Below are 56,618 nucleotides of genomic sequence, written 5' to 3'. Positions count from 1 at the left end.
AGATAGCCTGATCTGCGGTTCGTTGCAGTGCGAGCCCTGCCAATTGCACGCCGGCGATCCAGCCCTCAGTTCGCTCAAAGAGTTGCTGCACTTCTTTTTCCCACAGTGAGAGGCCCATCACTTGACTGAGAAAGCTGGCCGTCTCAACCTCGCTCAAGCGCAAGTCGGTATCGCGGATCTCAGCTATTCGTCCGCGCACTCGCCACCTGGATAAGGGCAGTGGGGGATCAACCCGGCTGGAAAGGACAACATGCAGCGAGGCGGGAGCGTGATCCAACAAAAACGCGAACGAGGAGTGGATGGCTGGCTCCTGGATGACATGATAGTCGTCCAGAATGAAGATCGTTTCTAACGGGCTCGCCGCCAGATCGTTAATGAGCGAGGTCAGGACGGAAAGAAACGGAGGCTGGCTCTGATGGCTGGCCCTGATCATGTCTCCAGCCGTCACAAGGGAACCTGCCTGGAGTGCGGTAACGACAGAAGCCCAGAAGCGCTCTGGATCATTATCCAGTTCATCCAGCGAGAGCCAGCAAATGGGTCGCGTACTTTGACTGGCCCAGCTAGACAGGAGCGTCGTTTTCCCAAAGCCAGCCGTGGCTGAAAGCAGGACCAGGGGAAGCCCGCAACTCTGATTGAGCTGCTCAATCAGGTGCGTTCGTGCAAGAAGCTGGGTGCGCAAAAATGGAACCGTAAACTTGGTCATAATCAGGTGTGACTCTGGCATGTTCTGGTTCTCTTTCCTGAAATGGAGTGCTCTGTATGTTTCGCGCGAATCTCTCCCTCGACCACTGATGCATGCACCAGCATTACCCCTCCAGGATCAGTAGAGGGAATTCGCCACCGATCAATCCAAGCCCATCATGGTCCCCTTTGAGGAGAAGTATACCAGATAGGCAGCGATTCTCCCAGGGCTATTTTCCTCGCATGAAGAGACAGGAGGAAACTCTCTCATTATCGACCGTTTTTCGGCACACATGGTTCAGCTTATTTCGTCGCAGCTTGCATGAGAGGCGTAAGCGTGAAGCCTTTTCTTGAGGAATCTCAAAACTCATGTCAAATTCAACATGTCAAAACCTCCAATCTTTTATGAGTAAATGACACAAATAGCAGAGCTTTTCCTCCGAAACAAAAAACTCCACAAGAGGCGTTAGATAGCCATAAATAGATATAGAGGAGATGACCATGTGTTCTCTGCACAAAAAGCTGTCTGGTTCTCCAAGCGCGATCTTTCTGATTTGGATGAGACCAAGCGTGCTGAACTCATTGCCATTCGCTAGGCCAGTCCAACTACTGACCGGGTGTATGAGCTGACTCAGAATTTTATGACTATCCTTCGCGATGGCGAAGGTGAACGATCAGACGCTTGGCTAGAGCAGGTTCGGAGCAGCCAGATTCGGGAACTGCACCGCATGGTTCGCAACTTTGAGCGCGACAAAGCTGCCGTCCTGGTCGGTCTTACCTTGCCTCACAGCAATGGAAGCGCGGAAGGTAGTGTGAACAAATTGAAGTACTTCAAAGGAGCGGGATTCGGTAGAGCAAGATTCGCCTTGCTGCTCTTTCTTGTAGGAATACTTGGTTCTTTTTCTCGGTCAACGTCGAACATTCCATCGATGGACCCAGATGCAGAGTTGTATGCAACTCCGCCAACGTCTGCAACGGCACGACATATCCGTGCATCCCCAACTCCTCCAATGGACATGGCACCACTATCGAGTGTCGAGATGGTACGTATCGTCATCCAGGTAGTCGGCGCGGCGCATGCCCGCATCATAGCGGTGAGAGGTATCCGTAAAAAGGATGTAATGACCAGAGGAGTTCCCTTATTATTGGTCCTATGCTATGGTGCTGGAGGATATTTCTTTTTGAAGCCTGCCGTCACTTCAGAACAAACAGCGGGAAGTGCAGCGTGAGCGCAAACGATCATCACGAAGCAAGAGGGATGCTCAGGATGGCTCCCCATCGTTGACCACGTGCTCTCGACCCGTTATCAGCCCTCTTGCGCGGCGCGCCCACCAGCTGCAAGTACGTGGCGAGAAGTGGTCTGTCTTGATGACGAGAACTGTTGAGATGGTGTTTTGGGGAGGAACATGCTTATCATCTGATTCGTCCCGAAATCGCTCATTACGTGATTGAGACGACCAAAGAACTCGCTGATCTACTTGGCATCTCCATTGATGAGGAGGCAGGCAAGAGCGAAGATTGAGCGGAGAGGGAGATGCTCCCTCTCCTCGTCTGCCTGGGTCACTGCTGCCTAGATTGGGAGACGTTACTTCCTGGCTTAGCAGCCTGTTTGGGAGTAACTGCCTTATGAGTGCCTCTGGTCTACGTCACGCCGATGATGTCGTGTTTTCATAGCGAAGGTAGACCAGACCTCGGGTACGGATCGGCACTTACTGAGCAAACGGATGCTGGATCGGAACGGCAGGCAATTGACAGCTTTGCTTCGTCGTCAGTGGGAGGCAACTCCTAGAAGCTCCACTTCGCCACAAAACCATCTAACTTCCTGAGACGAATAGGCCTTGAGCGCCCATGCTTCCATGTCTCGCTTCATCTTCAAAGAAGATAACTCCACGAAATCGGGTGAATACCACCCTCAGCTCGTTGCAAAAAAATGACTGACATCCAACCGTACACCACGGAAGTGGTCAAGAGCCGTTTCTTGACTCCACCTTTCAGTCACATAGATTTGCGTACTTGTTCCCATCTCCCTCCTCCTGTACATTCATTGTAGCAGATGCGCGCTGCTCTTGAACGCCTGCCTGCTTATGCGCCAGAACTCAATCCTCAAGAAGGAGTCTGGAATCTGCTCAAACGGGTCGAACTGAAGAATGTTTGTTGTCTTGATGTACAACGCGTCCAACGGGAAGTGCGTCGTGCCAAAGAACGGTTGAGACATCGGAAATCTGTCCTTCGCCAGTGTTTCGCCCACGCTGGCTGCTCTCTTTAGTTTTCTCGGTTCAGATCAATAATATTAAGCCGTAACGAAAGGAATTAAAATAATATGAAATGGTTTTTTAGCCTAAAGGCACTACTCATCGTATATGCATTTTTGGCAGGAATCAGCGGATTAGCAGAGGCGTTAGCCCCGCATCAGTTCGTAGGTAGCTTTTTAACTTCGCTGAATGCTGACGGCGCATTTATGGCTCAAACCACAGGCGTATTTCAAGCCGGCACAGCGATCATTGCGTTTATGGCCAGAAATGTTGGTGATAAGGTAGCGCTCAGGTCACTACTGGCCGGTTTTACATTTATTAACGCTGGAGTCGTAGCAGTTGCGGTGCAGCAGATGGTTTCTAGAGGAACAGTAAGCTCTGACGGCATCGGAGACTTAATAGTTCATGGGCTGATGGCGGTATGGTTTGGGTACTATCTGGTTGCAAATTTGGCCAAAAGATAGCCTGTACATCACAAAATTCCCTCATCGAATCTCAACATTTACAACAGATAACGTAACGCAGGCGAGAAAAGGAGCTTCATCATGAGGAAGAGAGAAAATGACAGCAGCACGCATTATTAACTGACGCAATGTGCAAGTTAGGCTTGCCAGAGAAAAAGTTCATGGAGTATTCTCAGAAAAACCTAAACAACTTCTGAGGAGAGGCTCCATGAACTTGGACGATTTTATGATCACATGTTTTTGTATGATTGACGAGATGGTACCTATGATTATCAAAGGTCAACGATTACGAGCACGAGGCCCTGCTCCCAAGCTCTCGGAAAGTGAGGCGATCACGATGGAGGTCGTAGGCAGTTACCTGGGCTTGTCGCAGGACAAAGCCCTCTTTGACTACTTTCAGCGTCACTACACCCACTTTTCCCCAGCATTGAAGGACCTGCATCGCACGACCTTTGTGCGGCAAGCCGCCAATCTGTGGGCCATCAAAGAGCGCGTGTGGTGCTGGCTGCGCGACGAAATGATCAGCTATGATCCCCATGTGTCGATTGTGGACAGCGGGCCGGCACCCGTCTGCCATTTTGCGCGCTCCCTGGTGTGTCCGCTTCCGTGGAGAAGCTCGCTATGGCAAAGATCATGCGGATCGACAGACCTTTTACGGTTTTCGTTTGCATGCCCAACTCAGTTGGCCCGGCGTGTTCACGCGTCTGTGTCTGGCTCCGGCCAATGAAGCCGATGGGACCATGGCGCCTCTCTTGCTGGAAGGTATCACAGGAGTCGTCTTGGGTGATTGCAATTACTGGCTCCCTGATTTGCAAGCCTTTTTGCGCAGCAAAGGCATGTTGCTGCAAGCGCCTTTTCGCAAAGCCCACTCGCCCAAGGCCGTAGCCTACCAAAGCTGTGTGCTGGGACGAGGACGCTATCTGATTGACGCCGCGTTTGTATCGTCTTGCAATCACCTACTCGCGATTATCATCGTTGCCACGCGATTTCCGTTCCTCTTTGCGAGTATTGCTATCTCCGCTTGCAATTGCCTACTCGAGGGGTGCAAGTAACTCATGAATAGAAATAGGGAATTTTCTCGATTCTGGATCGAGCAGTGTTTCCCCAAAAACACGAGCAAGTAACTTTCCAATGGAAATCCACTGTTTTTCTCGATCAGGACACGAACACGTCCCTCATTGCTTCATCTGCTGGTTGAGCAAGAATCGAGCAAGTAACTTCTCGCTGAAACGACTCCCGCTCCTGTAGCATAAACGTCCTTTCCCTCTTGCGAGAAGAAAAACCCTTCGTGCAGAGTATTAAAAAACCACATCCACCACACGAAGGAGTCGATAGTTCAGATACCTGCATCTGTTCGCTTTGACCAGTCCACTCTGGCCTCCATGCTCGATGTTGACCCACTTGTTCAAGAATACCGCGCCTTCTTTGCTCTCTTCGACTGGTCTGTCGTTGATCGTTGGCTTGCCTGCCGCTCAGCCTGCTATGGCTCTCACCACCATTCCCTCACGGCCTACCTCAAAGCCTTTCTGCTACGGATCAGAGAAGGCTTGATCGCAGCCTCGCAATTGCGTGACTTTTTGTGCAAGCATCCTCTGCTCATCATCGAACTGAGCTTTGACCTCCAGCTTGATCCAAGCGCCAACTACGGCTTTGATGTCGAGGCAACGCTTCCCACGCGCTATTGGTTTGGCGAGAAGCTCCGTCAATTGGACCGCACCTTGCTCACCGACTTGCTTGCTGCCACCGTTGCTGCGCTCAAAGAAGAGGTCCCTGGGCTGGGAGAAGTGGTTGCCTTCGATGTCCGCGCACATCTACGCCTGGGTCCGCGAGAACAATCCGTGCGGCATCGGCTCCATTCGTTGTCACTCCCACAGATTGAAGTGCTTCTACCAGCCGATCTGTCATCTGTGCATACCGCTGGACCGGTCCAGGGAGCCGTTCTGCAAAAATGCGTTGGGAACACGAAACCTCACAGCAGATCCACTTGCGCACCAACAGTTTGAGTATCAAGCGCCGTGCGCCAAAGGTGACATCGGCAATGGTGCGGACATAGCGGCTATGGACCCGAGAGCCTAGCGTCCCACATCGTGGGCAAAGAGCACGTAATGAGGCGGTCTGAAGATGGACGATGATGGTCTGATCCTGGACCTCGATGGTCTCAAGGCGTACCGTTGAAGGAAAGGCAAAAACAGGGGGTGAGATCGATGGAATGCCTCCAGATAACTCAAATGATTGGAACTGATGCTATTCTACCACAAAGTCAAGTCAGTAAGCACACCGAATATGTCCCAAAACCATTTTTTAACTTTGACTATTTGTGTCTGCGTATTGAATACTTCCCTCTATCCAGCCGTCAATGTATTCTTCAATCTCCCGCATAGTGTCAGTTTGCGTGAACCCATCGAGGTATGCGGTGAGATAGAAAAAGAAAAAATGATAGCAGTAATACGCCAGCCGCTCCAAACGAAGGGTGTGTCTAATGCCGTTCTGACACAGAGCCTTATAAAAAGCGTCCCTTGCCCAATCTCGGCTGCACATGACCCATGCGTCACGTTCCGGCGGCGCGAGGATGGGGGTGTCCCAATCCACGATGAAGTACCTGTCGCCGTTCACAATCAGATTTCCTCCGGCATCGCCGTGGGTGATGAAGAAGTCCGCTGTGTCATCTCGGCACAGCTCGGCAAAGTATTTCAACCTCTTGGCTCTCTGCTCCAACTTGGCGCGATTTTTCTCAAGCAGTGAGTGAATCTGTATGTTATCCAGCACGTTCCACTGCTCGAAGAACGTATCGGCACTTTTGCCCGAAAAATCTTCACGTCGAATGGGAACGCCACAAGACGGAACTGCATAGACCTTCGCCAGCATTTGATATTCCGGGATTTTTGTCGCGTCTGTTTCTCTGTTTTCACCGTCAATCCAGTCGAAAACGCCGAGTATTGCGCCGTCAAATCGTGTGGACAGGTCGTCGTCTTTTGTCTTTACGATTCGGCTGATGAAGTCAATGCCGTGGTCACATAGGTGCTGGATGAGAGAAAAGCTGCGTTCATAGACGGCTTTATGCGCGGCGGGGTAAACCAGTTTTAGAAAATAGCTGCTAGTCGTAGCGTCCAGCCGCCACGTTTCACCGTAATAGCCGCGTTTTGCGGGAGCTAGTACGGCGGCGCTTATTCCATATTCCTGCCTAATGAACTCAAGCAGACGATGTTGGTATTCCTCGGAACGGGGGATGTTGCTGTACAATTATTTCTCGCTCCTTTGATTGAAACTGGTGCTATTATAGCGCAAAATCAGGCCGAGGAGGCACATCGAATGTGTCGAAGAGCCGAATAGAGAGAGAGAATTGCAGATATATTGAGATGGTGTTTTGAGGAGGAACATGCGTATCATCTCACTCAGCTGGAAGTCGCTAGATACCTCCTTCAGACGACGAAGGAACTGGCCGAACTACTCGGGATCTCCCTGGACGAGTGGACGCACAATGGATAATATCAAATCCGTTTAAGTAGTATCTAAAGAAGAAGGCCACCAATGAAAGGAGGTCCGCCCACGAATGATTTCAGGATGAGCTTGGAGCCAGCGGCAGCGCTCTGCTTGAACGTCTTGCAACTCGTCAAGAGAATTGAAGACCCGATTGGCAAGTGGCTCATTGGAGAGCGGCCACAAGCGTTCAGCAGGCTGAAGTTCGGGCGAATGCGATGGCAAGAAGAGCAGATGCAACCCAGATTGTCCCCTTCTGACTGTGCCAAAGAAAACATGAACTTCTCAGATGTCCAAGGATCTCACGAGAAGACGCCGGGAATAAAGGCAGAGGATGTTGTGTGCAAGCACTCCCATGCAGTGGAAAAGGAGGCGCATCACCTTGTCAGGGCTTTCCAGTTCTCCGCTCAAAGGGGTGCAGGGGTCTCCCTGCCGGGGCCTGGGGCGTCCCCAGTTTCCTTCCCTCCTTCGCGCGCCGCCTGCGGCGGCGCGCAAAAGAGAAGAAAAAAGGTTTTTGCGGGGACACCCCGCACCCCGGCAAAGGGCTGCCGCCCTCTGCACTCCTGCTAGATGGGAGAATTGGAAAGCCCTGATCACCTTGTGGGGTTGTGTTGCAAACATAAAACTGATCTGGTACAGTGGGAAGAAACGAAGATCCCCGCATGAACATCCAAGATCAAAAGCTCTTCAAGTGGCGTCATTTCCAGTCCGAGATCATTCTCCTTTGTATTCGTTGGTACTTGCGGTATGCGCCCAGTTATCGGGACCTCGAAGAAATCATGCTTGAGCGAGGGTTCTCCGTCGATCACACGACGATCTACCGCTGGGTCCAACACTCTGCTCCAGAACTGGAAAAGCGAGCTCGGCCATATCTTAAAGCTTATAATGATTCATGGAGGGTGGATGAAACCTACATCAAGATCAAGAAAGCGTGGATGTACCTCTATCGGGCAGTGGATTCAGATGGTCAGACCCTGGAGTTTCTCTTGAGTCCGACGCGCGACGCCGAAGCGGCCAAACGCTTTTTCTGTAAAGTTTTGCACACCTCTGCCTCTTCAGCGCCTCAGACATGTCCGATCGAGGAGCTGGTAGTTCTGCTTATAGCTCCGGCTGAGACTACAACCTCCACCAGACTGACGCCCCGTGTGATCAATGTGGACAAAAACGCTGCGTATCCCAAAGCGATTGCTGAACTCAAAGCCGCTGAAATCCTTCCAAACGCAGTTGAACTGAGGCAAGTGAAGTATCGGGGCAATCTGGTCGAACAAGATCACCGCTTCATCAAACGGTTGACCAAGCCAGGGATGGGCTTTGTCTCGTTGAAGACGGCCTGGCGAACCCTTCAAGGATTCGAGATCATGAATATGATCAGGAAGGGGCAAGTGCAAGGCGTGGCAAAAGGAGATGTGAAGGGGCTGGTCGCATTGGTTGCCACGCTGTTTGGAGTGGCAGTCTCAACTCAACAAGCAGAGTCATTCCCTCCTCATTTTGTCCTCTTTTAACTTCTTGCAACACAACCATCCAGCGGATCAAGTCCAAACCCGGTGTCATATTGCCGGGTTTGGACTTGATCCGCTCGTAGGCGATGATGTAGAGATCTTCCTGATACATCAGTCGATATAGGTCGTGATTAACCCACTGTCGATTGCTATTCAATTGTTGTAGGCGCTCCAATCGCGCGATGGTCTTCTGGCTCATCCGAGCCAACCTCCTTTTGAATGAAGCGGACTCTCTAGTACATTGAGGTCGAAATAGATCCATGATAGAATAGGAGGAAAAAGCCAGGGAGAACAGACATGTCAAAACGGGCAAGCCAGGTCAAGCTCACTGAGAGACAGCAGGCAGAACTGGTACAGATCACTAGGCGTCATCGGAGTGAGCAGCAGCAGGTGTTGAGAGCGCGTATCATCTTAGCTGCGGCACAAGGTCACTCGAATGCACAGATTGCCCGGCAGTTCGCGATCAATGTGGATACGGCGCGCTTGTGGAGAGATCGTTGGGTCAGTCTGCAAGAGATTGATCTGGACACACTCAGTGGGGCCGACCGCTTGTGCGATGCGCCCCGACCGGGAGCCCCACCCAGAATTACGGCAGAGCAACGTTGTCAGATCGCCGCCCTGGCTTGCGAAGCCCCGATGAAGTATGGCCGCACGATAAGTCAGTGGACGGGGCGAGAAATCGCTACGGAAGTCAAAGCACGAGGCATAGTCTCAGAGATCTCTCCCCGACATGCTGCCTACCTGCTCAAAAAAGGGGGCTGCAACCCCACCGGTTCCGATATTGGTTGACAGCCGTCGCTGATGTGCACAGAGAAGAGAAAATTCTTGAAGGCTGTCAGGTGTATGCGAAAGCCGCTGAACGTGCCAAGCAAAGTGAACGCACGATCAGTCTGGATGAATTAACCAGTGTACAGGCATTGGAGCGCAAATACCCGACCTGCCGATGCTGCCCGGCCATGTGTTGCGGCGCGAATTCGAGTACATCCGGCATGGCACCTTGTCCTGGTTCATCAACTTTGATGTGGTGAGTGGTCAAGTCATTGAACCCTCTTGGGGGCCGACTCGTACTGAAGAGGACGCGCTTGCTCATGTGCAACGTCTGATTGGAAGCTCTCCCCATGCGACGAAGTGGCATCTTATGCTCGATAACTTGAATATTCATCAGTCGGAAGCGTTGGTATGCTGGGTTGCCGAGCAGGAAGGCATTGACCAGGAGACGCTGGGCGTCAAAGGCAAGAAAGGCATCTTGCGCTCGATGGCAAGCCGGGCGGCGTTCTTGCATGATTCAACTCATCGGGTCGTCTTTTACTACACGCCAACTCACGCCTCCTGGATGAATCAGGTGGAGATCTGGTTGAGTATTTTGGTGCGCAAGCTGCTCAAACGCGGCCATTTCACCTCACTTGAGGACTTGCGTGACCAGATCCTGGCCTTTATTGCCTATTACAATGCCACGATGGCAAAGCCTATCAAGTGGACCTACACCGGACTCACGTAATCGTGGCGAGATTGGACGAGCATATGACAATCTCCACGTTTGTAACAACTCCGTGTTTCCACCATTGCCTGCTCTCATATGACGCATCGCTGCCACCGAAGCGACCAAAGGTGCTCTGCTTGGTTGTCAGCGATGCATTGCCTTTTCTGTGCCCCCATCTGAGAATAAAGAAGAATGGATAAACTAAGGAGCGGGCATCTTGAAGAAAGGTGCCCGCAGTCGCGGAAAAGGGGGCATTATGCCAATATCATCAAAAGATCAAGAAGTCATCGCCCGGCTGCAACGGTTGTATGGGCAAGCATTCTATTGTGGATACAATGCTGAGGGACGGGTGAACACCTTCATGGCGCTTTCGCCACCTCTGGTTGAAGCGCCTCCCCCGGAGCCACCGAAGATATCAGGAGACGGTCAGACGCGGAGATTCGTCATGATCTCATCAGACTCACCCAGGAGGAGTTGGGTTCCGCTGACGGGATTCCCAGAGGAGATCTGCCAGTTGACGGAGTTGGAGGAACTCGAGCTGAGACATCATTCCTTCACCCACTTGCCAGCAGAGATTGGACATCTGGCGCGTTTGCGGACTCTCTCGCTCAGGAATAATGCGCTAGAGAAATTGCCTGTGGAACTCGGCCAGTTAACGAATTTGGACTTGCTTGATTTGAACGAAAACCAACTGACAGAGTTGCCAGGGGAGATTGGGCAATTGAGCAACCTGAAGTATCTGTTTCTGGCAGTTAATCGCTTGACCTGCCTGCCCAGGGAGATTGGACAATTAACCAACCTTGCCTCTCTCAACCTGTGGGGGAACCAGTTGAGAGAGTTACCTGCGGAAATTGGAGAGTTACGCAATCTCAGGGGTCTGGATCTGCGCCGTAACCATCTGATACGTTTGCCAGCAGAGATCAGGCAGCTACGCAAACTGGAGGATCTGGAATTGGAGAACAACCAGCTCACAGAACTGCCAGTGGAGATCAGCGATCTGAAGCGATTGCATCCGCTCAATCTGGATGGCAACCCCATCGGAGGGCTTCCCGAAGAACAAAAACACTTGCTCGGCATCGCCTTCGAGATTGGAGATTATGGGGGACTGGAGCCTTTACGGGCCCTCTATGACGAGGTACATGTCGATCATGGTCTCTTTAGCCTGGTGGATGTGGATGGTCCCCCACCCAATGAGGAGGGTGCAGGCTGGCCTTTTGACCGGGACTATATGGTTGAGACTGATTGGGTATTGACGAAACCCAACAGTGTTGTCTTTCTGAGTGCAGACTCCTATCACTACGCCTGGGTCCGCCTGGAAGCGTGGGAGCACGAAGCCCCACACGCTGCGGGCGTGTGGGATGAGATATGGGAGGGCTCTTTCAGCTCTTCCTCGGGGAGGGTGCAGCTCCTTCCACTGATGAATGCAGCGTCGCGTCACCTCTTCATGCTGGGAACAGCAGGGCAGGAATATCATTTGCGAGTATCTTGCCGGGGGCGACAAGAGGTTGCCAGAGTCGGCTGGGAGGACGGGAGTCCCCCTCGCGGAGTTGAGCAATATCTCATGCAGTTCTGGTTAGCGTAAGGGGTCTCTGCACAACCTCCGCCAGATGATACTGGACACCAGTGGGTTATGGGAATGGCACCGCTTCCTTGCTTATGCGGGATCGTTTTGAGCTGAGACGAGCAACTCTCGTCTCTCAAGTTCTTCATTTTTGTGCCATCCTCATAACCCGTAGGCGTCTACACACTGTTGGCGAGGTTTGCTCTGCGCGTATTCCAATGCCACGATAACCAAACCTATCAAGTGGACCTCTACAAGGCTCACACTTCATCGTGGAGGTACTTATGCCTTCATGTGCTAGAGTCCTTCCCCGTGTCTCTCCCACTGCGGAGAGCATTTGAGTACTATGACTCTTCCGTCGCCTTGCGCTTTACAGCGTGTAGGCGATCCCCGAGTTACCCCTGATTGTCGGTCTATCCGTAGGTGGCCCGTTCGTCCTTTCCTTCTCCTTGAAGGCTGGTTCTGACGCAGGCTAGATGAATGCGACTGTATCTTTCATTCATCTCGTCAGATGCGGGCAATTACACCCTCCCACAGGATAGGTAGTATCCACCGGGACTGGGCTTCAAACAATCAAGCTTTCACCATAGATAGCCTAGCTGCCCGCCCTCCGGTCCCTGGTGCTAGGACTTCAATGGGCTTTTCACTTCATGCTCCTGTTCCCCTGTACCTTTCGGTCAAAGGTAAGAAGCTGCTTTACTCACCTTGCCTGAGTGAGGCGGCAAACCTTGCCGCAGACAATCATGGGCCTCTTTGGGCGCACTACAATGTACCATATAACTGCGAATTTTGTGCTTACGCTGCACCGTTCATACCGTTTGAGCCAATTGCTGAAGCCTAGCTATCAAGCCATTTAGCAAGTATGAGTTTTCGTGCTGCGAGCGTGAGCGTACCATATGTGATAGCGGTTATGTGGTGCGACCGACCTTTTCGTCAGGATTACACCGACAGACCAGCTTGTCAAAAGCGGTTTGACAGAAGAATGTCAAAGAGAGCATAAAAGAAATGCTGGGCTTCCATTGCCCCTGATGACAGCTTCGCTCATTTCACCCCTATCAGGGTAAAGCATTAACCGCTTAAACTCCAGAAGATGTTACGCCTTCCTCTGCGAGAGCCGAAGGAACGCCGGCTTACATAGCACCGTGGTACGCGCCTCGCGCACCGCAATGTTATTTTTCCACAAACTTCTTGATTCCTGTGAGCATTATTCCCCAATTCTTTTCTGAATGCTCACGCTCCTCTTCGGTCGAGTTATTGTCTTGAGAGAGCTTGAGAAGCGTGTCTGTTCCCTTGGAGGGCAACTCAATCGTTACGGTATGGTAATGTTCTGGCACGTCTGATTGACCCGAAAGCGGGCTAAAATGGCTGTATTGAAGAACACGCTCCGGTTTCAGTGTCAAAATCACGCCCTTGTCCTCATAGGGCTTTCCTTCCCACTCTCCTTTCCAAACGATCAAACTCCCTTCTTTCCAATCCGAGACCACGTTCGTGCCGAACATGTATTGCTTGATCATTTCGGGATTCACGAGCGCTTCCCATACTTTGGCGATGGGGGCACTGATACTAATTTGTGCTTGAGCGACCAATGTGCCTTTCATGTTTGCTCCTATGATTTCTGCAAATGCAACTATTCTGTAGGGGGGTTAGAGGCTTGCGAAAGGAACCTTATCCACGTCGAGGAGGAACATGAGTCCAGATGAAGAGCTGCCGAACCCGAGCTAGGAACTGGTAAATGCCAACCTTCAAGGCATTTCTTACCAGGAACAATTATAGCACGTGAACAGTGCAAAGTCTTGTAAAAACGCGACATGCGAGAACTTTTGTACTACAACTACGGGCAGATTTCTGCCTTAGTGTACTAGTACATGAAGACACAAGTCCTTCTGTGGTAGAATAGGGCCAACAAAGTCAAGGAGGACAGCAGGATGCGAGGCCCCAAACCAGCCGTCTTAGCATTAAGCGAGAGAGAACGGGAAGCGTTAGAAGCGCTTGTGCGCAAGCACAGTATGCCCCAGCAGATCGCGCAGCGAGGACGCATGATCTTGTTGGCGGCAGAAGGGAAAAGCAATGCGCAGATCGCCAGAGAACTGGGAGCCTGCGTGGACACAGTGCGCAGTTGGCGCATGCGTTGGCTCGGCTGGCAGAAGCTTTCATTGGATGACTTCTCGGTGAGTGAGCGGCTCAGTGATACTCCCAGGCCGGGGCGACCGCCTCAGATTACGACTGAGCAATTCTGTCAACTGATAGCTTTTGCTTGTGAACAGCCCAAAGAGCGTCCCATTACCCACTGGACCGGACGCGAGATCGCCGAAGAAGTGATGCAGCGTGGGATCATCAAGTATATTTCGCCACGACACGCCTCACGCCTTTTAAAAAAGGGGATGTCCAGCCCCATCTGATCCGCTATTGGCTCACTCCACCTGCTGATCCTCATCGCGAAGAAACGATCAGGGCTATTTGTCGCGTGTATCATGAGGCTCCTGCATGGGCGAAGCAGGGCGAATGTACCGTGAGTACCGATGAGTTGACCGGCGTTCAAGCCATCGAACGCAAACATCCCGGTCTGTCTCTGGAGTCTGGTTATGTGCAGCGACGCGAATTCGAGTACAAGCGACATGGAACGCGGTGCTTCATTTTGAGCCGCGATGTCGTCACAGGAAAGCTTCTGGCCCCCTTTTGCGGCCCCACGCGCACTGAGGAGGATTTTCTGGCGCATGTGCAAGCTGTGGTCGCGACTGATCCAGAGGTCATGCGCTGGCATGTTGTCTGCGATAACCTCAACATCCATCAGTCTGAAGCACTGGTACGTTGGGTGGCCCAGATCTCCGGCATTGAACAAGATCTGGGCAAGAAGGGCGAGTATGGTATTCTGGCCTTGATGCCCCGTCGAGCCGCCTTTTTGAGTGATCCCTCCCATCGTGTGGTGTTCCATTATACCCCTAACCATAGTTCATGGCTCAATCAGATTGAGATCTGGCTGTCGATCCTGATGCGCAAGGTCCTCAAGCGTGGTTCTTTCACTTCTGTTGAAGACTTGGAGGCCAAGGTGCTGGCTTTCATCGACTATTACAACCAAACGGCCAAGCCCTTCAAGTGGACCTCGCAAGGTAAAGCGTTGACGATCTAAACCACAGAAGGACTTGTGTCTTCGTGTACTAGACACTTCGGTAATCGTTGCCGTCTCTGGGATGGCGTCCGATCGTAGGCAAATGGCGCGGATACCCTGCTGTCCCTATTCTGCTCAGTTCACAACCCTAAGCGAAAATGTGCAGGAAGCACATTTTCGCAGATCTTCATCGCACCTCAATAAGCATACCCGCCTTTTCAGGCTGCGCCAGGTTGGTAGATGAGAACGACGACGCCTTGCTCTAGTGTCTTCGTCGCGACCAGTTTCAGGGTCGTCTTTTCGCTCTGCCGAAACAAAAGCGTGCCGGAACCAACGAGGAGGGGGTGAATCCACAGACGCAGCTCATCCAGCAAGTGGTGCTCCAACAAGGTCTGCCCAAGAGGGCCATGGCCATAGAAGACAAGATCTTGACCCTCCTCCTGCTTGAGCCTGGTCACGGTATCGGCAACATTGTCCCTGATGATCACCGAGTTGTTCCAATCGGCCCTTTCCAGGGTGGATGAGAAGACATACTTGCGAATGCTCTTCATCCTTTCGCTGTAGGCGCTCGTTCCAGCGTCCGACGTCGCGGCAAACATTTCGTAGGTGTGCCTGCCCATCAACAACGCGTCGCTCGCCAGCAGTTGTGCTAAAGCGACTTCTTGGGCCTGCTTGCCGAAGTACCCATTGATCCAGGTCAATGGATCGCCGATGACGCCGTCCAGAGATACAAGGGTAGATTCAATGACTTTTCTCATGGCTGCTTGCTCTCCTCTCTCATTGGTTACTGCATAAACTCGCGAGCAAAACGACGCATGGTATCCAATTGAGGTGTGTCAAAGAAGCTGATCACGAGTTCCTGAACACCAGCCGCCTCATAGGCAGCCAGACGCTGGTGAATCGTCTCAAGAGTTCCAACGAGACCATACGACTGGATATCTGGGTCTGGGGAAACGAGCGGTGCCCACCCTGGGACCAGAGAGCGGGCCTGCTCATCGGTCTCACCAAGAACACAGAGCGTGAGGGCGGTCCGATGAATGCTCTCATAGGAGCGTCCAATCGCCTCACAGTGTGCTCTCATCACATCAAACTTGTGTTCAATGGTTGCAATATTGCCTTGCACATTACAGGCATCGGCATATTGGGCTACCAGTTTGAGCGTCACCCGCTCACCGCTTCCGGCGATCATCATGGGAATATGGGGTTGCTGCACCCCTTTGGGCTGGTTGATCGCGCCGCGAACCTGGTAATAGTTTCCCGCGTAAGTGGCCTCCTCTTGCGTCCACAGGGTCCGAATGACCTGGATGGCTTCACCGAGCTGCCGCAGGCGCGTCTTGGCATCAGGAAACTGGTAGCCATAAGCGTGATACTCATGTTCGTGCCAGCCTGCTCCGATGCCAAAGGTGTATCGCCCATGCGAGAGCACATCGAGGGTCGAAGCCATTTTCGCCTGTAAGGCAGGGTTGCGGTAATTATTTCCGGTCACCAGGTGTCCGATACGCACCCGCCTGGTATCGCGCGCGAAAGCCGCCGCTGTGGTCCAGCTCTCAAAAAACATGGCCTGAGAGGGAAGAAGGGGATGAAAATGATCCAGCAACCAGACCGTCTCAAATCCAAGTTCATCAGCCGTTTGGGCCACATGGGTCAGTGTTTCATAGGCTTTTATGGGGTCCTTGAAGCTCGCCAGTTCTCCCACAAAGCCCGTGGAAAGGTAGACACTATATTTGAGAGACATGTTTCTTTTCCTCTTTCTCCTCCGGCAGAGAATCTCTGCCTGTGATAGAGCCTGGAACGAGCTTGCTTTGAAAGGCAGCCTGCTCGTTGTGCTGTCAAATTACATTCTAATGCCTGTATTACATATCTATTGAATATAAAAAGGAAGAGAAGGCATCCAGATGAGCGGACGAAATGACTACTTCTCTACCTAGGAAGGATGGCTGTTAGTAAGCGACACTGAAGCGCTGACGAACAAAGCGAGGTTGCTCAATCTCGTCGAGCAGGGCCACGGCATAATCTTCGGCTGAGATGCGACTCTCCCCCTGTGCGTTCATAATAAGCTGATTGATGCCAAGACGATAGGTGCCGGTGCGCTCGCCTGGCGAAATTTCGACGGGAGGACTGAAATAGGTCCAGTCCACATCGCTGTTCTTGCGATAGACCTCCCACTCCTCAAGTTTGGCTATCACCTCAGGTTTCCATTCTTCGGGAATAGGGAAGACATCCAACGCCCGCACGCCGGGCGCAACCTCCATGGTCCCTGCACCACCGACAACAAGCAGGCGCTCCACAGCAGCACGTTTCACCCCTTCTAACAGAGACTGTGCGGCTTCTGTCACAGCAGACCAAGGCTGCTTCTCAGAAGGTTTGATGGCGCTGACCACCACGTCATGTCCTGCAACCACCTGTGTCACGCTTTCTCGATTGAGAGCGTTTCCCTCTGTGAGCATCAACTGCGGATGATGGAACTGGATACGAGCTGGATCACGCACGATGGCCGTCACCTCGTGTCCTCTGCTGAGCGCTTCCTGGGCGACACGCTGTCCAATCATACCGCTGGCACCGAACAAGGCAATTTTCATGTCTTTTGTATTCCTTTCAACGAACTGCCACATGTATCCTATATGAGCGAAGTTTCAGACAAAGAAAGCAAGGCTTGAGCCACCGCAGGTGCTCCATCCAATTGGGGCCAATGCCCCCGCTCAGGCAAGAGCAGGAGGTCTGAAGTTGGCAAAGCCTCGTGCAAGGATTGAGCGACGCCCGTATTCAGATACGGGTCCTCTGCCCCGAAAATGATGCGCACGGGGCGATGAAATCGCTTGAGATCAGGTATGCGTTGTGTATTGGCCTGCAAGGTGACATGCAGATCACCCGTCAGACTGAGCACCGCCGGGAACGTGCCTGGCGTTGCGGCAAATTGCGGCCAGATCATCTGCAAGAATCCCTCTGGCACCCTAGTGGAACCTTGAGTGAACTGGCGTCCCTGCCACCTGAAAAGCCACTGAGCCACCGTAAGATCTTCAGTAATAGCTCGGGCCAAAGCAGCATAGGCTGGATCAGCGAAAAGGCTGATCCATTCTGGAAAGCGCAATGTGGGAGTGTATCCATAATACGTATTGAGTAAAACAAGCGCGGACACGCGTTCTGGGTGTTCCATGGCCCAGTTGATCGCCACGGGGCCAGACGCGTCATGGGCGACCGGGATCACCTGATCAACCTGCAAGGCAGCGAGCACCGCCTGCAGTTCCTCCTCTTGCTGCTTCGAGGTATAAGCGTGGTCTGTCGGCTTGTCAGATGCTCCCCAACCGAGAAAGTCGAAGGTAATGATCTCTCGCCCATGTAGGGCTGGAATCAAACGGTCGTAGATGTGCAGGTTATCAGGGAAGCCGTGCATTAAGACGAATGCGGGACCTGTTCCCGCATAATGGCGAGCGTAGATGGTGGATCCCTGATAAGAGACCAGATATTCACGATAGAGCGGCAATGAATTCATGAGAGAAAACTCCTTGTTCTAGGCTCTCGTGTAACAACAATATGCAACGAAAAATGCAGGTATATACCTGCATTGGGCAAAAAAATTAGATGCTTATCCCTTCCAATTGAGAAAGCAGCGTCCTCAGCATGTTCAGTTGATCCTGTCCGAGTGTATCCGCAACTGCGGCCTGGGCCTTTTGCCACAAGGGATGGGCGAGAGCAACAGCTTCATGTCCCTTCTGGGTGACGTGTACGGTATGCTCTCGTCGGTCGCTTCCTCTGCCCAGAGAGACCAACCCGTCACGTACGAGAATATGCACATTTCTTCCAATGGTCGAACGATCACTTCCCAGCTTTTGAGCAAGGTCGGTAATGCTTTGTTCGGCTTCATCCTCAAGAATGCTTTCCAGAAGCATATATTGCGTCACCTTGAGATCACTGGGCGCAAGGACTCGATCATAGACCTCGGTGAGCGTTTGCGCAGCGTAGCGCAGCGTGGTGCAATGACAGGGAAATGTTCTTTTCATGATGTAAGTATATACCCGCATTGGACAGTTGTCAAGGGTCTGTTAGAACCGAGGACACAAAAAGGATGTGTCAGAACTGAGAACACAGGAAGCAACAAAACAGTCAGGAGCTTCTCGCCTTCCATTCTTCTGGGTTAAGATACCAGCACCATAGCCTTCAGTGCATCCAATCGCTGGAGGAATACCTCGCGTCGGTAAGCAAGGGAAATCTGTTGTCTCGTGGTGGTCCGGACGCGGAAAAACTGGCGTACTTCATCGAACGCTCTGCAGAAGCGTGAGGCTGAGTTCATATCTCCGAAGCCACGCATGGGGTAGTAACGCTGCTTGATGCCACGATGGTCTTGCTCCAGCCGATTGTTAAGGCAGGGGTTACAGCGGTGGATGACGTCATGGCTAAGGGTTTCACGGATCGCACGAGGATAGGAGTCATGCCCATCGGTCGTGATCCTCTCAGGAGCGTGGCCAACCGCCTTGAGTGCTTGCTTAAAAAATTGTTTGGCGGCCTCCATATTTCGCTTCTCACTCAGCCGCGAATCTACTAGGTTGCCATCCGTATCGATGGCACGATAGAGGTAACACCACTTTCCCCTGACCTTGATATAGGTTTCATCGACATACCAGGATCGCCCTGCTTGTCCGCGTCGTTTGGCCCGCAGATGTTCTGTGAGCCTTGGAGCGAACCGTGCCTCCCACTGCCTAACTGCTTCGTGGGTGAACTCCCAGCCGCGTTCCAGAAACATTTCTGCGAGATCCCGCAAGCTCAGCTTATACCGTAGTCGCCACAGAACAACAAGGAGAACAATATCAGTAGGGTATTCGAGAAAGTTAAACGGAGTTCCTGTCCGTTCGTTAAAGGCTTGCCTACAATCTAAACAGCGGAACGTTTGATACCCAAGAGCGGTTTTCTTGGTCTGTTCCTTCGTGGTGGCTGAAGCACAATGCGGACAATTCATGAATTATTCCTCATCAGGTGAGTCTTTGCCCTCAGCATACCTCATCAACTATTCCCATGCCAAATCTTCGTCTAAATTCTGACGCTTCCCAAATTTTTTCACCGTACAAATATGTGGAATCTTCGACTTCCTGTCAAATATATATGCTGAAAAAGACAGCCATATAATGTAGTTGAGATTAAATAAATACTTGACAATGAAAGAAGCGGCAACATATACTTGGGCGGGGAGGAAAACAGGAAGGGGAAGGGAGAAAAGAAACAACAGATGAGATAGTCTCAGAGGAGAGAAGGAGGCACAGATCGATAATCACTACGATCCTTTCCGTGAAGGGCTCCGTCTTCATCGCGTCATGGATCAAGTGTTTGAATAAAGTTTTGTGCGTCCGGGCTTGATGCCTGGTTCGCCGTCTTTGACTGTACCAATGGGCATCTGTGAAACACAGAATGGTTATGAAGTAGATGTGGCGCTGCCAGGAGGGCACGCGCCACCTGATTGACGCTGCGAAGGCTATCGATGTGCATCACCTCATTGCGCAAAGCATCGCATGAGCGTATGCTCCTGGCGAAGGACCAGCCGATGAGAGCGTTCCCCTGGACATCGAAGCATCCGCACTACGTTCTGTTACGATTGAAGGCCTCCAGACTCTTGAGCAGGCAGTTGGTGAAATGGAGCGGGGCGTCATACTGCGTTATGGAATGCTCTCTGGGCCAGGAACGTGGTACGCCCCTAACGGCCCTATCGCCGAGCAGGTACGCATGGTCAGTTGGTTGCTGATGAGGGCGTCACCTCATTCCTGCACATTGATGCTGCTGCATATGCTACTCTATTGGGGTTGAACTGACCCCGAGGCGTTGTCAATGTGGTAGATGACGAGCCTACCCGGCAACCGTATGGCTTGCCGTGTATGTGGCAATTCTCTCAGCTCCAGCCGTGCCCGTGAGGACGGACCGACCCCGTGCTGCACGTGGAGCGATGAATACCAGAGCCCGTCGTCTCCTAAACTGGCAACCTTTGTACCCCAGCTGGCGTGCAGGGTTTTCCCAGGCCATATAGTCAGGCATACTCAGAAGAGAAGGAAAGGACTACGATACACTATGGCAAATGTTCTTGTTACGGGAGGAACCGGCGAACTGGGTCGTCTGGTCGTCGCTCAATTATTGGCCCATCAACATACGCCTCGGGTTTTGAGCCGTCAGACTCATCTTGATCTTCCGCAGGGGGCCGAGTCCGTCTATGGCGAACTCACATCGGGAACCGGGCTACGCGAGGCAGTTGAAGGAATAAATGCCATCATTCACTGTGCCAGTTCGCCTCAAGAAGCGCTGGCGACTGATATTGGTGGAACGCGTATGCTCGTTCATGCAGCCCGCGAGGCTGGATCGCCTCATTTCATCTATGTCTCCATCGTCGGCGTTGATCGTGCACAATCTAGTTACCATCAGGCGAAGTATGAAGCTGAACGCATTGTGATGCAATCGCAGCTTCCCTGGTCTATCGTGCGTGCAACCCAGTTTCATAGCCTCGCTCTGCGCCTCATCCAGTCGCTTGGCATTGAGATGCTGAACGTGATCCCTGTTCCGCCCAATGTACGTTTGCAGACCATCGCAACTGGCGAAGTTGCAGAGCGCCTGCTTGCTCTGACCGAAGGAAGCGAGACGGGGCAGGTCGAGGATATGGGAGGCCCACAGGTTCTTACCCTCGAAGAGATGATCCAGACCTATCTTCACGTGCGAGGCAGGAAGGTAAGCATGCGCGCTGTAGACCTGCCCAACTCCCTGTTTGCAACTTTTAGCTCCAGCGAACCTCAGCATTCTGCCCCCGCTATGGGTAAACAGACCTGGGAGGAGTTCATGCGTGGCTGGTATCATGAGAGGGATAGCTACCCTGTCCCACAGACACAAAATCCAGTGCGGCTCGAGAAGACGGTGCAGGTCCACGATCCAGTACAGGTAAGTGTCATCGAGGTGTCGATGGAGCCCGGCTCATACGTTACCCCACCTCATCGTCATCCAGGGCCTATCTTTGGCTACGTCGCAGAAGGCAGTGTCCTCTTTGAGATGCGTGGGCACCCGCCCACGATCTATCGGCAGGGGGATACCTTCTATGAACCGCATGAATGCATTCATCTGCTCGCCAACAATCCCAGTCCGTCTGGCAAGACTGTACTTGTCGCGGTTCTCCTCGGTGAGCCCGGTCAGCCTATCCTGACACCCATACAGTTGCAGGCAGGTATCAATGACCCTGTAGACGGTTCTCACAGCTCCTGCTCCTGAATGTACACTGGCATCGTGCGTTGCCACCTCCCCGAGGCAGGCGACGCACGAACGCATCAAGATCTTTACGTGCTTTGATTGTGCTCGAGGATTCTCATTCGGCTGTGCGAGCACTACCTGTACGGCACGATCAGTTGCAGCTATACATGGGTATGGCACCGACTCTTATGAGTGGTTACTCATATTTAAAGTATTCATTGCGACAAAACTGGCCTTTTCCCACTGGAAAATCCACTTGAGGAGCTGAGAAAGCGTCAGGGTTGCGACTTTTTATCGCAATCAAAAGTTGCAATATGTGTTACCACTCATAAAAGTCGGTGCCATGGGTATGCATGCTGCTCCAGCGCTACAACCAAGACAGGCCCCGAGGCCCTGGGTGATGAATGTCATGAGAACTAGGGTGGTCATTCATCTTCTCGCCACGACAACAGTGTTCATAGCAAGAAGCCCTGGAGTGCGATCCCCTCGATAGAGGGCTCTGGTTAGGGCCTCAAAGTCGTCAGGTGGATTCCCAAGCAGGCTGGCCACAGGGTCTCTACCCAACGTGGATGGGCCAGGGCTTTCCAATTCTCCCATCTAGCAGGAGTGCAGAGGGCGGCAGCCCTTTGCCGGGGTGCGGGGTGTCCCCACAAAAAACTTTTTTCTTCTCTTTTGCGCGCCGCCTGCGGCGGCGCGCGAAGGAGGGAAGGAAACTGGGGACGCCCCAGGCCCCGGCAGGGAGACCCCTGCACCCCTTTGAGCGGAGAACTGGAAAGCCCTGGTGGATGGGCGGGTTGTGTTGCAAGAAGGAAGCTGATCTGGTACAGTTGGGAAAAGCAGACAAAAGAGGATTCATCATGAGCGAACGAAACGCGTTCAAATGGCGTCATTTTCAAGCCGACATCATTCTGCTCTGCGTGCGGTGGTATCTGCGCTACGCTTTGAGCTATCGCGATCTTGAGGAGATGATGCTGGAGCGTGGTTTGCGGGTGGACCATACCACCATTTATCGCTGGGTCCAACACTATGCACCCGAACTGGAGAAGCGCTGTCGACCCTACCTCAAAGTCACTAATGACTCGTGGCGCGTCGATGAAACCTACATCAAAGTGAAAAAGCAATGGGTGTATCTCTTTCGTGCGGTTGATACACAGGGCAACACGCTCGATTTCTGTTTCAGTCCAACCAGAGATGCGCAAGCCGCCAAGCGCTTCCTTCTGAAAACGCTTGCTGTATCTCATACAAGCTCGCCTCGGGTGATCAACGTAGACAAAAACGCGGCCTATCCCAGAGCGTTCAACGAGCTCAAAGAGGAAGGACTCATCCTCGAAGTATGTGAACTGCGACAAGTGAAATACCTCAACAATCTCATCGAACAGGACCACCGTTTCATCAAGCGCTTGACCAAGCCTGGCATGGGCTTTTTCTCTGATCTGACAACTTGGAGAACATTACAGGGATATGAAATTATGAACATGATCAGGAAAGGACAAGTGCAGGGAGTGAACAAAGGAGACAGCCCAAGCCAAGCTGCATTCATCACTCGCCTGTTTGGAATGGTCGCCTAAGCTGAGCAGGATAGGCAGGCTCATCCTCCGCGTTCCTCCCCAATTTTTTTGCAACACTACCAAAATATGTGCTCGCCTCCCCGGGATTCGGAATTGAATCACGAACAGACTCTAGAGAGCCGGTCGAGAAATACAGTGCCAGAAGAAGAGGGAAACTCGTGCGTAAGAACCAGAGAGGTTGACAAAGTCGAACGCTTGCATACTCCTCTGTCAAACCACATCGCTCGGTTTTTGGAATGTGTCCAATCGGCTTGAGAAGGGTGTTGAAGCCCTAACTCCACCCCCTCATTCTGCTTCTGGGAGACTGACCGTTTCGCCTCGCAAAAGCTTTCTTTGCAACAAGAAGGGGCAACCCGGCTCTACTGCCAAGTCGCCCCTTCTTAGTCGGTGCCTGAGAGAGAAAGGAGGGGAGGTACGCCCTACGGCGCTTGCCCCTCCTTTCTCTTGAGTTCCCGACCGGCTGCTAGCCGCGAAGGTCAGGTCATAATCCTACTGCGGCGCGTTTGGCACCCCGTAGTACCTGCCGCCGCCCGCGCCCTTCGGAGCGTCTTTCACCCCGGGGAACCCACGGGTGTCGTCGTCCGATGGGTCGGGCGCAGGCGCCGTTGGGATCGCTGGTTCGTCGTCCGGAGGCAGGCCATTGCCGCTGGTCAGCGACTGGAAGTTTTTCAGCACCTTATTCTGGGTGCGCTTGACTTCCTCACTACTTGTCATTGTCGTTCTCCTTAACGACTTGGCTGCGATGTCCCCAGCGGTTGCTGGAGACGGGTAGTGCTAATGCTGTGCGGCTGTCAGCCACTTCCTCTCTATCGGAGAACCGCAATCACCCCAATGGTAACCACGACACCCCGATCACAGAGAATGCAGGTGAAGCACTCACTACATCTGTGATAATGTTGTCCAGACCAGGAGGAGTATCTGGCAACATAGCTATGAGAATGCCCCTGTAGAGCTTCTCTTGTCGCGCATCTCCTTCTTCTCGTGTCGCCGATCTTGCCGCGCCATATTGAAGAAGCAGGAATTGATAGAGTCGCGTCCGGGGTGCCACTCCGAAGAGCGGCACCCCCTTGAGGTGCTGGCACAGCTACACATGTTCGCCTATGCTGCACATGAAGCACTGGCCCGGTTCCGGGAGCCTGGCTTGACAGCCGCAACCACAGTTGCACTTGTACGGCCTTGGCGACGCCTGTTCGCTGTTACCCACCTGCCAAAGGACGAGATACCAGATGCGCTTCCACCTCATGTACTACCACCTCTCTCTGTGCTCCCCAATCCCTTACTCTCCCATCGGGAGAGGGAGGGGTCAAGATTCACAGCGAGCAAGGAGGGGTATCTGGCAACATAGCCATGAGAATGTCCCTGTGTGAGAAACATCCTCTTCATTGTCCTTGCTCATCTCTCCGGGCGCGAGGCCCATAATGAGGAAGAAGGCTTTGGCCAGATAAAACGGATATGATTCCTCCTTGTTGTGTGTCCGTTGTGGATAGGGACGCAGCAACATGCGCTGCGGGAGCGCGGTCGGCCTACGATCCTTCTGTACACATGTCATTCACACGCAGCCCAGAAAGACGGTGGTTCCTCTGATGAGACGAAGGGCCAACAACTCGTCTCGGGGTTCCTCTGAGTGTCCTCCGCGATGTCGAGGGCGATCAAGACAGACAGCGAACCTACGGTGACAAACCACGAGAACCGGTCACCTGGTGAGCACGAAGGCTCACCCTCAACGATGGTGACGACCGGAGCACAAGAGTCGCGCCAATAAGGCAGCACAACAAAGGCGCACAAGGCACGAGCACTATGCGAAAACACTTCACTGCTATAGTATCAGCATTTTCGAGAAATTGCAAGCATTAAGTAAACGCTTTCATTACAGTTCCATACTGATTCATAGAGAGGGGTATGACACCGATGTGTCTACTTTGTCAAGAGGGCAAAAACAGCCATTTTTTGACCGTCAATCAGGCGTATCACCCAAAAACCGCGCAAGCTGACGCATGTCAAGGCTGCGGAGCGTAGCAGAGCACCCGAAGGGCATGGCCGAGACCGCGAGGAAGCGGCGTGGTATCCTCAGAAGAGCCTGATGGCTAGGTCTCCTTTCTTTTCTGCGCAGCTCGTATGAGCTTCTGCCTTGTGGACAAGCGATAGGTGGAACCATAGTAATCGACCTGCTCCACCTCTTCACTCAATCCAAGTCGGTCAAGCTGCTCGTACAGGAGTAAAAGCCGATCTCGCTTCTTGCCTGGGGTAGCTCCGGTATGAGCAATCCAGTTCATCAACTTGCGACTCACCGCTTCTATCTGGAGATTGATATCAGCCTCCTGCCCAGTCAGTACATGCCAGATCGCCACCAGGAGCTTGCGAGCCACGGCTACAATCGCCTTCTGCTTGCCAATCCGGCTCGCCAGGCGCTTGAACTGGGCTTTCCAGTGAGGATGATGCTCGACGGCGACCCAGGCGGCTTCTACCATCACGCCTCGCAGATCACTTCGGCCTTCTTTGGTGGCAGCAAAACAGTTCTTCACGCAAGCAGTCGCGGTTGTTGGCCATGCACCAGAACAAGTCACGACTGACGGACATCGTTCCTACCCACGTGCCGTACATGAAGCCATAGGCAAGGAGGTAATGCATCGAACGAATGTGTATCTGAACAATCGGATAGAACAGGATCATTGAGGCATCAAGCAACGGTATTATCCCATGCATGGTTTCGGCAACGTCACTTCAGCAGCACGCTTTTGTCGCGCATTTGATGAATTACGTCAATATTTTCGCTTCTGCTTTAGAGAAAGGGAAACACGGTCACTGGCGCAACGACGGCTGTTATTCTGTGAACGGCTGGTGGCCCTGCAAGAATTGATGACTGCCATTTCATAATTCAGCAAATGGTATCTGCGAGATTTTGAAGAGCTTTCTGTACTTTTGTATTCTCAGTTCTGACAGAGCCCCTAGCTTTCTATCTTAAGTTCGCTTATTTTTTCCCTCTTTACTTTCAACAAACCGAAGGTTTTTGAGACTGTTACCCTCCTGTCTGTGGAAAGTAACCACAGTGCTGGAACCAGCCCTGCGCATCTTAGGTGGTCACTGTCTGCAATGCTTGAGCAATGGCTTCTTGCAGCGCTTCGCGTGTGCGGGCTCCAGCCCGACGCAGGAAGGTTTTCAGCTTCGAGAAGGTTTCTTCAATGGGTGAGAAGTCTGGCGAGTAACTCGGAAAAAAAGAGGAGTTGACATCCCCTGGACTGGATCACTTCCGCCACCCGTACGGACTTGTGGGCAGCCAGATTATCCATGAGCACAATCTGTCCTTCCGAAAAAGCAGGGGTGAGAATCTTTTCGATGTACTGTTCAAAGGCCACGGCATTGGCTGATCCCTCGATCAGCATCGATTCGCCCATGCCTGCTCAGGTGAGTGCGGCAATCGCAGTGAGATTCTTCCCGCGATTGCGTGGCACCTTGCCATATGCACGTTTCCCTCAGAGAAAGCCCAAGCACCTTCCTGTCTCAACGCAACCGACGCTCTTTGATCTTCAGAACGAATCGTTTCCAGCATGAGAGGATGCATCTCCAACATAAGAGGAACCCCATTCCAGAGCATATCGCCCAAGTGAGCGATATGCTCTTATTCACCCTCTGGCCCACCATCCATGCCTGGCCCCTGGCTCATAATCACGCACTGTTCTCACTCCACATTCCTCCGGTCTAGCTCGGCCATGACCAGGAGCCGCGACAGACAGCAAAAAAGGGGGCTAGTATCCTTCCTTTTTTGCACACTCATTGGATAAACGGAGAAATAAGCAGTGGTTACTTTTTTCTGGCAATTACCAAACCGGTAAAAGAGCTTATCTTCGCTGCTGTCACATGGATCTGGGTTGACCATACCTGATCGTGAACGATTTTCTCTCCAGAGTGACTAGCAAGCAAGACACGATCAGGGGGTATTCCAAGCCCATGATTATAGGTGCCATCGCCCATTCCTCCGAACAAGCTGGCTTGCAATTCCGTGTGTTTTGTCAGCAGAACAGACAGATTCTGGAGATACTGCTCAGTCAGCATAGAAGAAAGGCTTGGTGACGAAAGGGAGATCCCCAAAATCTCAAGGACGTGAGAGAGAATGGACTCCCAGATTTTCTCTCGCTCCACAGGAGTCATCTCCCCAACACTTTTGCAGTTGTTGACTGGAACGAGATGTGCAAAGGCAGAAAAGCCGTAAGGAAATGGTCTCAAAAGAACGGGAAGCAGATGCAGTTCCCCTAAATGAGCACGTTCTAGCAATAAGGGTTCCAGCGTTTGCATGAGTGGGTCGAGCAACCAATCCATACTCATAAGCAAGATGGCGATGCGAGAGAAAAGTACCGCATGCACCATCTCCTCCAGCACATGCTGCCCAGGGGCAACGAACCCACTTCCCCCGATCACTATTCCTTGCTGTGTGAGCCATTGGAGACGAGGGGCCAGCCCTTCACTCAACCTGTTATCTTGTGCAGAGCGGTCACTTCTACAAATGAGAACATGCACGACTTTCGTTCCATGAAAGCTTTCAGACCTTGCAGCTCCTGCTCCTCGGCCATCTTCCTTGCTCTCTTGCTTTTCTCTCTAGATTTTCGAGCGATGCAGGGCGAGTATAGCCCATCTCTTCTCAAAGCGCAAGCGCACGCCGCTCTTGCACACGCCTCGTTTTCCAACCAACAAGATCGTCACGCCAAGAACAAGACTCTGCTCGCGAAGCCTCCTGCAAACCGCCCGTCATACGTCGTTTTGATCTTTTGCTCCTCATTGCGCCTGCAGCGCAACTGCCGCCAAGGTCATCGTGGCAAGGATTGTGTCAGAACTGAGGGCACACAAATATATGAGAAATTGAAGGCATCGTCCCTCAAATTTTTATCAAGAGGAGATTTGTATGGCTGTAAATTTGGGAATTAATCTGGATCTGGTCCACTCTCGGTGATTCCGCTCGCTTGCTTGCTTGCTTCAACCCATCGATTGACATACGCTTCTCTGGAGAGAACCGTCTTCAGAGAAGGATTAGACGCGCGATGAAGGATGTAAAGCCAGTCCTGGCACTGCCGATCAGACAATAGAGCGTTTGAGTTTTCTCCCATTTCAACGCCATCCCCTGGTTCGGTTGAGTAACGGCTCAACCATTCCAATCGACCAATCTTTTCTACTCGATAAGCTGTCCATGGGGGCTTATTGGCTCTTACATGAACATTTTCGTACGACTGATGCAAAGAAGGGTGTGCAAACGTTCACTCACTACATTGGCGATCTGTTTCAGGATTACATGACTGATCTCCTCGCTCGCATCTATGCCGATACACCATCTGAGCGCTTCTTTGACGAAGAAGCCATTCTTCAATCGTCTCCCCAAATGCTGCAAGCCAGCAAGAAAGGAAAGACGCCACGATGCTGCGATGGAATACTGGTGAGCAGAAATAATCTGATCCTTTTTGAGATGACTGTCACCTCTCTTCCCATCCAGACATTAATAGAAGCAGACCCAACAACGTTTCGCAACGACGTAAGACGGAAGTTTCAGCATAAAATCGAGCAACTAGCTCACACATTCGATGGATTGGCACAACAGATGATCAAACTTCCAGGGCTGAAGAGAGAAACAATTACACACATTTATCCAGTTCTCGTCTTATTACAACCTTTCCCGCAGCACAGCATTTCTTGGGAACATCTAGGCACATTTGGAAAAAAACCTGGGAAATATGTCTTTGGCGATGCTGGGTCAGAGGTCTATGTCCATGTGCCTCAAATACTTACGGCAGAAGAACTCGAGATTCTGGAGCCGCTTATTCACAGTGGTTCTTTCTCTCTCCCTACCTTGCTTGCGCAGAAGACCAGATCTGATATCACGGCTTCAATGAGCATGATGCATTACCTGTTTCTCTGGAATCATATAACAGAGCAATCGAACCAGCATATGTTGGAACTTTACGAAGTTGCCGTTCATCGTCTGCGCGAAATCCTCACACACGCGATTACCTTTGCCGAGAATTCAGAGCCGTCAATTGGCTTCGATCTCTAGAGTGCGAGGTTCGACTTCGGCAAAGCTGCTAAAAAGGCTCTTCCTACCGTATCGCCTCTCGTCATGCTCACCCAGGAGCAGCGTTCCCTTCGTGCGTGTTCGTCGTGCAGTTCCTTGAAACATCACCTTCTTCCGTCAAGTGGTAAATGCCCGACGAAGTGGGTCTGGCTCACTTTTGGTGATCCAGGTCTTACCGATATGTGTGATATGAGTTCCTGTGTCTGCGCTCCATATGAGCACTCTCTCGGCGCTCTGACCGAGATTTAAGCGTGCCAATCTTGCGACCGAAAAGGTAGCGACGATTGTGTGTCACGCGACCAAAAAGATAGACCAACGCTGCGAAGAGCAGAATAATGAGACCGCAGAATACCAATGCTGCAAGTAACCCGCTTGTCATACCTTGCTCTTTCCGATGTAGAGATCTTCATCTCTGCTTGCAAGACCAGAAAAAGACTCTCTTCCTCTCAATCCTGCACCTCTCAAGAAGTATACCCGGACAACGCAGATATTGAAAGGGCCACTCCTTGGACACTTCTACATACCAATAGATCCAAAGGGGGAAAAGTCCTCAAAGATGTTCTGGCACACCTGTGTGGGGAACATCTCATCAGCACGAGCTTTTGAAAACTTCATCCGCTCCCAAACGCTTTGCTCATCTGCCTTGCGAACTCTGCAACACCCTGATCACCAAAAGTGAGCCAGACCCACTTCGTCGGGCATTTACCATCAAGTCATGCTCATCACAGGCAACACGTAGCGTGTCGGGAAGCTTCCCCTCATTGGGGTCCCGACATAATTTCCCCGATAGATTCCGCCAAGGACAAGAGAACGGTAAAAAAGTCCTGAAGGATTCCGCTAAGCTTGTCAGGGGCATGAGGGTATAGTAAGAAAGATGCATTCTTACTGATAGATTTGGAGTGCGTCCCCATGACCCATAAAAAAGTCCTGACCTATCTGACTGATGAGCAGCGTCAGATCATGATGAAGATCCCGACAGACCTTGATGATCGGGATCTCGCTCGTTATTACACTCTCACCCCAGAAGAGTTAGAGCTGGTCAATCTCCGTAGGCGGCCAGCCAATCGCTTTGGTTTCGCCATTCAATTGGCCCTTCTGCATTTTCGCGGCAGAGGCATTCTTGCAAAGCTGTGAAGAGGGTAATGACATCAAAGAGGCTTGTGCTAGCGCGGGTGCCAGCTATCGTCCTTCAACAGACCGTCACCTCTGCCAAAGCGCTGCTACGACCAGAAGACTTTGACTCGCCTTTATCTGATCGAGACTCGCTATGTGCCGATACGTAAGAGCCTGTTCACGTTGTATCAAGCGCTTGATTTTCAGCCAGGACCCTCCGGGACACCTGCGATCCAGGCTCTGGATCACGCCGCTCGGCAGGCAGAAATCTCGGAAACGGGTAACGGGAGTAGAGCAGCGGATAGGAAAGCAGACAGTGACGACCCCGCTCTCACATCTCACAGACAAGTGGAAGAAGCATGTCGTTCTTGGAGACAAGATCGCGCCCAATCAGTATGAAGCTGCGGCCTTTGAATCGCTCAATGCTCGGCTCCACTCTGGAGATGTGGCGGTTGGCGGATCGCGGCGGCACCAGCCTTTTGAAGATTACCTCTTGCCGAAACAGGAATTTGCGCAGCTCATCGAGAAAAAGCAGACGAGATTGGCGGTAAAAGGGACCGCTGAACACTATCTGGAGCAAAAACAACAGGAAATTGTTGAGAAGCTCTCACTCCTGCGCAAGTCGATTGGTGTGGTGGATGGCGCGTCTTCGCCTGGATGAGCATGGCAAGCTTCAACTCCCATCTTTAGAAAAAGCAGTCCCAGAGCAGGCAGAGTATCACAGTCGCCGTTTGTCAACGTTCCTGCCACGTATTCCCAGGGCTTTCCAATTCTCCCATCTAGCGGGAGTGCAGAGGGCGGCAGCCCTCTGCCGGGGTGCGGGGTGTCCCCGCAAAAACCTTTTTTCTTCTCTTTTGCGCGCCGTCGCAGGCGGCGCGCGAAGGAGGGAAGGAAACTGGGGACACCCCAGACCCCGGCAGGGAGACCCTGCACCCCTTTGAGCGGAGAACTGGAAAGCCCTGCACGTATTCCCCTTGCGGATCTCTTGCTTGAAGTAGATAACTGGACCGGCTTTTTGCGCCACCTGACCCAGTCTCCGCACTGGCATGGCAACCACAGGTTCTCAGCGATTAATTCTAGTCGCCGGGCTGATGGGGATGGGAATGAATTATGGCCTCTCCAAAATGGCGGATTCCTGTCCCTACAGTTATCGTCAACTCTCCTGGTCGGTTGACTGGCATATCCGCGAGGAGACCCTGCTAACAGCCCTGGCAACCCTGGATAATTTTGTGCTGAATCTCCCATTTGCCCGGATGTGGGGCGACGGAACTAGCTCATCTTCTGATGGGATGCGCATTGAAACGGTGGTCAAGACCCCTAATGCTGTCCGAAATGCTCGTCATTTCGGCTTTGGAAAAGGCGTAACCTTCTACTCTCATACCGCCGATAGTCTTCATGCCCTTTGGAAAGCAGCAGGTCATTAGTACGAACGAGAGCGAAGCCTTACATGTGATCGATGCCCTCTGCCATCATGAAAGTGATCTGCATATCCGCGAACATTATACTGATACTGGAGGTAGTACCGATCACGTCTTTGCTTTAACGACCTTGATGGGTTTCAAGTTTGCGCCCCGTATCAGCTCCTCACTCGACAGAAATCTCTACACCTATCAACCTGTTTCTGATCAAGGTCCCCTCAACGAACTGATTGCCTCTCCAGTACGGGCCAAATATATCATCGAGCACTGGGAAGAGATGCAACGTGTCGCCTCATCTATTCGTCATGGGTCCGTTTCGGCGTCGCTACTCATGCGCCGATTACGTGCCTACAGCCGACAAAATCGACTGGCAAGTGCGCTGACCGAGTTAGGAAATTTGGAGCGAACTTCTTTCCTCCTCGACTATTTTCAGGACGAAGCCTTTCGTCGCCGTATCCTCATCGGTCTGAACAAAGGGGAAGCACTTCATGCATTGGCCCGACAGCTCTTCTCAGGCAAACATGGGGAACTGTGGGATCGAGTATTTGAAGACCAGATGCACCGTGCAAGCTGTCTCCATCTGATTATGGCAGCTATCGCCACCTGGAATGCAGTCTACTTATCCCAAGCAGTTGAAGAACTGAAAAAGCGGGGTGAAGTCGTCCCTGAAGAGTATCTTCCTCATATCACACCGCTGGGATGGGAACATATCAATCTCATCGGCCAATACAGTTTTAGCCATCAATCGGCTCGTTCCCTCAACAACCTTCGACCATTGCGACTTCCAGAACAGGAACATCAAGAGACACAGGAGAAAGCTGAAGAAGATCGTAGCGCCCTCTCTCATTCCTAAAAGAGTTGCTTCTCGATTTGTTACGACGCTCAGCTGCTGTATTGGGGTAATTGAACTGCTGAGTGTCAAAATCGTTTTTGCAGCTTCGCTTCTCTTTCTTTTCCCTTACCTTTCTCTCATCTCTCCATTCTAGTACTCTTGTAGAGGAATTTATCTACTCACACGTGATATACTGAGATATGATTTCTCTTTACCAAAAGAGCAGAGAGTACCGATGATGATGGACGGAGAATGCGATGAAAAGGTAAGCGGAGAAGTCGCAAAATCGTTGGAAAAGTGAGACCCAGGAGGGGCAACGAGCAGGTGCATCGCCGAGGTGATGCACCTGCTCGTTGCTTTCCCGCGAGGACGTTCTGCCCCTCCACTCTCTGAGAAGCCCTGCCAGTCGTGTCGGCCCAGTGTCACGCAAGCGGAACCAGAGGAAAGGTCACGGTTGGTTTTGGCTGCTATGTGGGGTGGTAGCCCCGGTGCCGAGGTCGTCAGAGCGTCCGGCCGCAAGCCGGGACCATTGGGCTGTGGGACGTCCGTTCTTGCGGAAGGGGTGTTGACCAGTATTTCCCCCCCACCGTTGCGGCCAGCCAGCGGGTGCATCTTCCCAGGTCTCCTGCCGTCCATACACAGTCATGTCCAATAGGCCGTAGCTGGGGCTCATTACCTCCACTCCTCGACCGTCGTTAAAATAGGTCTCGAACACACGATCGCCATGCCGCAGGTAGCACACCAGCATGCCGAACCCACGGCCAGCAAGCAGAGTTTCGGCGGAGTCTTGCGCTGAGTACCACGGGACGTCCCACCCCATAAAGTCGCGGTAACGTATACTCTCTTTGTACGGGCCCTCGCAGAACGTAGCATAGGTGACGTCGCGGGAATGCAGGTAGGAGAGCTCGCGAACCTGGCCATTGAAGAAGGTGCAGCCCTCGCACTGGTCGCTGGTGGGCTGACCGGTATGCCACATGTGAAAGTAGGCAATCAGAAGCGATCGCGCCTCAAAGACCTCCAGGAGCGTAATCGGTCCATGCGGGCCGACAAGCTGGATGGTAGGGTCCACCTCCACCATTGGCAGCCGCCGGCGAGCCGCCGCGATTGCATCCCCCTGGCGAGTGTGCGCCTTTTCCCGAACCAGCAGCTTCTCCAGTTCCGCCTGCCAGGTGGCCCGGTTGACCACCGTAGGCAGCGCGGAGGTGTCGAGGCTTTTGGTGGAATTGGGCTGATCAGATGTGTTCATAGGTGTTTCCTTCTTTCCTTCTCACTCTGGGATTCGGGATGATTCATCGGAAGCAGAGATCTTCTTGCAATTTGCAAGTACATCTATTCTACTGGCCTGGCAGTGTGATCCTGACGAAAAGATACGACGTCGTATAACTGCAAAAATGGCTACAGATCATGTTCCTCTGTACGTGTGGCAGACAAAAGCACATACAGAATGGTCAGCAAAGTGTTACCAGGAGGCAGACACAGCGATGAAGCGCTCCTCTATGTCGGCAACCTGATCAATCAAAGCGGCAACCTCCGACCAGGAGTGCAGCACGCCAGGATATTGCGCCTGACCCAGCAGGCGTGCCTGTCGTTCGAGCAGTGCTGCCACCTCCGGCTGGTTCCCTTCTATCAGAAAGGCCCGTGCATCCAGGTTGCGCCGAACAGCAAGTGGGCAGGCAAAGTAGAGCAGATGTCCCGCGAGATGCTCAGGAACCTCCGCACGCAAGGTTTCTGCCAGCATGCGCAACGCTCGCACGCTGCCGTAGACCACTGGTCCGCCGGGATCTCGTTGTACGTTTTCCCGGATATATGGTAGCGTCCGCGCGATCATAGCCTTCCGACTGACCGCCTCCACCGGGCGAAAATCTGAGCGCATGGTATATGTTTCGTCAATATAGGGAATGCGCTCGGCACGCCAGGCTTGCAGGAGCGCATCGCATGGGAGGGTGGCATAAGGAATGCCTTTGGGATCGTGGATCAGGACATGGTCCTGCAAAACTTCCAGCACGACCACAAAGTGATCGACTCCCCCAAGAAAGGAAGCATTGGGGTGGTATGTCAGGTAGCCCAGATCCAGAGGGCCGAGCAGCACCGGACCCTGCTGACTGGCCGTACGCAGGCGCGAGAGCGCTTCCTGTTCATCCCCTCCCCGTTCCAATTGACAGGTCCAGCCTAGCGTTTCTATCGCGCGTGTCAACCCCTGATCTGGGTCGAATCCATCGAACAACGCGATCCTGGCGCTCGTGAGATAGGTGTTGCCAAAGGGCATCGTGGTAAGGCATTCTAAAAAGCCTGGCGAGGGCACCTGATCGGGGGGTGCCCCACTCCCAAGCAAACTCATGTACAGACTGTTGGCATAGCAATACTCGCCGCTTCCAACGTAGGGGATCATAGGGATTCGCTCCTCTCTCTGCGCTTTTCGGTCTCAGGCGTCTTGCAACACGTTCATCTTGACCTCTCGTGTCAAGATTGATCTGCCAACCGAATCGCGACCTCTGTTTTCCATTTTTCTGGATCTGGCTCGTTCGCCGGGCCTGTGATGTAGGACTCCAAACGCGCGCCGAAGGCCTCGCCCTGTTCGGTTTGCTTACTATCCCACACGATGCCATGCTCTATTCCCCAGTCTATCAGCGCCCCGTTGGCTTTCATGAGCGCTTTCCCTTTGTAGGGTCCGATGGAGGCGAGCGAAGCATAGCGACCGGCTGGCAGCAGGCCAGCACGAATGCGCTCGGTGCCTGACAGAGGACTCGCAACAGGCCAGCCCAGTTCAATATCGAGCAGTGATGCCATATCAATGACGAGATAGCGGATGAAAGGCGCGTCAGTCGGGGCGACGCCCTGCTTTTCCAACCAGACACGCACTTCGTTGAAGTGCCGGGTGACGAGACCTTTGCCCAATTGTCGCAGCGTCACCTGAGTACGAATCGCGACGTAGAGCTGCTCGCTACGATGCTCTATCTTCGGTTCGGTAATCATATGGTCTTCCTCGCCTTCTTCTGTAACGTGAAAAGAGGTACTGTCCCGTGTCTGCTCGCCCGTCTCAAGTGAGAGCAGCACAAGACCCAGACGGATCATCTGTAAGAGCACGCCATGCAACGCTGCCTGATCTGGGAGAAATCCCGCGAGCAAGGTCGTTCCATCCTTCTGATGCTCGATGCGTAATCCATCAAAGCGGCCTTGCCAGGAAGGTGCAAGGTGCCCTTGCACGCGAATGCGGTAATGCATCTGTCCGCTCCTCTGTTTGCAGTGCTCCGATCTAAGGAAAGTATAGAAGAGATCTGCCCTCGAACACAGCCCCTAAAAGTGTACCAAAGGGAGCAGATATGTTCGCAGAAAGGCTCTCTGTTGGGAGGAAACAGGTCTAGAGCAGCGAGCGGGCACGCGCCTGGGCAATCGCCTGCGTGCGGCTGCTCGCTCCCAGTTTGCCGAGCAGGCGGCTGACATGTTTTTTTGCGGTGTCCAGGGAAATCACCAGGGTTTGGGCAATCTCCTGATTGGAGGCGCCTTTGGCCAGCAGGTACAGGACTTCCTGCTCCCGGCGGGTAAGAGAGACCACAAGCGCGGGCTCACGAGAAGCCATCTTCGAGGCAAAGGCCGGCGAAGGAGTGGTTGCCAGGACCTCGTATGGACTTGCGCCCTGTTCCTTCTGCCCGAAGGCAGCCAGCAGCTTTGAGGCATAGGCGGCTGTGGACCGGGTCAGGTCATGCTGCCTGCCATGAGAAGCGAGGAACGCCAGGAGCATCTGCCTCATCGGTTCACCCTGATCGAGATACACGCGAAGGTAGCCATCTCTCTCGGTCAGCGCCAGCAAGCGAGTGGTGATGATCAGAGCCTGCTCTCTTTTTCCTGCCTGATGCAGGGCCACGACCTGCACTGCAAGCATCTGGATCGTCATATAGATATCCCCTGGCCGATCAAGAAGCTCTCGGAAGTGATCCAGCAGGTCGAGTGCCCGGGGAAACTGATGCAGCGCAAGATGCACGCGCACCAGCATCAACACGGCCCATTTCTCGTTGGGGTTCCATGCTTGTGGAGAGAACACCACCTGCTGGGCCCAGGCACGTGCCGCCTCCAGATCTCCGGCAGCCAGCCAATATTGCACGCGGGCCACCTCCACCGAGAGGGGGCTGAGGGCAAAGCGCTCTTGTAGTGCCAATGCTTCCGCCTGGTACATCTCCTGAGCCGCAGCAGCCAGATTACCTCGTGCCAGGCTGATCCACGTCATATAGAGATGGCCCGATATCAGCAAATCGACCTGCTGCCAGTCGGCTGCGATGCGCAGTACCTGCTGGAGGGAGCCAGCCGCCTCTTCCAGGCGATTCCAGGCGTAGTAGGCATGAAACAGGAAGAGATGCAGATAGCCTGCCCATGCAGTATGCCCACCGATATGTTTCATCAGGGCAAGACCGGCCAGGCATTCTCGCTCGACCTGCCGCATCTGCCCGGCTCTCAGATACGCATTCGCCAGCCACTCCATCACTCTGATGCTCACCAGCCGATCTCCCGTATGTTCTGCCTGCTGCTTGAACTGCAAGAGCCTCGGGATCAGCAGGGCCCCCTCACGCTCAAACGACTCGGTCAGCCAGAAGGAGAGAGAGAGCACAATCATGTTCCAACTCATGTCCTCATCCTGAGCGAGTCCCTCTAGTTCCCTGGCAAGCTGTGCGAGACGCACCTTGTCGCTCTGCCTGAGAATGGCCCTCGTCTCGATCAAGGCGCGCAACAAGCGCAGACGCCGCCCGATCACGATGCATTCATCTGCATGCTGAACGGACTCGCTCTCAGATGTGCACGCCTTGCTCTCTTGATGCATAAACTGCTCTTGCAGACGCGCAAGCGTGTGTTCCACCTGCGCCTGTGCGCTGGCATAGGCCATCTCGGTCGTCTCATGCAAGGATTCCAGCACGCGGAGCACAGCTTGGAGGGCGAGATGGGCGTGCTGCCACAAGACGGCATCGGGCAGAGCTTCCATCCAGGTCAGTATGGTCTGCGCCTCACCGCTCACCCAGAGGTGCCGTGCGCCGTCCTCCATCAGACGTGCGGCATAGGAAAAATCTGGCGCTTGCAGGGCATGGGCAATGGCCTCTCGTATCTCCCCTTTTTCAGCATAGTAGCGAGCCGCGCGCAGATGCAACTGAGAAAGCAGCTCTGGGTCTTTGGCTGAAAGGAGAGCCAGGAGCGCCTCGCGGAAGAGATCGTGCAAGCGATACCACTGCCGCTGCTCGTCCAGAGGCTGGAGAAAGAGGTTTGCCCGCTCCAATTCTTGCAGAATCTGCTGGCACGTCTGCGGATCTGGCACCTGGGTCACTGCCTGGCAGAGGGGCGCTGAGAGCCGGGTGAGCACCGCCGTCTGGAGCAAGAAGTCCTGGAGCGCGTCAGGCTGCTGAGAGAGGATGTCCTGCTGCACATAGTCCAGCAAATAACGATGGCTGCCGGTAAAGGTCGTAATCCAGGCCAAACGATCTTCCCTGTGGCGCAGAAGTAGGGCCGCCAGGTGCAATCCCGCTACCCAGCCCTCTGTGCGCCTTTCCAGAGCCGTTACCTCGTTTTCCGAGAGCGAGAGTCCCACCGCCTGCTGCAAAAGGAGGCCGACCTCATCTAGACGAAAGCGTAAATCGGTGGCGCGGATCTCGGCCAACTGTCCCCGTAGACGCCAGCGTGCCAGGGGAAGATCCGGGTCAACGCGACTGGAGAGCAGAAGATGGACGTGGGGAGGCAAATGCTCGACCCAGAAGGTCAACGTTTCATCAATGTCCTGATGGTCGATCACATGATAATCATCCAGGAGCATCACGAGAGGAGTGGCGTGCTCCGTCACAAGAGCCAGCTCATTAAGGAGCACGGTCAGGATCGCGGAAAAGGGAGGAGGCACAGGCTCGTGCAACAGGGCAAGAGCCACCGCCCCAATGCCTGGTCGACATCTGCGTAGCGCTGCAATCACGGCAGCCCAGAAGCGAAAAGGATCATTGTCCAGCGAATCCAGAGAGAGCCAGGCGACTTGCTCTTGATGCAAGCGGACCCACATGGAAAGCAGCGTCGTCTTGCCCCACCCGGCAGAAGCGGCCAGCAGTGTGAAAGGGGTTGAGAGTGTGTGCTCCAGGTCAGCAAGCAAGCGATCTCGCACGACCAGCAATTTTGGGAGGCGTGGCGGAGCCAGCTTGGTTAAAAGCAGCCTCATAGAGAGTTCGGCTGGTGGCTGCGTGCGAGAAGTGGGTAACGAGGGGAGGGTTGACTCGCGTGCGAGAGCGTGTGCAACCTCCTCTAGCCGGGCGAACGAAACTCTTGTGGTCGGTCCAAGATAGCGCTTGCGCGTGCGGCCCTTTATGGTACGGTAGGCATACCAATAGGACCCTCCACGTGGCCGAACCTCGTGGTAGACGTTGAGGCGACCGCACGCGCCCTGGAAAGCGAAGGAGACGACCTCACTGAGCCATGCTTGCCAGGTCGCTTCCTCTGCTCGTTGAAAACACTGCTTAAGATGGCCCTGCGTATACAGCTCATAGAGATGATGCTCACGAGACCAAATAAGCGTGTGAAGAGAAGTTTTCGGCATACGACCTCTCGTGTTACGACCTTGTTCCCAACGGGGCTTCTATTCCTCCCAACAGAGAGGATGATACCAAAGAGAAGACTAACAGGCAAGGAGTGCTCGTCAAGGAGTCAGGGCTTTCCAATTCTCCCATCTAGCAGGAGTGCAGAGGGCGGCAGCCCTTTGCCAGGGTGCGGGGTGTCCCCGCAAAAACCTTTTTTCTTCTCTTTTGCGCGCCGCCTGCGGCGGCGCGCGAAGGAGGGAAGGAAACTGGGGACACCCCAGACCCCGGCAGGGAGACCCCTGCCCCCCTTTGAGCGGAGAACTGAAAAGCCCTGGTCAAGGAGTACTTCCATTCTTCTGGTTGTCGATTGTTCTGATCTGGACTGTTGGGAGGCGCGTTTTCCTCTCTCTCCCCTGTGGCTCATGGATGTACTTGGTATGCGGCACCTCCGACCAACTACCAGATCTCACAGCATAATCATCATAGCAGAGAGGACGGACACAAAACTTCTCCTCGCTTGCGCATATCTTGCGGAAAAACCAGGTGACTTCGCGCCAATGCTAGTTATATAGTTCGTCGATCTTTTCGTCAGGATCGCGCTGACAGGCCAGCATGCTCTATGGACAGTGGGGGTGAAGAAGATTCTCAAAACCGTCCGTTTTCTGCGGCATCTGGTTCTGTTTTTAGCAGTGCGGCGCGTCATTTGTGTGAGCACGAGGTCCCCTCGCAACGAATCTCAAAACTCATCTCAAAATCAGAATCTCAAAAGGGTAGGTTGTTGACGGAAAACCTGAGACAAACGGAGGAAATTATGAAGATCGAGTATGTGCGTGTTTCCAAGCAAGAGGAAAATGAGGCTCTCTAGAGATGCACAGAGATCTTCCCTTTTCTTCTTCTTCTCATTACAGAGCATGCTGGGCTAGGCATAGAGGTGTATGATGCCTTTCTCTAAGTTGATACCTTCCCACGAGGGAAATGTGTTGATCTGGGTTCTGAAGAATAAGCATCTGAACCATCATTTCTCAAGGAGAGGAGAACCGTTCGTGTCTTTGAGATGAGACAGCAGTTCATGGATCTCCTCATGTGGCTCCTGCCCTAGCTCTGGGATTCCCGGACTTTTTCGGAGAGGAGTAAGTTGGAAATTAGCTCATCATTTGTTCGTAGGCCATCGGACTCATAGAATTGAGGGTGGAATGCCTGCGAACGCGATTGTAAAAACACTCGATATACTCAAAAATGGTTTGCCTTGCCTCAGCACGGGTAGCGAAGGCAGAACGTTCAACACATTCCCCTTTGAGGGTGCTAAAAAAGCTCTCCATCACGGCATTGTCGTAGCAGTCACCGGTTCGACTCATACTCACCACCATCCCAAGATGTGCGAGCCGGTTGAGATAGCCTGTCGCTGTGTAGGGGCTACCTTGATCGGAATGCAGTAACATCTCAGCAGCAGGAGAGCGCCGCAGCAAGGCCATCTCCAGAGCCAACCGAACGAGCTGTTCATCGTTATTCTGGCTCATCGCCCAACCGACCACCAGGCGAGAAAAGAGATCGAGAATCACCGCTACATAGAGCCAGCCTTCAGCCGTCCAGACGGAGGTGGTGGAACTTCCCCATTTCTGATTCGGCTGCTCAGCTCCAAACTCCCTGCCAAGCAGGTTGGGAGCGAGCTGGCTTCCCTTGCGCCTTGTGGTGCCTACCGGCTTGTTGCGCTGGCGTTTGGCTCCCAACTCCATCTCGCGCATGAGGCGGGCTACGCGCTCTTTTGAGCAGCGAACGCCCTGATCACGCAGCTCCATGTGGACGCGAGGACTTCCATAGACGCCCCGGTTGGCATAAAAGATGCGATGGATCAGCTTGGCAAGCTCGCCATCTTCCCGCTCGTGTGCGCTCGGTTCCCGCTTGTGCCAGTCGTAATAGCCACTGACTGAAACCCCAAGTATCCGGCACATCGTGCTTATTGGATAGAACTGCGCCTGCTCTGCAATGAAGGGATAACTCAACTCTGGATGCGCGAAAAGATTACGAATTAACTGCTGAGAATACCCAACGCAAGAACAAGTTGACAGCTATCTGTAATGAGTTGTTTCCTGAATTTACTCGCCTCTTGCGCAATCCCAATCTGCCTACAGCACTGGCTCTGCGCTCCCACTTTCCAACTCCCGCTGATCTGGCTGCTGCTCCCTGGGGCGAATTGCGAGAAGCAAGAGGTCGCACCTGTAGTGTCTCCGATGCCAAACTCAGGGAGTTGCAGCAATTAGCAGCACAGACCATTGGCTCGAAAGATCCAACACGCGTGCGGGCACTAGTGATCGAACAGCAGCAACTCATCAGCGAACTGAATCTCATTGGCCAGCATCTGGCTCAGCTTGAGGGAGAAATGCTTCAGGTGGTAGAACACTCTCGGGAGGGCAAAATCCTCACATCCATTCCAGGTGTTGGTCCACTGGCGGCTGCAACTCTCATCGCGCTTATCGGCAATATTGCCAATTTTGAGCGTGCCTCTCAGCTCAAATCCTATACAGGCTGGGTTCCCAAAGTGGCACAATCGGGGTCCACCCTGGATTGGACTCGTCTCTCGCCACGTGGGGTGAGGCAGATAAAGCAAACGATGTATCTCATTGTCTGGAGAGCCATTCAATGGGATGAAGGATGGAAAGAACTGTATGAACGACTGATCGCACGCAAATGCCGTACAGATGAACGCACGCGACGACTGATCGGACGGGAGAAAGTGATTGGACGATTGGCTGGGCAAATGGTCTGTGTGATGTATACATTGCTGAAAAAGGATCAGGAACTGCTCTCGCAGTTAGCTCCAGGAGAGAAGCCGCCAGAGCCTGGACTCTATGATCCAGTCATTCATCGGCAGCATCGTTCGGGGCAGTATCAGCCTTCTCGCTCGAAAGAGAAGCTCCCTACACTCATTCAGCTTCCATCGCCTTAGCTCATCAATGGAGAAATTCTATACGAGGATTTTTTTACTATGTCACGCTCCTGTCGTGTCACCTCCAATTCTCGACACGCGCCGACGGATTTCCTCTTCTTGCTGAGTCTGATGTCCACTGCCTGGAAAGGCTTGGGAGCCTTGTTCGGAAAACACCTTGCACCAGTGGTGCAGCGTGCTGTCAGCTATCCCAAGATCACGTGCAATCTGGATCATGGGTTTATTGGAGGATTGTGCTAATCGCACGGCTTCGAGTTTGAATTCTCGTGTAAAGGTTCTTTGCTCTTTGGGCATGGTCCCCTCCCGTTTCCTGCTCTCTTCCAACTCTACCCTCTCCGGGAAACTCCGTCAAGCCCATGTCTGAGAGTCTTTCATCCTCAGAGCAGGTTTGTAGTCGAACCCACGACGCTCAATCTGGTCGGTACGGGAAGCTTCACTTCAGGAGGACTTTCGACCAGCGCCGCTCTCCATGCTTGGAGCGATCCGTGCTGGAAAAACGTCTGTTCCGCTTCTTCATGCTCGCAGAAAAGGAAGTGGAGAAATGTCTTTCCGTCCTCTTTGACAAAGATGCTCGATCTGATCTCTGTCTGATCTAAGGCTCGCAGGGCCCCCAGAATTTGACGCACGTACTGTTGATTCTCTGCCGCGTACTCGGCTCGTACCATGTACTGAATGTATGTGATGATCATTACTCTTCATCCCCTTTTGCTCTTTCCCTCAGACGTTGAGAAACGCTGAGGCGTCAGCAGACTCGATCCAGGATCACGACCGGGATGACGCGTGTCGTGTGGCGCTGGTACTCAGCGATGTTGGGCCAGAAGGTCGTGTGCGCATCGAACAACCGATCTCGTTCACTTCCTTGCGCGACTGACGCTCTGGCCTGGAAGCGCTCTGGTCCGACCTCAACAGTCACGACCGGGTTAGCAACCAGGTTGTGATACCAGGCTGGATACTCAGGTGCCCCAAGCTTGGAGGCTGCGACGATGTATCGGTCGCCCTCGCGCGTATACCCCAGCGGATTGACGCGCGTCTTGCCACTGCGCGCCCCGATAGTGGTCAATAAGAGGATCGGTGTTCCCTGGAACAAGCCCTCAACGATCATCCCATGGTTGGCACGAAACAGGTCAATCTGCTCCTGGTTGAGGGCCTCCCATTCCTCACGGGAAAAACGCTTCCCTGCGGTACTGCTGAACAGGTCGATCTGCTCCTGGTTGAGCCTGGTTGCTTCTTTGGTTGAGTCATACTCTGCCATAATGTTCCTCCTGATGAAGTGTAATGGGTCCTCTGTCTCTACTGTGGGTGTGGTCATGTCCGCACCAGCCGGGGCGGTTCCTCGAAGTCGGCATCACCATTCGACGAATCCGCGAGCCTGCTCCCAGACGGACACCGTGATGGACCCGGCCAGCACCTCGTCGAGCTTGTTCGTGGAGAGCAAGGCGCTGTAGTGTTCTGTGAGCCCTTCAAGTGTTGGCCAGAAATCGAGAGCAAGGACTTCGACTGACTCGACCGGAAAGGCGGTATCTTCACCACCACTGCGGCGTGCATTCGATGCGGGCCTGGCTTCCACGACGAAAGCCTCCCGCAGGAAGAGCTGATGCGAGAGGTGCCCGAGTCTGCGCGATGCACGTAGGTTTGCCCAGATGCGTTCCGAGATGACCTTGACCGCATCCGAGGTCGCACGCACTGGTGCCCGCATCATCCCGACGAAACGCGCGGACGTGTCAACTATCGCCGGAACATGAAACGTGAATGCATCGCGTGCGGGTATCCACTCCGCTTCCTCTCGCGACGCATACAGTTGGTCCCCCGCCCCCTGTGCGAACGGATTGGAGAAAAAGGTCTCCATACCGCCTGCATCAGCCCACTGATCGATAAAGAGCAGTTCACCTGGGGAAGCTGCCAACAGCTTCCCCAAACCCTCCACGGGTGCATACAGGTTGTGACTGAGGTCTCCGAGCGAACGAGCGATTTCGATCCCGGGCTGCGAGCCCTCCGTCACGAAAGCGTTGTGCATGGCCTGCGCTTGCGAAAGTCGCTCCGGGTTGAGCATACCGCGAGTGGTGTGTAGAATGAGGGTTTCCATAGTGCTGTCTCCTTCAATGTTTCAAGTTGACTGATTGGAGCGCGTAGAGAGCAGGCGTGATCACGCCCGCCCTCCTAGCCCAGTCCTCCGTCGATGTGAATCTCTGCGCCCGTGATGTAGGAAGCGTCGGACGAGGCCAGGAAGGCCACCACGCCGGCCACTTCTTCCTGCTTGCCAAGTCGCGCGAGCGGCACGGTAGCGCTCATGCGATCCAGGCGTTCCTGCATCTTCTCTGGGTTTAATCCAGCTTGCTGGTAAATCGGGGTCAGGATTGGGCCTGGGCTGACCAGCGCTCTCCCGAATGTGACGTGGCGCCAATTCAACCGCCGCCGTCTGTGCTACTGTCCGTAGCGCCGCTTTGGCTGCGCTGTAGGCGCTCGTTCCGGTCTCTTCATTGCACAAGCCTTCTTTCGCTTCCTCGTTGCTGTCTTCTGGAAAGACAACAACGCTCCAGGCTCTCCAGGGGCATGGCCTGTCTTGAACCATGCCCCCAGATCACCCTTTCATTTCTGATGACCGGAAAAACGAGCAAGCGACGCTATCTCAACACGCCCAGTGAATGCTCTCGTAGTCGCGCCGGGTGGCCTGGCAATTGGCTCATGACTTGTCCCCCGAAGCTGCTACCAGGGTCGCACTCTGGCGCTCAAGCTCCTTGACAGCACCGCTGCGCCAGCTCTCTGCCAGGGACTCAGATGCGGGGTCGGGAAAGATTTCTTCCTCTCCCCTCTCCACTCCGTCGAAGAGCGCTTGCGCGACAGACTCTGGAGAAGCCTTCGGGGCGTTCAGGGATCGGGACATCTCGGTATCGATGGGTCCGGGGAGGACGGCATGAACGCTGATGCCCTGTCCAGCCAGCAAAGCGCGGAGTGATTGGGTCAGGTTGAACGCGGCTGCCTTTGCGATGGAGTAGGGCGGAACGATCGGCAAGGCGGCCAGGGCGGCCAGGGAGAGGACATTGACGATGGCTCCCCGAGAACGTGTGAGGAGCGGCAGGAAGGCCCGGGTCATGTCGTATGTGCCGAAGAAGATGACGGCGAGATGCTCTTCGATCGCGGTCCGATCGTTCACGTCGAAAGATCGCGCTATACTGGCATTGTTGATGAGGATATCAACAGATGTGACCTTCTCGACCGCTTCCTGAATGCGAGCCGCGTTGGTGATATCCAGAGGCAAAGGCGTAACGCGCTCATCTGCATGTTCCATTGGGACACGCGCACCGGCATATACCTGCTTCGCACCCCTCCTCAAGGCTTCCTCAACCAGTGCCTTCCCAAGGCCACGATTGGTGCCTGTTATCAAAATGGTTTTACCTGTGATATTCATACGATGTTTACTCCATCTTTCCTATCCGAGAGGGCATCAGATGTGCCCATCTTTTTCGACCCGTCCCATTCGGAGGGCTCTTGCTCATCACGCGTCCCCGATCAACCATGGGTGAGCGTTCTGGAGCGATTGACACTTATTAAACTGTTGTGATGAGCAAAAAGGTGCGGTCTGAGAGGGGATATTTTGGAATCCCAACAATTTCCCTGCGTTTCGCTACGGATCCATGAAGACCTGCTGGGATCGCTTGAATAGAGCACTCATGTTGAGGCAGGTTTTCCTTTCAGGGTGCGAAGTGTAGGATACTACCGCTCCTCCGCTTGTTGCATGGCATCGCTATCTGAGTTCAGTACAACGACTACGCACAATGGCACCTCTTGTTGGACCTGCGATGCCTGTGATGGGGGCATCGAATGCGCAGAAGAGGCAGAGGGAGGGAGGGAGAGGAGAAACCGCTCTCCTCCCGGTTTTTTTGCGGGGACGGCTCCTGATCCAGGCGACGGTGGTAAAAGCTGAGCCATTACCGGCGGGCAGCGTGTGTCTCTGCTGCGCATGTCCTCCATCAGCTATGTCGGGTCATCCTCAATTGGAATGGCTCTTATGCAACTGTTCCTTGCGCAAAACGGTGTGATACAATGAGCATGAAAAAGTCCAACAGTCGTGCTCGGAGAGGGATTATGCCGATGATGAGAACGGCTTCAAGGAGTGATTGAGGAAGCGCATTGTGACATCGAAACAAAGGAAGAAAGACGATCTATCTTGTAAGGCCGGTCATGCCAATGAGGACTCAATCACTGGTCTTCCTGTCCAGTATGACATGATCTCTTTGAGCGAATCCTATCGCAGAGAGTTGCTCCTGCACGCTTATCGCCTCCTGGGCTCATTGCACGATGCCGAGGATGTCGTGCAGGAAACCATGTTGCGTGCCTGGAGGCACGGTGACACGTTCATGGATCGGGGGCCAGGGTCGCTGCGCACCTGGCTGTATACGATTGCGACCAACGTGAGCCTCGACGCACTCAAGAAACGCTCACGGCGCACGCTGCCAACCGCAATCTCTCCCGCAGCGGACCCATTACGTCCCATTGCAAACCCTTCTGCCGAGGTACTCTGGCTTGAGCCTTTTCCTAACAGTTGGCTGGCTGAGGCGGCAGAAAACCCAGAAGCACGCTATACCAGGCAGGAAAGTGTTTCGCTGGCCTTCCTCACAGCCCTTCAGTTACTCCCACCCCGCCAACGGGCCATATTGCTCCTTTCGGATGTGCTGGACTGGAGTGCAAGCGAGATCGCGCACCTCCTGGAGATCTCGGTTTCAGCGGTGAAAAGCGCCTTGCACCGGTCTCGGATAACGCTTGAGAAGAACTATCACACTGAACAGCGAGAGAAGGCGCTGGTTCGCCCTGCTGATGCAGAGATGAAAGCGCTACTCTTGCGCTATCTCCAGGCATGGGAAAACGACGATGTTGATGAACTCGTGGCGCTGCTGAAAGAAGACGCGAGACTCTCTATGCCACCTCTCCCTTCGTGGTATTGGGGACGAGAAGCGATTCGCGCCTATCTGCTTACCGTTATATTTCTATCCGGGGTACAGAAGCAGTGGCGTGTGTATCCGACGCGAGCCAATGGACAGCATGCATTTGTCTTGTATCGAGCAGACGAAGCGAAGGGTTCCTATCGAGCGTTTGGCATTGCAGTTGTCACTTTTGATGATTTGCAATTTCCCAGGCAGATTGCCGAGGTGACGGCCTTCCTTGACCCATCGCTCGTCACCTGCTTCGACTTCCCACTTCACCTGCCCGAATAAATCTGGTCTTGACCCTGAAACATGGAGGGAGTAAAGTGGGAAGAGAAAGCTTTCCCAGAGAAGGACAAGACCATGCAGAAAGCGAGACCAGCGTACACAAAGGAATTTAAACTGGAAGCAGTGCATCTGTGGCAAACGAGCGAAAAATCGCAGTCCCAAATCGCACGGGACCTGGGTATACCAGATAGTACGCTCAGCCATTGGTGCCTACGCTTTGCAGAACACGGGAAAGATGCATTTGCCTTCGAGTGGACATCTTCCTCCACTTGAAGAGGAAAATCGTCAACTGAAACGAGTCAATTCACACCTTTCATCGGCGTGCTCACCGCTCTCGCGGTGGCGACAATCATTGGTTCTGGGCGTCCCTCAGCCAGCTTTTTTATCGGGCTCGCAGCTCCACTGCGTTGGTTGGCTTCTCAGCGCTTCCCTCCTCCTGATCGGATTAGAGCAGATTTCTCTTCTCCGACCCTCCAAATCGGGGCAATTCCAGGTGTTGGTTTCCCTCTCGAACGCAGTTCTGCCAATCCTTTTCTCTATTTCTTGACCGATGTTCTAGTCAATCTGCTGGATGGAAATTTTCCTCCTACTTATGTCCTGGGACAACTCCTTGTTACCTTTGGATCTGGGATGTTGCTGGCGGCGCTCTGGCTGCGTACCGGTTCGATCTGGCCGCTCATGCTCCTGCATGCGGTCCGTGATTTTGGAAGGATAGTCTCTCTCAATGTCGATCCCAAGTCCCTCTCCTCAATCGACTCTCTGAGTTCGATTGTTGGAGGTGCTCTTCTCTGCGCTCTTCTGCTGGCTTATGCTCTGTTCCTGTTACGCCCCAGCCAGTTGAGGTGGTTACGAGCGTATTATGAAAAAAACATACCACTGCCAGAACAGGGTAGAGGTGCAAAAAATGAACCGCACTCCGCAGACCGCCATTTTTAGGCTCTTTTGCACTTCTCCAATTGATGAGTTTTCCCCACTGCTGCCTCTTTCATTGAAACAAAGGGCTCTTTCTGAGGAAGAAAATAGGAATGATGTTCCATTTCACGAATTTCTTTTGCTATTCCCTCTACCATTTTGATTCAGTTGACAATACCCTTCCTGGACACGCTCTATGGGGATTCACCCAATACCACAAATATGCTAGACAGCACGTTCCCAACGCTGATGCCCCAGCACTGTGTTGCCACAACGATCCATACCAGGCGGTGTTCAAATCCACTCCGGTCGTCAATTTTTCTGTAGTAGGATGCTTGAGAAAATATTGTTGGGAATACGAGCATTGCGCAAGAGCCACAAAAACAGGGCAAGCTCAAGCAAAGATGTCAACTACTTAAAAGACATGATGAAAGACTGTAGCAAATTTGAGATCAAATGGAGAGAGCGTCCTATTGAGCGGTGTGATAACGAGTACATCTAATCCCGGTTCAGAATAAAATCGAGCCAGGCGATACTGTACATGCAGGTCATCTAGCGCCTTTAAAATGGCAGGGTGGGTTTCTTTATGCATAGCCACTACAATGAGGCTGGCTTGCTTGGCGTGGAGGACGGCTTGGTTGTTGGCCTCGATTCTGCCATGTGGCTCCGAAACGATAATCCGTTCATTCGTCTTAAATGTAATGGGGTCTGCAATCCAACCAGTTGCCCAAGCATAGTGAATATGTTCTCGTTCCATATAAGCAATAATTGGGTCATTGCTCGCTGGATAGACGAGAGCGCCAGGCCCCTGAAAGGTAAAATCTGGATGAGCATCTTGGTAAACGGCGCTTTGTGCAGCAAAATACACTATCAGTAAAAACAACACTCCTTTTTTCAAAAGAGAGGGCTTGAGATTCAAAATGCCCTTCATCTTTTTTATGCTACCTTGCTCTTTTTCTTGAAGCGTCATTTCTTGCGCACTCATCATCAATGGAAGCGTCAAAACAGACGCAATCAAGAAGGGCAGAACGACCACTAACGGCACTGTATAACGTCCAATAACGTCCCAGGGGCCACATGGAACAAGAAGAGTTCGCACTGAAACAGATGATACAACAAACAGCGTAGAAGTGCAAAGAAAGAAGAGTAATGAGAGCGAGGTGAGTTGTCGAAGCCGAGTAGGAATGATGTGGGGTCGCAGCCAGGAGAGAACGAATCCACCACCGCAAACGAGAAGGCAGCAAAAGGTTATGACCAGCCCCACAGTCAAAATGTGATGGTGTTGTATCGTTACTCCCGGTTGACTGGGTAATGACCCTCCTAGCGTGCGTGGGAGCATGCACGTGAGATAGACTTTTCCTACCCGTAGGATCGAATACACTCTTTCTTGCAGAGTCAACCCTTGAGTAAATCCATTTCCTGACGTAGAAAAGATGAATTGGATATTTTCCCATTGATGAGCTTTTCCCCAGTAGATGGCCGGGCCAAAGCCGACGAGCAGAGCAGGTAGGGCAATGAGTGCGAAAAGCGCCTCTTTCAGCCGCCGTCGCCGCAACTGCACAGTGTTTTGGAGTTTGGTGGTAATAAGCTCTCTCATGAAGAAGAGTGCAAGCCAGATGGCAATAGTAGCAAGTGCATAAGCGACGAGAGGATCTATCCACAGGCCAATACCAAGCAGAAAACCCAGTCCGACCCAGCGTAGTAGCAACTCACGAGGCTTCGCGTTGTTCTGCCAACGATAAACCAGACTCCAGGTACAAAAGAGGAGCCAGAGCATCACGGTGAAAATTTCGAGGTAACCACCTTTTGCCCGCATTTCTTCGACCATATCATAGAGTGGGGGAAACGCCGCTATCAGAGTAGCAATTGATACAAAGCAGACTTTTGCTCGCTGGGGGAGATGTGCAGCATTGGCTAGTACAATGGCAAAGCGCCAGGTAAGAAAAATAAGTACGAGCGATATAAGGACAGGTTCAGCTCGAAGCGCCCACACGGAAGGTCCCCAAAAAAAGAAGATCCCTGCCATGACATATGCTTCAAAACTACCCATATAGGGCTGACCATAGTAGTAAACGGGGTGTTCGCCTCGCAAGATATGTTCGGCTTGTATTCCCACCATCGCCTCATCGCCTGCAATCACTCCATGTGTATGGAGTGTTAGCCATACACGTATCGCTACGGTAAGCAAGAGACTTACCAGTAGTAGCGATAACAATAAAATACTTTGATGTGAATCCAGGTGCTTATTTCTAACAGAAGATAGCGCCTGTGATGAGCTTATTTTCTCTTTTAGCAACATATACGATTTCCTCTATCTATTGAATATGGATTAAATCAAGTAGTAGAAGCAGTTAAAGTTCTCTTTGTCTAGATTCGTCTTCAGCAGGACAGTACTTACACTCATCCTCCTCTGCTTTTTCGTATCCTCGATTTTTGATAAGTAACGTGCGTTCGAAACGTCATGCGAAGTCCTCGCACCACTCCCTATGACCAGGGTTCATCGCGGTGAGAAGATCAGATGACAATTCAAAGGGGTCAGAAGATACTGTTGGCGAATCTCAAATGTGTGCTTACGCTGAACATGAAAGCCATTCTATTTTGAGCGTGAAAAACCAATTCGCCAACAGTATCGCGTTCTGGATAAACAGATCCCGCTCTGATGAGCTGGTATAGGAGCCAGACGAACAGCTTCTATCGATCATCGGAGAGATCTAACCATGAGTTGACTTGAATTGTTTTGTTCTGTCGATGATTATATAGTCAGCCTTGCACCGCAACTGAAAGCGGCGAGAAGGGAAGTGGTATGCTCTCTTTCGTCGGTTCGTTTCTTCCTTGTCCTCGACTGTGAAGACGACGCTTCATCGACCTATTGCTTGCGTAGAGGCTGAGCAGTGACGATACTCCTTATAATCGATCACCCGTGTCACCCTGATCAACGAAAGCCAATTCGACCGACTCGCCAGTGATGTCCTGCACAGCCTGCGCCAGTTCACCAACTTGGGCTCGGTCTTGTTCATTGGCTGGCGTAACCAGCAGGGCCAGCAGTTTCCCCAGCTTTTCGCTATCGTGCCCATTTCACTATCTTCATCTTTAAAGTTGAGCATAGGTGCTGTTGCATGTCAGCAATTCTTCATGGGTCCCGTATTCGCTAATCTTCCCTTGCTCTATGACGGCGGAGCAACGAGAGAAGCAGGGCACTCACGCCCGCCAGGAGCCACTCTCCTACTCCTAAAGGTTGCTCGTGCGTGAGTGCCCAGAGTGTTGCCCAATATCTAACAGCCGTACAGCTTGTCAACCCGACGTTTCGCCAGATATCAGCAGCAGAAACGGTTTGATCGCTAGCTCCAAAGCAATTACAGGAAATATGCAACTTTCTGAGAAGAACAGAGGCGAGTGCAATGGTGAAGAGAACAAGCGAGAAAGCGGCGAGTGCAAAGCCTGGCAACAGAAGTCTCCCACCTACCAGGAGACAAAGGACCACAGCCAACTCACAGCCAAGAAAAAAGATCGCGGCGATATTACTCAAATGCCTGGAGAGGAGACGAAAATTGGCAATGCCGCGCTGAAACTGAGCAATATCGCGACACTTCCTGACGAAGGAAAGGAGAAAGACAAAGCCAATCGCACAGCGGCAAAATGCAGAGAAAAAAGTGACAATATACGTCAAACTCATAACACACACCTTACATTCAGTCTACTATTTTTGACGCTATTCTTAGGAGAAATGGTGCTACTGACTACAGGCTTCTAGCTCATTTAGCGGCTGACCCTGCATAGCCATCCACATTCTTTCCTGTCAATGTTATGGGCGAGTTGTTTCATATGACTAAGCATAGAATAGATCATTCATAAAAGCAACCCTCTGATACAGAAGTATCACAAAATGTATACTAAATAATATAGAGAAGATAATTTTATTAATGTAAATTTTACAGAGACGGTAAATTATATGTAAATCTCAGCTAATAGTGGTAAATAGCGCGAATGTTGGCTCTCCGTCATCTCCTGGGATGTGTCAGAACTAAGAAGGAAAAAGCCAGTAACGTATATCCGAGACGACTTCCCTCCTCTTCTCTGGGTTGAGCAATTCTCAGGAGACGATATCGAGGGTTAGAAGAATGAGCTACCATCAAAGCAGGAATAGCAAGAGGTTCTGTCAGAATTCAGAGAAAGGCTTGTGTGGTTTGACAATCTCTTTGTCCTCATCGGATAAGATATGATTCAAAAAGTGTGTGGACAAGTTAAACGTTTGGTGTGAATTATGAAAACCAATCTACCAGTTGATCAAATCAGCGAAGGCCAACGGAACCCGTCGGAGCTGGCCGTTGAGCCAGATACAAAAGTTGTGCAAGGCCACTTTCGCCGCCAAGCGGGCTTGGAAGCCGGTGATATCGTGGGGCCGTTCACGAGCCAAGCGAAACGTATTGAGCAGCTTGTCATTGACCGTTTCAATAATCTCTCGCAGACTGGCAAGCCAGCGCCGCAAAGCTTTGGGCCAACGGTCTTGCTTACTGGTCTGGTGAGGGACCGTGATGACTTCTGCCCTCAAAGAGGTTCGCCAGAGTGCATGGGGCTTGGTTCCTGCAAACCCTTTATCAGCCACATAGGCAAAAGAGGCAGGCTGACCAGCACTCATCAGATCCGGCGATGGCGTCTTTCGCAGAGCGAACAAGGTCGCTGCCAACTGCTGATCATGAGTGGAAGCCGAGCCGAACCCAAAGCCCGTGATGACTCCCTGCGGCGTTACTGCAAGCAAGAGGTGGAAACCTTCATACCAGCCCAGAGGGGCTGTGCGCTTCATGGACCACCACGTTACAGGGCAGGAGTGCCCCGACAGTATGATCGAGTTCCAATGCCTGATGCGCAAGCTGGGGGTTGCAGGTTCCCAGGATCGTGTAGCGCTCGAAGTCCTGATTGAGCTTCGCTTTCATGGTAGCTTTCACGTCAATAGTCGTCAGCACACCAAAGCCCTCATGTTTGAGCGCCTCAGTGATGCGCCTCACAGCCTCATCAAAGGGAACCTCAATCGTGGTTCCCAAGGTATACGATGACGTTTTTGTTGTCATAGATGGGTTCCTTTTTGCGAGAGCGCATCTAGCTGGATCGAGGGAACCTCTCCTCAGAGGCCATCAGACGCTCACGCATGCGCTCAAAGGTGGCCTCATCGATCTCCCCACGTGCATACCGTTCCTGGAGAGTGTCCAGCGCAGAGCGAGGCGTTGAGCCGAGATCATGACCCGCCCAGCGGAACATGTGCCCACCCAACCAGCGAATAATTCCCCAGATGAGTATCCCTAAAAGCACCAGCCAGAGAAGGTTCCAGAACACCATCCAGAGCATCGACCAGCCATAGCCGTATCCCCACATCATCATGGTTTTCTCCTCACTTTCTTCACCTTACTCGTTCCTACCCTTGACAGGGAGGACACGAAATGGTGGCCTCCAACGTTTCATAGAAGAAGTATTGCCAATGAAGGTCACAGGCTCGTCACAACAATGGCAGATCTGCTCTCATCCTTCTCACAACCTCCTGTCTGCTCTGAAGGGCCGTTCTCATTTTCCGTCAACACATGAGCCATGTTTGATCACAATGGATAGGTTCAATACACGTGACCTGGCTCTCCCCATCATGTGATGAGTATTCGCTGTGCGCTTCGACAGGAAGATCGGGCAATGATACGCGATGCCACCTCTGTAAGCTACTCGACCATCTCTTGTTTTTTTGCTCCTATTCTGATGAAAACATCTGTAGCCCATCCCGTGCGAGTTGTCGAAAGAGAGCATCCATCTGCTGGGGTGAATACGGCATCTCGGCTTTGAGCCACCATCTCAGCAGGCCCAACAAGGCACCTGTTAAATAGTGAGCCACCACTTCCACAGGAAGCTCAGGAGACCGTTTGCCTGTATATTGGGCGGTCAACATCTGCTCAATGGACCTACTCAAGAGCGTGTGTGCCTCTTCCCACCATTGTTCTTGCCTCTGGCTGCGTGTCAGTGCCTCAAAGATCTGCTGGCGTTGCTGGACATGCAGAAAGAACGCCAGGGTTGAGAGCGAGGGTGGTTGTTCATGGGGTGAGAGCAGTGAGGTGACGGCCTCCTCAAGATGCTGCCGCATGAGAGAGGTATGGACATCTTCCTTATCATAGTAATGGGTATAAAACGTTGTGCGACCAATTCCCGCTCGCTCTAGCAAGTCACCGACCGTGATCGCATCGTACTGCTTCTCTTCTAAGAGTTCCTGGAGAGCCACACTCACTAAGTGGCGGGTGCGCAGGGAACGACGATCCTGTTTCTCTTGTTTCATACGCTCCTCTACTGCCGAACAATTCGAGCCAGGTGTTCGCTAGCAAACAGATCTAGACAATTGATGATTGACGTGGCTCGTGATGACCTGTATGTTGTTCTCAACGAACAAAGGGTTCGTGGGTTAACCACTCAGCAGACCTTCTCGTCGTGAACAATCTCAGAATAACAAAAGGTAGTCCTGTTGACAAGAAGAACATTCTCATGTGTGCTTCAAGGAAGGAGAAAACGTGTATGAAACATGATCCCAAACCGACCCCAGGCATTCCACAGTGGGTGAAAATCTTTGTGATGATCGTTCTTGTTCTCGTCCTGCTCTTGCTCATCCTACACCTCACCGGCAACGGTTTTGGCAACCATATGGGCATGTCGATCAGAGCATCTGGAGGAGTGTAGTGATGACCTCCTCTTCTAGTTTCCGTAAGCTCTCCCTCACCATCCATATCACATCCTCGCTGGGCTGGTTCGGTGCGGTTGCCGTTTTCCTCGCTCTGGCTGTGACCGAGGTAAGCAGCCAAGATCAGGTGGTGGTGCGGGCGGCCTCTCTCGTTATGAGTGTCACCACCTGGTCTGTCATCGTCCCGTTCGCCCTCCTTTCTGGGCTGACCGGAGTGATCTCGTCTCTTTCCAGCAAATGGGGATTGATGCGCTATTACTGGGTACTGTTCAAACTTGCGATCACCCTGGTAATCACGCTTATCTTGTTCGTCCACACCCGACCTATTGATCTCCTTGCCCAGACCGCTGCCACAACCCCACCGCTCTTGACTCGTCTTCACGGGACGCAGATACAACTAGTGATCGCCTCAAGTGCTGCCCTGGTAGTCTTGTTGGTTCTTACAGTCCTCTCGATATACAAACCACGAGGCATGACCCGCTATGGGTGGCGTACACAAAACGTGCAGCGTCACAAGATGGACCCAGAAAAGCAGCGCAGTCCAGACAGCCTGCTCCCAATGAAAGAGAGAAAACATCTATGAGTATCCTTCACGTTCCTGGTGCGCAACTCTTTTATGAGGTCAGCGGCTCCGGGCCGCTCCTCCTCCTGATTCCTGGAGCGGCTGGGACGGGAGCCGTTTTCCACAAGCTGGCCTTCTCTCTGATCTCACGGTATCAGGTGGTGATCTATGATCGCCGAGGTTTTTCCCACAGTCCCCTTGACGGTCCCCAGGATGATGCCCACCGGCTCCAGACGGATGCTGATGATGTCCGGCGCTTGCTTGAGCATCTCACCGATCAACCTGCCATCGTCTTTGGGAACAGTTCAGGAGCCATTGTTGCCCTCACCGCCCTCATCCAGTCTCCCAGACACATGCACAAAGTGGTCGCTCACGAGCCTCCACTCGTTGCTCTGATGCCTGATGCTGCGTACTGGTGGGGGGTTTTCGAGCGCATCTACGATTCCTCGCGCAAGAATGGGATACCGAAGGCGATGCACCAGTTCACGAGCCGCATCATGGGAAAAGAAGAACGCCAGATAATCGAGCGATTGATGAAAGAGCAGGCCAACGAGTTTGCGCTGGCGAACGCAGCGTATTGGATGGAATATGAACTGCGCCAGTATCCGAGGGCGCAACTGGATCTTGATGCTCTGGCGACCTATGCCAACCAACTTGTCCTTGTTTCTGGGAGCAACTCTCGTCAGCAGATGACAGCCCAGCCCAATCAGTTGCTTGCTGAGCGGTTCGGGTTTGATCTCAGCGAAGTGCCCGGTGGGCACCTCGGCTTCCTCTCCCATCTGGCTCCGTTTGCGAACGCGCTTATGAGCCTGCTTCGTCGAGAACCTCTTTGAGTATCCCTGGGCCCACTCCTCTGAGCTAGCACACCCATGCATCTCAAATGCACCAGAGGGGAAGCTATGAAGGTATGGCTCAATGCTTCCTAAAAGAGTATCAAATCCCGCCTGGTTGTGATGTGCCAGATCTTTGCTCACAGGCTTGTAGAGTCAAAGAAGCTGTATGCCCATGAGCTTATCCATCGCGTTCTGTCGATGGATAAGCTCATGGGCATACG

At 52.8% G+C, this 56,618-nt stretch carries 57 protein-coding genes and 6 pseudogenes (1 of these 63 only partly in view); 28 read left to right on the top strand and 35 right to left on the bottom strand.

The genetic code is table 11. The annotated features are described in order from the left end of the window. Nucleotides 1–724, bottom strand: the 5' portion of a protein-coding gene (locus K3T83_RS55920) for a winged helix-turn-helix domain-containing protein (RefSeq protein ID WP_220207966.1). 1,973 nt of this gene lie to the left of the window's left edge; only the first 724 of its 2,697 coding nucleotides appear in the window; it begins with the start codon at nt 722–724; its stop codon lies off the left edge, out of view. A gap of 568 nt (nt 725–1,292) precedes the next feature. Here K3T83_RS55920 and K3T83_RS55915 point away from each other — a divergent pair. Continuing rightward, nucleotides 1,293–1,910, top strand: a pseudogene (locus K3T83_RS55915) (transposase); the annotation flags it as partial. A gap of 152 nt (nt 1,911–2,062) precedes the next feature. Beyond that, complete coding sequence (locus K3T83_RS55910; protein ID WP_220207964.1) at nt 2,063–2,203, top strand: hypothetical protein; 141 nt, start codon at nt 2,063–2,065, stop codon at nt 2,201–2,203. Between the two features lie 519 nt (nt 2,204–2,722). Here K3T83_RS55910 and K3T83_RS55905 read toward each other — a convergent pair. Continuing rightward, nucleotides 2,723–2,896 carry a hypothetical protein gene (locus K3T83_RS55905; protein WP_220207963.1) on the bottom strand — a complete coding sequence of 58 codons (174 nt, stop codon included), beginning with the start codon at nt 2,894–2,896 and terminating at the stop codon, nt 2,723–2,725. Nucleotides 2,897–3,001: 105 nt separating this feature from the next. Between K3T83_RS55905 and K3T83_RS55900 the strand changes: the two genes are divergently transcribed. From K3T83_RS55900 to K3T83_RS57035, 3 genes and pseudogenes are all read left to right on the top strand, one after another. Next, nucleotides 3,002–3,397 carry a hypothetical protein gene (locus K3T83_RS55900; protein WP_220207962.1) on the top strand — a complete coding sequence of 132 codons (396 nt, stop codon included), beginning with the start codon at nt 3,002–3,004 and terminating at the stop codon, nt 3,395–3,397. A 208-nt stretch (nt 3,398–3,605) separates the two neighbouring features. Beyond that, nucleotides 3,606–4,335 (top strand): annotated as a pseudogene (locus K3T83_RS58760) (transposase); the annotation flags it as partial. 444 nt (nt 4,336–4,779) lie between these two features. Next, the gene (locus tag K3T83_RS57035) at nt 4,780–5,400 is read left to right on the top strand and encodes a hypothetical protein (protein ID WP_236065073.1); all 621 of its coding nucleotides are present in this window, start codon (nt 4,780–4,782) and stop codon (nt 5,398–5,400) included. A 298-nt stretch (nt 5,401–5,698) separates the two neighbouring features. Here the strand turns inward: K3T83_RS57035 and K3T83_RS55880 are convergent, their stop codons facing one another. After that, complete coding sequence (locus K3T83_RS55880; RefSeq protein WP_220207959.1) at nt 5,699–6,637, bottom strand: aminoglycoside phosphotransferase family protein; 939 nt, start codon at nt 6,635–6,637, stop codon at nt 5,699–5,701. A gap of 258 nt (nt 6,638–6,895) precedes the next feature. Then, nucleotides 6,896–7,117 (bottom strand): annotated as a pseudogene (locus K3T83_RS58545) (IS630 family transposase); the annotation flags it as partial. A 425-nt stretch (nt 7,118–7,542) separates the two neighbouring features. Between K3T83_RS58545 and K3T83_RS55870 the strand changes: the two are divergent. The 4 genes from K3T83_RS55870 to K3T83_RS55860 all read left to right on the top strand — a co-directional run bounded on the left by K3T83_RS55870 (nt 7,543) and on the right by K3T83_RS55860 (nt 11,435). Beyond that, entirely contained in the window at nt 7,543–8,376 is an 834-nt protein-coding gene (locus K3T83_RS55870; RefSeq protein ID WP_220208371.1) for an IS6 family transposase, read from the top strand. Between the two features lie 294 nt (nt 8,377–8,670). Further along, the gene (locus K3T83_RS57025) at nt 8,671–9,162 is read left to right on the top strand and encodes a helix-turn-helix domain-containing protein (RefSeq protein ID WP_236065072.1); all 492 of its coding nucleotides are present in this window, start codon (nt 8,671–8,673) and stop codon (nt 9,160–9,162) included. A 154-nt stretch (nt 9,163–9,316) separates the two neighbouring features. Continuing rightward, complete coding sequence (locus K3T83_RS57020) at nt 9,317–9,871, top strand: transposase (protein WP_236065071.1); 555 nt, start codon at nt 9,317–9,319, stop codon at nt 9,869–9,871. Nucleotides 9,872–10,109: 238 nt separating this feature from the next. Beyond that, nucleotides 10,110–11,435, top strand: a complete 1,326-nt coding sequence (locus tag K3T83_RS55860; RefSeq protein WP_220207958.1) for a leucine-rich repeat domain-containing protein — start codon at nt 10,110–10,112, stop codon at nt 11,433–11,435. Nucleotides 11,436–12,583: 1,148 nt separating this feature from the next. On the opposite strand, the gene K3T83_RS55855 is transcribed toward K3T83_RS55860, so the two are convergent. Next, the gene (locus tag K3T83_RS55855) at nt 12,584–13,012 is read right to left on the bottom strand and encodes an SRPBCC family protein (protein WP_220207957.1); all 429 of its coding nucleotides are present in this window, start codon (nt 13,010–13,012) and stop codon (nt 12,584–12,586) included. A 327-nt stretch (nt 13,013–13,339) separates the two neighbouring features. Here K3T83_RS55855 and K3T83_RS57015 point away from each other — a divergent pair, with 327 nt between their 5' ends. Both K3T83_RS57015 and K3T83_RS57010 read left to right on the top strand, forming a co-directional pair. Then, nucleotides 13,340–13,813 (top strand): helix-turn-helix domain-containing protein, encoded by a 474-nt coding sequence (locus tag K3T83_RS57015; protein ID WP_236065070.1) that lies wholly within the window; start codon nt 13,340–13,342, stop codon nt 13,811–13,813. A 110-nt stretch (nt 13,814–13,923) separates the two neighbouring features. Further along, complete coding sequence (locus tag K3T83_RS57010) at nt 13,924–14,541, top strand: transposase (RefSeq protein WP_236065069.1); 618 nt, start codon at nt 13,924–13,926, stop codon at nt 14,539–14,541. A 197-nt stretch (nt 14,542–14,738) separates the two neighbouring features. Here K3T83_RS57010 and K3T83_RS55845 read toward each other — a convergent pair whose 3' ends face one another. The 6 genes from K3T83_RS55845 to K3T83_RS55820 form a co-directional block, all read right to left on the bottom strand. Next, nucleotides 14,739–15,278: a dihydrofolate reductase family protein gene (locus K3T83_RS55845; RefSeq protein ID WP_220211772.1), complete on the bottom strand. Its 540-nt coding sequence runs from the start codon at nt 15,276–15,278 to the stop codon at nt 14,739–14,741. A 26-nt stretch (nt 15,279–15,304) separates the two neighbouring features. Beyond that, nucleotides 15,305–16,255: an LLM class F420-dependent oxidoreductase gene (locus K3T83_RS55840; protein WP_220211771.1), complete on the bottom strand. Its 951-nt coding sequence runs from the start codon at nt 16,253–16,255 to the stop codon at nt 15,305–15,307. Between the two features lie 205 nt (nt 16,256–16,460). Beyond that, complete coding sequence (locus K3T83_RS55835) at nt 16,461–17,099, bottom strand: NAD(P)-dependent oxidoreductase (RefSeq protein ID WP_220211770.1); 639 nt, start codon at nt 17,097–17,099, stop codon at nt 16,461–16,463. 38 nt (nt 17,100–17,137) lie between these two features. Next, nucleotides 17,138–18,010, bottom strand: coding sequence for an alpha/beta fold hydrolase (locus tag K3T83_RS55830; RefSeq protein ID WP_220211769.1), 873 nt, complete (start codon nt 18,008–18,010; stop codon nt 17,138–17,140). 85 nt (nt 18,011–18,095) lie between these two features. Continuing rightward, nucleotides 18,096–18,518: a MarR family winged helix-turn-helix transcriptional regulator gene (locus tag K3T83_RS55825; RefSeq protein WP_220211768.1), complete on the bottom strand. Its 423-nt coding sequence runs from the start codon at nt 18,516–18,518 to the stop codon at nt 18,096–18,098. Nucleotides 18,519–18,652: 134 nt separating this feature from the next. After that, complete coding sequence (locus K3T83_RS55820; protein WP_220211767.1) at nt 18,653–19,471, bottom strand: IS6 family transposase; 819 nt, start codon at nt 19,469–19,471, stop codon at nt 18,653–18,655. Nucleotides 19,472–20,568: 1,097 nt separating this feature from the next. Between K3T83_RS55820 and K3T83_RS55815 the strand changes: the two genes are divergently transcribed. Both K3T83_RS55815 and K3T83_RS55810 read left to right on the top strand, forming a co-directional pair. Continuing rightward, nucleotides 20,569–21,747 (top strand): NAD(P)H-binding protein, encoded by a 1,179-nt coding sequence (locus K3T83_RS55815; RefSeq protein WP_220211766.1) that lies wholly within the window; start codon nt 20,569–20,571, stop codon nt 21,745–21,747. A gap of 836 nt (nt 21,748–22,583) precedes the next feature. Beyond that, nucleotides 22,584–23,294, top strand: coding sequence for an IS6 family transposase (locus K3T83_RS55810; RefSeq protein ID WP_220211765.1), 711 nt, complete (start codon nt 22,584–22,586; stop codon nt 23,292–23,294). A gap of 489 nt (nt 23,295–23,783) precedes the next feature. Here the strand turns inward: K3T83_RS55810 and K3T83_RS55805 are convergent, their stop codons facing one another. Next, a complete protein-coding gene (locus K3T83_RS55805; protein WP_220211764.1) occupies nt 23,784–24,008 on the bottom strand; it encodes a hypothetical protein in 225 nt (74 codons plus the stop codon). 307 nt (nt 24,009–24,315) lie between these two features. On the opposite strand from K3T83_RS55805, the gene K3T83_RS55800 reads away from it, so the two are divergent. After that, nucleotides 24,316–24,639 carry a hypothetical protein gene (locus K3T83_RS55800; protein WP_220211763.1) on the top strand — a complete coding sequence of 108 codons (324 nt, stop codon included), beginning with the start codon at nt 24,316–24,318 and terminating at the stop codon, nt 24,637–24,639. Between the two features lie 739 nt (nt 24,640–25,378). On the opposite strand, the gene K3T83_RS55795 is transcribed toward K3T83_RS55800, so the two are convergent. Beyond that, the gene (locus tag K3T83_RS55795; protein WP_236065366.1) at nt 25,379–25,858 is read right to left on the bottom strand and encodes an IS110 family transposase; all 480 of its coding nucleotides are present in this window, start codon (nt 25,856–25,858) and stop codon (nt 25,379–25,381) included. Here K3T83_RS55795 and K3T83_RS55790 point away from each other — a divergent pair. Next, a pseudogene (locus K3T83_RS55790) lies at nt 25,776–26,168 on the top strand (DDE-type integrase/transposase/recombinase); the annotation flags it as partial. The gene K3T83_RS55795 and the pseudogene K3T83_RS55790 overlap by 83 nt on opposite strands. Before the next feature lie 196 nt (nt 26,169–26,364). Here the strand turns inward: K3T83_RS55790 and K3T83_RS58540 are convergent. The 3 genes from K3T83_RS58540 to K3T83_RS55780 all read right to left on the bottom strand — a co-directional run bounded on the left by K3T83_RS58540 (nt 26,365) and on the right by K3T83_RS55780 (nt 27,806). Then, nucleotides 26,365–26,475, bottom strand: coding sequence for a hypothetical protein (locus tag K3T83_RS58540; protein ID WP_373324783.1), 111 nt, complete (start codon nt 26,473–26,475; stop codon nt 26,365–26,367). Next, nucleotides 26,471–26,686 (bottom strand): transposase, encoded by a 216-nt coding sequence (locus K3T83_RS55785; RefSeq protein ID WP_220211762.1) that lies wholly within the window; start codon nt 26,684–26,686, stop codon nt 26,471–26,473. The genes K3T83_RS58540 and K3T83_RS55785 overlap by 5 nt, the downstream gene beginning before the upstream one ends. 406 nt (nt 26,687–27,092) lie before the next feature. After that, nucleotides 27,093–27,806, bottom strand: coding sequence for a hypothetical protein (locus K3T83_RS55780; RefSeq protein WP_220211761.1), 714 nt, complete (start codon nt 27,804–27,806; stop codon nt 27,093–27,095). Between the two features lie 721 nt (nt 27,807–28,527). Here K3T83_RS55780 and K3T83_RS55775 point away from each other — a divergent pair. The 6 genes from K3T83_RS55775 (at nt 28,528) to K3T83_RS55750 (ending at nt 32,730) form a co-directional block, all read left to right on the top strand. Then, nucleotides 28,528–29,328, top strand: a complete 801-nt coding sequence (locus tag K3T83_RS55775; RefSeq protein ID WP_220211760.1) for a hypothetical protein — start codon at nt 28,528–28,530, stop codon at nt 29,326–29,328. 927 nt (nt 29,329–30,255) lie between these two features. Then, nucleotides 30,256–30,480, top strand: a complete 225-nt coding sequence (locus tag K3T83_RS55770; RefSeq protein ID WP_220211759.1) for a DUF4158 domain-containing protein — start codon at nt 30,256–30,258, stop codon at nt 30,478–30,480. Between the two features lie 8 nt (nt 30,481–30,488). Beyond that, a complete protein-coding gene (locus tag K3T83_RS55765) occupies nt 30,489–30,629 on the top strand; it encodes a hypothetical protein (RefSeq protein ID WP_220211758.1) in 141 nt (46 codons plus the stop codon). Then, nucleotides 30,614–31,120, top strand: a complete 507-nt coding sequence (locus tag K3T83_RS55760) for a hypothetical protein (protein ID WP_220211757.1) — start codon at nt 30,614–30,616, stop codon at nt 31,118–31,120. The genes K3T83_RS55765 and K3T83_RS55760 overlap by 16 nt, the downstream gene beginning before the upstream one ends. 385 nt (nt 31,121–31,505) lie before the next feature. Then, nucleotides 31,506–31,883 carry a Tn3 family transposase gene (locus tag K3T83_RS55755; protein WP_220211756.1) on the top strand — a complete coding sequence of 126 codons (378 nt, stop codon included), beginning with the start codon at nt 31,506–31,508 and terminating at the stop codon, nt 31,881–31,883. After that, a complete protein-coding gene (locus K3T83_RS55750) occupies nt 31,855–32,730 on the top strand; it encodes a Tn3 family transposase (RefSeq protein WP_220211755.1) in 876 nt (291 codons plus the stop codon). The genes K3T83_RS55755 and K3T83_RS55750 overlap by 29 nt, the downstream gene beginning before the upstream one ends. Nucleotides 32,731–33,157: 427 nt before the next feature. On the opposite strand, the gene K3T83_RS55745 is transcribed toward K3T83_RS55750, so the two are convergent. The 5 genes from K3T83_RS55745 to K3T83_RS55725 all read right to left on the bottom strand — a co-directional run bounded on the left by K3T83_RS55745 (nt 33,158) and on the right by K3T83_RS55725 (nt 41,239). Further along, nucleotides 33,158–33,955: a DUF899 family protein gene (locus tag K3T83_RS55745; protein WP_220211754.1), complete on the bottom strand. Its 798-nt coding sequence runs from the start codon at nt 33,953–33,955 to the stop codon at nt 33,158–33,160. Nucleotides 33,956–34,168: 213 nt separating this feature from the next. Then, nucleotides 34,169–35,098 carry a YobF C-terminal domain-containing protein gene (locus K3T83_RS55740; RefSeq protein WP_220211753.1) on the bottom strand — a complete coding sequence of 310 codons (930 nt, stop codon included), beginning with the start codon at nt 35,096–35,098 and terminating at the stop codon, nt 34,169–34,171. Nucleotides 35,099–35,169: 71 nt separating this feature from the next. Next, nucleotides 35,170–35,931: a GyrI-like domain-containing protein gene (locus tag K3T83_RS55735; RefSeq protein WP_220211752.1), complete on the bottom strand. Its 762-nt coding sequence runs from the start codon at nt 35,929–35,931 to the stop codon at nt 35,170–35,172. 136 nt (nt 35,932–36,067) lie between these two features. After that, nucleotides 36,068–39,259, bottom strand: a complete 3,192-nt coding sequence (locus K3T83_RS55730; protein ID WP_220211751.1) for a DUF6788 family protein — start codon at nt 39,257–39,259, stop codon at nt 36,068–36,070. A 1,122-nt stretch (nt 39,260–40,381) separates the two neighbouring features. Next, the gene (locus K3T83_RS55725; RefSeq protein WP_220211750.1) at nt 40,382–41,239 is read right to left on the bottom strand and encodes an IS3 family transposase; all 858 of its coding nucleotides are present in this window, start codon (nt 41,237–41,239) and stop codon (nt 40,382–40,384) included. A gap of 59 nt (nt 41,240–41,298) precedes the next feature. On the opposite strand from K3T83_RS55725, the gene K3T83_RS55720 reads away from it, so the two are divergent. Beyond that, on the top strand, nt 41,299–42,183 hold the full coding sequence (locus tag K3T83_RS55720) for a transposase (RefSeq protein WP_220211749.1): 885 nt from the start codon (nt 41,299–41,301) through the stop codon (nt 42,181–42,183). Between the two features lie 23 nt (nt 42,184–42,206). Here the strand turns inward: K3T83_RS55720 and K3T83_RS55715 are convergent. From K3T83_RS55715 to K3T83_RS55685, 7 genes and pseudogenes are all read right to left on the bottom strand, one after another. Next, a pseudogene (locus K3T83_RS55715) lies at nt 42,207–42,477 on the bottom strand (transposase); the annotation flags it as partial. An 83-nt stretch (nt 42,478–42,560) separates the two neighbouring features. Then, nucleotides 42,561–42,872, bottom strand: coding sequence for a hypothetical protein (locus K3T83_RS55710; RefSeq protein ID WP_220211747.1), 312 nt, complete (start codon nt 42,870–42,872; stop codon nt 42,561–42,563). Nucleotides 42,873–42,925: 53 nt separating this feature from the next. Then, nucleotides 42,926–43,435 (bottom strand): nitroreductase family deazaflavin-dependent oxidoreductase, encoded by a 510-nt coding sequence (locus K3T83_RS55705; RefSeq protein ID WP_220211746.1) that lies wholly within the window; start codon nt 43,433–43,435, stop codon nt 42,926–42,928. 93 nt (nt 43,436–43,528) lie between these two features. Next, the gene (locus K3T83_RS55700) at nt 43,529–44,086 is read right to left on the bottom strand and encodes a hypothetical protein (RefSeq protein ID WP_220211745.1); all 558 of its coding nucleotides are present in this window, start codon (nt 44,084–44,086) and stop codon (nt 43,529–43,531) included. Nucleotides 44,087–44,340: 254 nt separating this feature from the next. Then, nucleotides 44,341–44,589, bottom strand: coding sequence for an SDR family oxidoreductase (locus K3T83_RS55695; RefSeq protein WP_220211744.1), 249 nt, complete (start codon nt 44,587–44,589; stop codon nt 44,341–44,343). Nucleotides 44,590–44,863: 274 nt separating this feature from the next. Beyond that, nucleotides 44,864–45,589 carry an SDR family NAD(P)-dependent oxidoreductase gene (locus tag K3T83_RS55690; RefSeq protein ID WP_220211743.1) on the bottom strand — a complete coding sequence of 242 codons (726 nt, stop codon included), beginning with the start codon at nt 45,587–45,589 and terminating at the stop codon, nt 44,864–44,866. A 305-nt stretch (nt 45,590–45,894) separates the two neighbouring features. After that, nucleotides 45,895–46,143, bottom strand: coding sequence for a hypothetical protein (locus K3T83_RS55685; protein ID WP_220211742.1), 249 nt, complete (start codon nt 46,141–46,143; stop codon nt 45,895–45,897). 170 nt (nt 46,144–46,313) lie between these two features. On the opposite strand from K3T83_RS55685, the gene K3T83_RS55680 reads away from it, so the two are divergent. The 3 genes from K3T83_RS55680 to K3T83_RS55670 are packed head-to-tail and all read left to right on the top strand — an operon-like array spanning nt 46,314 to nt 48,326. Continuing rightward, entirely contained in the window at nt 46,314–47,393 is a 1,080-nt protein-coding gene (locus K3T83_RS55680; RefSeq protein ID WP_236065365.1) for an RNA polymerase subunit sigma-70, read from the top strand. 21 nt (nt 47,394–47,414) lie between these two features. After that, nucleotides 47,415–47,663, top strand: coding sequence for a transposase (locus tag K3T83_RS58535; RefSeq protein WP_373324781.1), 249 nt, complete (start codon nt 47,415–47,417; stop codon nt 47,661–47,663). Between the two features lie 48 nt (nt 47,664–47,711). Next, nucleotides 47,712–48,326 carry a CPBP family intramembrane glutamic endopeptidase gene (locus K3T83_RS55670; RefSeq protein ID WP_220211740.1) on the top strand — a complete coding sequence of 205 codons (615 nt, stop codon included), beginning with the start codon at nt 47,712–47,714 and terminating at the stop codon, nt 48,324–48,326. Between the two features lie 391 nt (nt 48,327–48,717). On the opposite strand, the gene K3T83_RS55665 is transcribed toward K3T83_RS55670, so the two are convergent. The 7 genes and pseudogenes from K3T83_RS55665 to K3T83_RS55640 all read right to left on the bottom strand — a co-directional run bounded on the left by K3T83_RS55665 (nt 48,718) and on the right by K3T83_RS55640 (nt 54,606). After that, complete coding sequence (locus K3T83_RS55665; RefSeq protein ID WP_220211739.1) at nt 48,718–50,601, bottom strand: NADPH-dependent FMN reductase family protein; 1,884 nt, start codon at nt 50,599–50,601, stop codon at nt 48,718–48,720. 611 nt (nt 50,602–51,212) lie between these two features. Beyond that, nucleotides 51,213–51,362, bottom strand: a pseudogene (locus K3T83_RS57000) (IS5/IS1182 family transposase); the annotation flags it as partial. An 88-nt stretch (nt 51,363–51,450) separates the two neighbouring features. Beyond that, a complete protein-coding gene (locus K3T83_RS55660) occupies nt 51,451–51,975 on the bottom strand; it encodes a MauE/DoxX family redox-associated membrane protein (RefSeq protein WP_220211738.1) in 525 nt (174 codons plus the stop codon). A gap of 600 nt (nt 51,976–52,575) precedes the next feature. After that, complete coding sequence (locus tag K3T83_RS55655; RefSeq protein ID WP_220211737.1) at nt 52,576–53,103, bottom strand: transposase; 528 nt, start codon at nt 53,101–53,103, stop codon at nt 52,576–52,578. Continuing rightward, nucleotides 53,072–53,368, bottom strand: a complete 297-nt coding sequence (locus tag K3T83_RS55650) for a DUF302 domain-containing protein (RefSeq protein ID WP_220211736.1) — start codon at nt 53,366–53,368, stop codon at nt 53,072–53,074. Before K3T83_RS55650 ends, K3T83_RS55655 begins: the two co-directional genes overlap by 32 nt. 28 nt (nt 53,369–53,396) lie before the next feature. After that, a complete protein-coding gene (locus K3T83_RS55645; protein WP_220211735.1) occupies nt 53,397–53,675 on the bottom strand; it encodes an SHOCT domain-containing protein in 279 nt (92 codons plus the stop codon). Between the two features lie 355 nt (nt 53,676–54,030). Beyond that, nucleotides 54,031–54,606, bottom strand: a complete 576-nt coding sequence (locus K3T83_RS55640; protein WP_220211734.1) for a TetR/AcrR family transcriptional regulator — start codon at nt 54,604–54,606, stop codon at nt 54,031–54,033. 233 nt (nt 54,607–54,839) lie between these two features. On the opposite strand from K3T83_RS55640, the gene K3T83_RS55635 reads away from it, so the two are divergent. Genes K3T83_RS55635 through K3T83_RS55625 form a run of 3 tightly spaced genes read left to right on the top strand, consistent with a single transcriptional unit; the run spans nt 54,840 to nt 56,397 of the window. After that, nucleotides 54,840–55,001, top strand: a complete 162-nt coding sequence (locus K3T83_RS55635; protein WP_220211733.1) for a hypothetical protein — start codon at nt 54,840–54,842, stop codon at nt 54,999–55,001. A 2-nt stretch (nt 55,002–55,003) separates the two neighbouring features. Then, nucleotides 55,004–55,585, top strand: coding sequence for a hypothetical protein (locus K3T83_RS55630; protein ID WP_220211732.1), 582 nt, complete (start codon nt 55,004–55,006; stop codon nt 55,583–55,585). Continuing rightward, nucleotides 55,582–56,397 (top strand): alpha/beta fold hydrolase, encoded by an 816-nt coding sequence (locus K3T83_RS55625; RefSeq protein ID WP_220211731.1) that lies wholly within the window; start codon nt 55,582–55,584, stop codon nt 56,395–56,397. Before K3T83_RS55630 ends, K3T83_RS55625 begins: the two co-directional genes overlap by 4 nt. Nucleotides 56,398–56,618: the final 221 nt, after the last annotated feature.

It is taken from the genome of Reticulibacter mediterranei, assembly GCF_016587455.1.
The sequence above is the reverse complement of the archived record's forward strand: the minus strand, read 5'-3'. Positions and strand labels throughout refer to the sequence as shown.

Bases quoted from the DNA above. Each gene is read 5' to 3' on its own strand.
- K3T83_RS55905 (WP_220207963.1), bottom strand. From the start codon at position 2,896: ATGTCTCAACCGTTCTTTGGCACGACGCACTTCCCGTTGGACGCGTTG.
- K3T83_RS55900 (WP_220207962.1), top strand. From the start codon at position 3,002: ATGAAATGGTTTTTTAGCCTAAAGGCACTACTCATCGTATATGCATTT.
- K3T83_RS57035 (WP_236065073.1), top strand. From the start codon at position 4,780: ATGCTCGATGTTGACCCACTTGTTCAAGAATACCGCGCCTTCTTTGCT.
- K3T83_RS57025 (WP_236065072.1), top strand. From the start codon at position 8,671: ATGTCAAAACGGGCAAGCCAGGTCAAGCTCACTGAGAGACAGCAGGCA.
- K3T83_RS57020 (WP_236065071.1), top strand. From the start codon at position 9,317: ATGCTGCCCGGCCATGTGTTGCGGCGCGAATTCGAGTACATCCGGCAT.
- K3T83_RS55860 (WP_220207958.1), top strand. From the start codon at position 10,110: ATGCCAATATCATCAAAAGATCAAGAAGTCATCGCCCGGCTGCAACGG.
- K3T83_RS55855 (WP_220207957.1), bottom strand. From the start codon at position 13,012: ATGAAAGGCACATTGGTCGCTCAAGCACAAATTAGTATCAGTGCCCCC.
- K3T83_RS57015 (WP_236065070.1), top strand. From the start codon at position 13,340: ATGCGAGGCCCCAAACCAGCCGTCTTAGCATTAAGCGAGAGAGAACGG.
- K3T83_RS55845 (WP_220211772.1), bottom strand. From the start codon at position 15,278: ATGAGAAAAGTCATTGAATCTACCCTTGTATCTCTGGACGGCGTCATC.
- K3T83_RS55840 (WP_220211771.1), bottom strand. From the start codon at position 16,255: ATGTCTCTCAAATATAGTGTCTACCTTTCCACGGGCTTTGTGGGAGAA.
- K3T83_RS55835 (WP_220211770.1), bottom strand. From the start codon at position 17,099: ATGAAAATTGCCTTGTTCGGTGCCAGCGGTATGATTGGACAGCGTGTC.
- K3T83_RS55830 (WP_220211769.1), bottom strand. From the start codon at position 18,010: ATGAATTCATTGCCGCTCTATCGTGAATATCTGGTCTCTTATCAGGGA.
- K3T83_RS55825 (WP_220211768.1), bottom strand. From the start codon at position 18,518: ATGAAAAGAACATTTCCCTGTCATTGCACCACGCTGCGCTACGCTGCG.
- K3T83_RS55820 (WP_220211767.1), bottom strand. From the start codon at position 19,471: ATGAATTGTCCGCATTGTGCTTCAGCCACCACGAAGGAACAGACCAAG.
- K3T83_RS55815 (WP_220211766.1), top strand. From the start codon at position 20,569: ATGGCAAATGTTCTTGTTACGGGAGGAACCGGCGAACTGGGTCGTCTG.
- K3T83_RS55810 (WP_220211765.1), top strand. From the start codon at position 22,584: ATGAGCGAACGAAACGCGTTCAAATGGCGTCATTTTCAAGCCGACATC.
- K3T83_RS55805 (WP_220211764.1), bottom strand. From the start codon at position 24,008: ATGACAAGTAGTGAGGAAGTCAAGCGCACCCAGAATAAGGTGCTGAAA.
- K3T83_RS55785 (WP_220211762.1), bottom strand. From the start codon at position 26,686: ATGGGCGAATCGATGCTGATCGAGGGATCAGCCAATGCCGTGGCCTTT.
- K3T83_RS55770 (WP_220211759.1), top strand. From the start codon at position 30,256: ATGACCCATAAAAAAGTCCTGACCTATCTGACTGATGAGCAGCGTCAG.
- K3T83_RS55765 (WP_220211758.1), top strand. From the start codon at position 30,489: ATGACATCAAAGAGGCTTGTGCTAGCGCGGGTGCCAGCTATCGTCCTT.
- K3T83_RS55760 (WP_220211757.1), top strand. From the start codon at position 30,614: ATGTGCCGATACGTAAGAGCCTGTTCACGTTGTATCAAGCGCTTGATT.
- K3T83_RS55755 (WP_220211756.1), top strand. From the start codon at position 31,506: ATGGCAACCACAGGTTCTCAGCGATTAATTCTAGTCGCCGGGCTGATG.
- K3T83_RS55750 (WP_220211755.1), top strand. From the start codon at position 31,855: ATGCCCTTTGGAAAGCAGCAGGTCATTAGTACGAACGAGAGCGAAGCC.
- K3T83_RS55745 (WP_220211754.1), bottom strand. From the start codon at position 33,955: ATGAACACATCTGATCAGCCCAATTCCACCAAAAGCCTCGACACCTCC.
- K3T83_RS55740 (WP_220211753.1), bottom strand. From the start codon at position 35,098: ATGATCCCCTACGTTGGAAGCGGCGAGTATTGCTATGCCAACAGTCTG.
- K3T83_RS55735 (WP_220211752.1), bottom strand. From the start codon at position 35,931: ATGCATTACCGCATTCGCGTGCAAGGGCACCTTGCACCTTCCTGGCAA.
- K3T83_RS55730 (WP_220211751.1), bottom strand. From the start codon at position 39,259: ATGCCGAAAACTTCTCTTCACACGCTTATTTGGTCTCGTGAGCATCAT.
- K3T83_RS55710 (WP_220211747.1), bottom strand. From the start codon at position 42,872: ATGATCATCACATACATTCAGTACATGGTACGAGCCGAGTACGCGGCA.
- K3T83_RS55705 (WP_220211746.1), bottom strand. From the start codon at position 43,435: ATGGCAGAGTATGACTCAACCAAAGAAGCAACCAGGCTCAACCAGGAG.
- K3T83_RS55690 (WP_220211743.1), bottom strand. From the start codon at position 45,589: ATGAATATCACAGGTAAAACCATTTTGATAACAGGCACCAATCGTGGC.
- K3T83_RS55685 (WP_220211742.1), bottom strand. From the start codon at position 46,143: ATGCGCAGCAGAGACACACGCTGCCCGCCGGTAATGGCTCAGCTTTTA.
- K3T83_RS58535 (WP_373324781.1), top strand. From the start codon at position 47,415: ATGGAGGGAGTAAAGTGGGAAGAGAAAGCTTTCCCAGAGAAGGACAAG.
- K3T83_RS55665 (WP_220211739.1), bottom strand. From the start codon at position 50,601: ATGTTGCTAAAAGAGAAAATAAGCTCATCACAGGCGCTATCTTCTGTT.
- K3T83_RS55660 (WP_220211738.1), bottom strand. From the start codon at position 51,975: ATGAGTTTGACGTATATTGTCACTTTTTTCTCTGCATTTTGCCGCTGT.
- K3T83_RS55655 (WP_220211737.1), bottom strand. From the start codon at position 53,103: ATGAAGCGCACAGCCCCTCTGGGCTGGTATGAAGGTTTCCACCTCTTG.
- K3T83_RS55650 (WP_220211736.1), bottom strand. From the start codon at position 53,368: ATGACAACAAAAACGTCATCGTATACCTTGGGAACCACGATTGAGGTT.
- K3T83_RS55645 (WP_220211735.1), bottom strand. From the start codon at position 53,675: ATGATGATGTGGGGATACGGCTATGGCTGGTCGATGCTCTGGATGGTG.
- K3T83_RS55640 (WP_220211734.1), bottom strand. From the start codon at position 54,606: ATGAAACAAGAGAAACAGGATCGTCGTTCCCTGCGCACCCGCCACTTA.
- K3T83_RS55635 (WP_220211733.1), top strand. From the start codon at position 54,840: ATGAAACATGATCCCAAACCGACCCCAGGCATTCCACAGTGGGTGAAA.
- K3T83_RS55630 (WP_220211732.1), top strand. From the start codon at position 55,004: ATGACCTCCTCTTCTAGTTTCCGTAAGCTCTCCCTCACCATCCATATC.
- K3T83_RS55625 (WP_220211731.1), top strand. From the start codon at position 55,582: ATGAGTATCCTTCACGTTCCTGGTGCGCAACTCTTTTATGAGGTCAGC.